Origin of the sequence: Ureibacillus sp. GCM10028918 (genome assembly GCF_042666115.1) — a bacterium.
In the GTDB taxonomy this organism is placed as follows: Bacteria; Bacillota; Bacilli; order Bacillales_A; family Planococcaceae; genus Ureibacillus.
On sequence record NZ_JBHTFK010000041.1, the window covers coordinates 1 to 57671 of the forward strand.

At 37.4% G+C, this 57671-nt stretch carries 53 protein-coding genes and 2 pseudogenes (1 of these 55 running past the window's edge); 11 read left to right on the plus strand and 44 right to left on the minus strand.

Features of this window, described 5'->3' with window-relative positions; all coding sequences use genetic code 11:
- Nucleotides 1-143: 143 nt before the first annotated feature.
- Both ACFQU5_RS19260 and ACFQU5_RS19265 read right to left on the minus strand, forming a co-directional pair.
- The gene (locus ACFQU5_RS19260; protein WP_390291695.1) at nucleotides 144-1490 is read right to left on the minus strand and encodes a GntP family permease; all 1347 of its coding nucleotides are present in this window, start codon (nucleotides 1488-1490) and stop codon (nucleotides 144-146) included.
- A 12-nt stretch (nucleotides 1491-1502) separates the two neighbouring features.
- Entirely contained in the window at nucleotides 1503-2630 is a 1128-nt protein-coding gene (locus tag ACFQU5_RS19265; protein ID WP_390291697.1) for a glycerate kinase, read from the minus strand.
- Between the two features lie 142 nt (nucleotides 2631-2772).
- Between ACFQU5_RS19265 and ACFQU5_RS19270 the strand changes: the two genes are divergently transcribed.
- Nucleotides 2773-3849 carry a CdaR family transcriptional regulator gene (locus ACFQU5_RS19270; RefSeq protein WP_390291699.1) on the plus strand — a complete coding sequence of 359 codons (1077 nt, stop codon included), beginning with the start codon at nucleotides 2773-2775 and terminating at the stop codon, nucleotides 3847-3849.
- A 124-nt stretch (nucleotides 3850-3973) separates the two neighbouring features.
- Here ACFQU5_RS19270 and ACFQU5_RS19275 read toward each other — a convergent pair whose 3' ends face one another.
- Entirely contained in the window at nucleotides 3974-4345 is a 372-nt protein-coding gene (locus ACFQU5_RS19275) for a VOC family protein (RefSeq protein WP_390291701.1), read from the minus strand.
- A 187-nt stretch (nucleotides 4346-4532) separates the two neighbouring features.
- Between ACFQU5_RS19275 and ACFQU5_RS19280 the strand changes: the two genes are divergently transcribed.
- The 3 genes from ACFQU5_RS19280 (at nucleotide 4533) to ACFQU5_RS19290 (ending at nucleotide 8302) form a co-directional block, all read left to right on the plus strand.
- The gene (locus tag ACFQU5_RS19280; RefSeq protein ID WP_390291703.1) at nucleotides 4533-6524 is read left to right on the plus strand and encodes a catalase; all 1992 of its coding nucleotides are present in this window, start codon (nucleotides 4533-4535) and stop codon (nucleotides 6522-6524) included.
- 48 nt (nucleotides 6525-6572) lie between these two features.
- On the plus strand, nucleotides 6573-7496 hold the full coding sequence (locus ACFQU5_RS19285; RefSeq protein WP_390291705.1) for an SDR family oxidoreductase: 924 nt from the start codon (nucleotides 6573-6575) through the stop codon (nucleotides 7494-7496).
- Nucleotides 7497-7951: 455 nt separating this feature from the next.
- On the plus strand, nucleotides 7952-8302 hold the full coding sequence (locus ACFQU5_RS19290; protein ID WP_390291707.1) for a hypothetical protein: 351 nt from the start codon (nucleotides 7952-7954) through the stop codon (nucleotides 8300-8302).
- A gap of 239 nt (nucleotides 8303-8541) precedes the next feature.
- Here ACFQU5_RS19290 and ACFQU5_RS19295 read toward each other — a convergent pair whose 3' ends face one another.
- The 10 genes from ACFQU5_RS19295 to ACFQU5_RS19340 form a co-directional block, all read right to left on the minus strand.
- Nucleotides 8542-8898, minus strand: coding sequence for a hypothetical protein (locus ACFQU5_RS19295; protein WP_390291709.1), 357 nt, complete (start codon nucleotides 8896-8898; stop codon nucleotides 8542-8544).
- A gap of 480 nt (nucleotides 8899-9378) precedes the next feature.
- Nucleotides 9379-9705: a hypothetical protein gene (locus tag ACFQU5_RS19300; protein WP_390291711.1), complete on the minus strand. Its 327-nt coding sequence runs from the start codon at nucleotides 9703-9705 to the stop codon at nucleotides 9379-9381.
- Between the two features lie 154 nt (nucleotides 9706-9859).
- Complete coding sequence (locus tag ACFQU5_RS19305) at nucleotides 9860-11152, minus strand: CitMHS family transporter (protein WP_390291713.1); 1293 nt, start codon at nucleotides 11150-11152, stop codon at nucleotides 9860-9862.
- A gap of 264 nt (nucleotides 11153-11416) precedes the next feature.
- Entirely contained in the window at nucleotides 11417-12097 is a 681-nt protein-coding gene (locus ACFQU5_RS19310) for a response regulator (protein ID WP_390291715.1), read from the minus strand.
- A complete protein-coding gene (locus tag ACFQU5_RS19315) occupies nucleotides 12087-13688 on the minus strand; it encodes an ATP-binding protein (protein WP_390291717.1) in 1602 nt (533 codons plus the stop codon). Before ACFQU5_RS19315 ends, ACFQU5_RS19310 begins: the two co-directional genes overlap by 11 nt.
- A gap of 240 nt (nucleotides 13689-13928) precedes the next feature.
- On the minus strand, nucleotides 13929-14168 hold the full coding sequence (locus tag ACFQU5_RS19320; protein ID WP_390291719.1) for a hypothetical protein: 240 nt from the start codon (nucleotides 14166-14168) through the stop codon (nucleotides 13929-13931).
- Nucleotides 14169-14478: 310 nt separating this feature from the next.
- Nucleotides 14479-15009, minus strand: a complete 531-nt coding sequence (locus ACFQU5_RS19325; protein ID WP_390291721.1) for a hypothetical protein — start codon at nucleotides 15007-15009, stop codon at nucleotides 14479-14481.
- 661 nt (nucleotides 15010-15670) lie between these two features.
- Nucleotides 15671-15889, minus strand: a complete 219-nt coding sequence (locus ACFQU5_RS19330; RefSeq protein ID WP_390291723.1) for a hypothetical protein — start codon at nucleotides 15887-15889, stop codon at nucleotides 15671-15673.
- A 150-nt stretch (nucleotides 15890-16039) separates the two neighbouring features.
- Complete coding sequence (locus tag ACFQU5_RS19335; protein ID WP_390291725.1) at nucleotides 16040-17062, minus strand: DUF3231 family protein; 1023 nt, start codon at nucleotides 17060-17062, stop codon at nucleotides 16040-16042.
- Nucleotides 17063-17717: 655 nt separating this feature from the next.
- Nucleotides 17718-18467 carry an SDR family NAD(P)-dependent oxidoreductase gene (locus ACFQU5_RS19340; protein ID WP_390291727.1) on the minus strand — a complete coding sequence of 250 codons (750 nt, stop codon included), beginning with the start codon at nucleotides 18465-18467 and terminating at the stop codon, nucleotides 17718-17720.
- Nucleotides 18468-18662: 195 nt separating this feature from the next.
- Here ACFQU5_RS19340 and ACFQU5_RS19345 point away from each other — a divergent pair, with 195 nt between their 5' ends.
- Entirely contained in the window at nucleotides 18663-19028 is a 366-nt protein-coding gene (locus tag ACFQU5_RS19345; protein ID WP_390291729.1) for a cupin domain-containing protein, read from the plus strand.
- Between the two features lie 245 nt (nucleotides 19029-19273).
- Here ACFQU5_RS19345 and ACFQU5_RS19350 read toward each other — a convergent pair whose 3' ends face one another.
- Nucleotides 19274-19813 carry a YtxH domain-containing protein gene (locus tag ACFQU5_RS19350; protein WP_390291731.1) on the minus strand — a complete coding sequence of 180 codons (540 nt, stop codon included), beginning with the start codon at nucleotides 19811-19813 and terminating at the stop codon, nucleotides 19274-19276.
- 435 nt (nucleotides 19814-20248) lie between these two features.
- Nucleotides 20249-20467: a hypothetical protein gene (locus ACFQU5_RS19355; protein WP_390291733.1), complete on the minus strand. Its 219-nt coding sequence runs from the start codon at nucleotides 20465-20467 to the stop codon at nucleotides 20249-20251.
- 639 nt (nucleotides 20468-21106) lie between these two features.
- Here ACFQU5_RS19355 and ACFQU5_RS19360 point away from each other — a divergent pair.
- Together ACFQU5_RS19360 and ACFQU5_RS20325 are read left to right on the plus strand one after the other, a co-directional pair.
- A complete protein-coding gene (locus tag ACFQU5_RS19360; RefSeq protein ID WP_390291735.1) occupies nucleotides 21107-22570 on the plus strand; it encodes a phospholipase D family protein in 1464 nt (487 codons plus the stop codon).
- Nucleotides 22571-22773: 203 nt separating this feature from the next.
- A pseudogene (locus tag ACFQU5_RS20325) lies at nucleotides 22774-23540 on the plus strand (IS30 family transposase); the annotation flags it as partial.
- Nucleotides 23541-23594: 54 nt separating this feature from the next.
- Here the strand turns inward: ACFQU5_RS20325 and ACFQU5_RS19375 are convergent.
- The 4 genes and pseudogenes from ACFQU5_RS19375 to ACFQU5_RS19390 form a co-directional block, all read right to left on the minus strand.
- Entirely contained in the window at nucleotides 23595-23795 is a 201-nt protein-coding gene (locus tag ACFQU5_RS19375; RefSeq protein WP_390291741.1) for a cold-shock protein, read from the minus strand.
- A 314-nt stretch (nucleotides 23796-24109) separates the two neighbouring features.
- A pseudogene (locus tag ACFQU5_RS19380) lies at nucleotides 24110-24292 on the minus strand (helix-turn-helix domain-containing protein); the annotation flags it as partial.
- 174 nt (nucleotides 24293-24466) lie between these two features.
- A complete protein-coding gene (locus ACFQU5_RS19385; protein ID WP_390291743.1) occupies nucleotides 24467-25060 on the minus strand; it encodes a DUF2441 domain-containing protein in 594 nt (197 codons plus the stop codon).
- A gap of 406 nt (nucleotides 25061-25466) precedes the next feature.
- Entirely contained in the window at nucleotides 25467-25751 is a 285-nt protein-coding gene (locus ACFQU5_RS19390) for a hypothetical protein (protein WP_390291745.1), read from the minus strand.
- Nucleotides 25752-26288: 537 nt separating this feature from the next.
- On the opposite strand from ACFQU5_RS19390, the gene ACFQU5_RS19395 reads away from it, so the two are divergent.
- Nucleotides 26289-27044: a GntR family transcriptional regulator gene (locus tag ACFQU5_RS19395; protein ID WP_390291747.1), complete on the plus strand. Its 756-nt coding sequence runs from the start codon at nucleotides 26289-26291 to the stop codon at nucleotides 27042-27044.
- A 98-nt stretch (nucleotides 27045-27142) separates the two neighbouring features.
- Here the strand turns inward: ACFQU5_RS19395 and ACFQU5_RS19400 are convergent, their stop codons facing one another.
- Genes ACFQU5_RS19400 through ttdA form a run of 3 tightly spaced genes read right to left on the minus strand, consistent with a single transcriptional unit; the run spans nucleotide 27143 to nucleotide 29478 of the window.
- The gene (locus ACFQU5_RS19400) at nucleotides 27143-27940 is read right to left on the minus strand and encodes a fumarylacetoacetate hydrolase family protein (protein WP_390291749.1); all 798 of its coding nucleotides are present in this window, start codon (nucleotides 27938-27940) and stop codon (nucleotides 27143-27145) included.
- 18 nt (nucleotides 27941-27958) lie between these two features.
- Complete coding sequence (ttdB, locus tag ACFQU5_RS19405) at nucleotides 27959-28570, minus strand: L(+)-tartrate dehydratase subunit beta (protein ID WP_390291751.1); 612 nt, start codon at nucleotides 28568-28570, stop codon at nucleotides 27959-27961.
- On the minus strand, nucleotides 28567-29478 hold the full coding sequence (ttdA, locus tag ACFQU5_RS19410) for a L(+)-tartrate dehydratase subunit alpha (protein ID WP_390291753.1): 912 nt from the start codon (nucleotides 29476-29478) through the stop codon (nucleotides 28567-28569). Before ttdA ends, ttdB begins: the two co-directional genes overlap by 4 nt.
- 657 nt (nucleotides 29479-30135) lie before the next feature.
- Between ttdA and ACFQU5_RS19415 the strand changes: the two genes are divergently transcribed.
- Nucleotides 30136-31500: a citrate:proton symporter gene (locus ACFQU5_RS19415; protein WP_390291755.1), complete on the plus strand. Its 1365-nt coding sequence runs from the start codon at nucleotides 30136-30138 to the stop codon at nucleotides 31498-31500.
- Nucleotides 31501-31778: 278 nt separating this feature from the next.
- Here ACFQU5_RS19415 and ACFQU5_RS19420 read toward each other — a convergent pair whose 3' ends face one another.
- The 6 genes from ACFQU5_RS19420 to ACFQU5_RS19445 form a co-directional block, all read right to left on the minus strand.
- Complete coding sequence (locus tag ACFQU5_RS19420; protein WP_390291757.1) at nucleotides 31779-32141, minus strand: hypothetical protein; 363 nt, start codon at nucleotides 32139-32141, stop codon at nucleotides 31779-31781.
- Between the two features lie 230 nt (nucleotides 32142-32371).
- Nucleotides 32372-32551, minus strand: a complete 180-nt coding sequence (locus ACFQU5_RS19425; RefSeq protein ID WP_390291759.1) for a glycosyl transferase — start codon at nucleotides 32549-32551, stop codon at nucleotides 32372-32374.
- Nucleotides 32552-32803: 252 nt separating this feature from the next.
- Nucleotides 32804-33034, minus strand: coding sequence for a hypothetical protein (locus tag ACFQU5_RS19430; RefSeq protein WP_390291761.1), 231 nt, complete (start codon nucleotides 33032-33034; stop codon nucleotides 32804-32806).
- 532 nt (nucleotides 33035-33566) lie between these two features.
- Nucleotides 33567-34391 (minus strand): aldo/keto reductase, encoded by an 825-nt coding sequence (locus tag ACFQU5_RS19435; RefSeq protein ID WP_390291763.1) that lies wholly within the window; start codon nucleotides 34389-34391, stop codon nucleotides 33567-33569.
- Nucleotides 34392-34587: 196 nt separating this feature from the next.
- Complete coding sequence (locus ACFQU5_RS19440; protein WP_390291765.1) at nucleotides 34588-35544, minus strand: alpha/beta hydrolase; 957 nt, start codon at nucleotides 35542-35544, stop codon at nucleotides 34588-34590.
- Between the two features lie 63 nt (nucleotides 35545-35607).
- Complete coding sequence (locus ACFQU5_RS19445; RefSeq protein ID WP_390291767.1) at nucleotides 35608-37233, minus strand: flavin-containing monooxygenase; 1626 nt, start codon at nucleotides 37231-37233, stop codon at nucleotides 35608-35610.
- Between the two features lie 268 nt (nucleotides 37234-37501).
- Here ACFQU5_RS19445 and ACFQU5_RS19450 point away from each other — a divergent pair, with 268 nt between their 5' ends.
- On the plus strand, nucleotides 37502-38191 hold the full coding sequence (locus ACFQU5_RS19450; RefSeq protein WP_390291769.1) for a response regulator transcription factor: 690 nt from the start codon (nucleotides 37502-37504) through the stop codon (nucleotides 38189-38191).
- Between the two features lie 338 nt (nucleotides 38192-38529).
- Here the strand turns inward: ACFQU5_RS19450 and ACFQU5_RS19455 are convergent, their stop codons facing one another.
- From ACFQU5_RS19455 to kduI, 14 genes are all read right to left on the minus strand, one after another.
- On the minus strand, nucleotides 38530-39246 hold the full coding sequence (locus ACFQU5_RS19455; RefSeq protein WP_390291771.1) for an amino acid ABC transporter ATP-binding protein: 717 nt from the start codon (nucleotides 39244-39246) through the stop codon (nucleotides 38530-38532).
- Complete coding sequence (locus tag ACFQU5_RS19460) at nucleotides 39239-39895, minus strand: amino acid ABC transporter permease (RefSeq protein WP_390291773.1); 657 nt, start codon at nucleotides 39893-39895, stop codon at nucleotides 39239-39241. Before ACFQU5_RS19460 ends, ACFQU5_RS19455 begins: the two co-directional genes overlap by 8 nt.
- A gap of 84 nt (nucleotides 39896-39979) precedes the next feature.
- Entirely contained in the window at nucleotides 39980-40795 is an 816-nt protein-coding gene (locus ACFQU5_RS19465) for a transporter substrate-binding domain-containing protein (protein ID WP_390291775.1), read from the minus strand.
- 26 nt (nucleotides 40796-40821) lie between these two features.
- Nucleotides 40822-42126, minus strand: coding sequence for an aspartate aminotransferase family protein (locus ACFQU5_RS19470; protein WP_390291777.1), 1305 nt, complete (start codon nucleotides 42124-42126; stop codon nucleotides 40822-40824).
- Between the two features lie 347 nt (nucleotides 42127-42473).
- Nucleotides 42474-43097 carry a bifunctional 4-hydroxy-2-oxoglutarate aldolase/2-dehydro-3-deoxy-phosphogluconate aldolase gene (locus tag ACFQU5_RS19475; protein WP_390291779.1) on the minus strand — a complete coding sequence of 208 codons (624 nt, stop codon included), beginning with the start codon at nucleotides 43095-43097 and terminating at the stop codon, nucleotides 42474-42476.
- Between the two features lie 12 nt (nucleotides 43098-43109).
- Nucleotides 43110-44057, minus strand: a complete 948-nt coding sequence (locus ACFQU5_RS19480) for a sugar kinase (protein ID WP_390291781.1) — start codon at nucleotides 44055-44057, stop codon at nucleotides 43110-43112.
- Nucleotides 44058-44082: 25 nt separating this feature from the next.
- Nucleotides 44083-44847, minus strand: a complete 765-nt coding sequence (kduD, locus tag ACFQU5_RS19485) for a 2-dehydro-3-deoxy-D-gluconate 5-dehydrogenase KduD (RefSeq protein WP_390291783.1) — start codon at nucleotides 44845-44847, stop codon at nucleotides 44083-44085.
- Between the two features lie 65 nt (nucleotides 44848-44912).
- The gene (locus ACFQU5_RS19490; RefSeq protein ID WP_390291785.1) at nucleotides 44913-45668 is read right to left on the minus strand and encodes a glucose 1-dehydrogenase; all 756 of its coding nucleotides are present in this window, start codon (nucleotides 45666-45668) and stop codon (nucleotides 44913-44915) included.
- A 10-nt stretch (nucleotides 45669-45678) separates the two neighbouring features.
- On the minus strand, nucleotides 45679-46680 hold the full coding sequence (locus tag ACFQU5_RS19495; protein ID WP_390291787.1) for a zinc-dependent alcohol dehydrogenase: 1002 nt from the start codon (nucleotides 46678-46680) through the stop codon (nucleotides 45679-45681).
- Between the two features lie 92 nt (nucleotides 46681-46772).
- Complete coding sequence (locus tag ACFQU5_RS19500; RefSeq protein ID WP_390291789.1) at nucleotides 46773-48080, minus strand: TRAP transporter large permease; 1308 nt, start codon at nucleotides 48078-48080, stop codon at nucleotides 46773-46775.
- 23 nt (nucleotides 48081-48103) lie between these two features.
- Nucleotides 48104-48589, minus strand: coding sequence for a TRAP transporter small permease (locus ACFQU5_RS19505; protein ID WP_390291790.1), 486 nt, complete (start codon nucleotides 48587-48589; stop codon nucleotides 48104-48106).
- 15 nt (nucleotides 48590-48604) lie between these two features.
- Nucleotides 48605-49639, minus strand: coding sequence for a TRAP transporter substrate-binding protein (locus ACFQU5_RS19510; protein ID WP_390291793.1), 1035 nt, complete (start codon nucleotides 49637-49639; stop codon nucleotides 48605-48607).
- A gap of 28 nt (nucleotides 49640-49667) precedes the next feature.
- Nucleotides 49668-50624: a C-terminal binding protein gene (locus ACFQU5_RS19515; protein WP_390291795.1), complete on the minus strand. Its 957-nt coding sequence runs from the start codon at nucleotides 50622-50624 to the stop codon at nucleotides 49668-49670.
- Between the two features lie 21 nt (nucleotides 50625-50645).
- Entirely contained in the window at nucleotides 50646-51476 is an 831-nt protein-coding gene (gene kduI, locus ACFQU5_RS19520) for a 5-dehydro-4-deoxy-D-glucuronate isomerase (protein WP_390291798.1), read from the minus strand.
- Nucleotides 51477-51716: 240 nt separating this feature from the next.
- On the opposite strand from kduI, the gene ACFQU5_RS19525 reads away from it, so the two are divergent.
- Nucleotides 51717-52478, plus strand: a complete 762-nt coding sequence (locus ACFQU5_RS19525; RefSeq protein WP_390291800.1) for an IclR family transcriptional regulator — start codon at nucleotides 51717-51719, stop codon at nucleotides 52476-52478.
- A 100-nt stretch (nucleotides 52479-52578) separates the two neighbouring features.
- On the opposite strand, the gene ACFQU5_RS19530 is transcribed toward ACFQU5_RS19525, so the two are convergent.
- Both ACFQU5_RS19530 and ACFQU5_RS19535 read right to left on the minus strand, forming a co-directional pair.
- Nucleotides 52579-54291, minus strand: a complete 1713-nt coding sequence (locus tag ACFQU5_RS19530; RefSeq protein WP_390291802.1) for a methyl-accepting chemotaxis protein — start codon at nucleotides 54289-54291, stop codon at nucleotides 52579-52581.
- Nucleotides 54292-54944: 653 nt separating this feature from the next.
- Nucleotides 54945-57671: the 3' portion of a hybrid sensor histidine kinase/response regulator gene (locus tag ACFQU5_RS19535; RefSeq protein ID WP_390291804.1), read on the minus strand. The gene runs 333 nt beyond the window's last position; 2727 of the gene's 3060 nt are visible here — the last part of the coding sequence; its start codon lies off the right edge, out of view — the gene reads right to left on this strand; it ends in the stop codon at nucleotides 54945-54947.

Sequence of the window (57671 nt, forward strand, 5' to 3'; positions counted from 1 at the left end):
CCGCGTCACCACGGACACCCTTGCTCTTGGCTAACCTCTACTTCTGTCTTCGGGGTTCGGGACTCGCACCCTATAGTTCATGTGCATGCCGGGCGCACGAAAAAAGCATACTTGCACCCATAAATGCAAGTATGCTTTGATTATTATACAAATATCATCCATAAAATGACTGTGAATACAATCGTAGTTATACCCTGTAAAAGCGTCGCCATTGTTTGAGCTTTATAAGCTTGTGTTACTTCCATTCCACTATATTGCGTAACCACCCAGAAGAAACTGTCATTTACGTGAGAAACCGTCATTGCCCCAGCACCAATTGCCATTACTACCAATGCTAATGGAAGAGCACCTTCAATTCCAGCTGTTACTAACATCGGTGCTACTAATGTAGACGTTATAACAAGAGCTGTTGTTGATGAACCTTGTGCTGTTTTCAGTGCTGCTGCAATGATAAATGGAACTAGTAAGAACAGAGAACCCGTAGCTAAAGAACCAAGATCCATTTGCTGCAGCATGTCACCGACACCAGTTTCTTTAATAATTGTCCCGAATGATCCACCAGCTGCAGTAATTAATAAAATCGGAGCGGCATCCTTTAAACTATCACCAATCCAGCCAGTCAATGTTTCTTCATTCAGTTTTGGCAACAATGGGAATGCTGCAAATACACCTAGAAGCAATGCTACAATTGGGCTTCCTAAAAAGCGTAGGATCATATTAAAAGTAGCATCTGGATTTCCAACTAATGCTGCAATAGAACCGATCCCGATTAAGACAATCGGCAAAATGATCGGCAAAAATGCGCTAAATGTGGAAGGCATTTTCCCAAAAGATTTAATGACTTCTTCATAATCAAGCGCCTCTTCTTGATCTAACGGTACTTGAATTTTGGAGGCAACTTTTACAGCCCATAAATACCCGACAAATGTAGCAGGAATCGCTACTATTAAACCAACAAGAATTACTGTTCCTAAATAATCTGCTGCACCAATATTCCCAGCTGCGGCAATCGGTCCTGGCGTAGGAGGAACAAGTACATGTGTTGCATAAAGTCCTGTTGCAAGTGCAACACCCATTGAAGCAATTGTTACTTTTGCTCTTTTTGCTAATGATTTTTGTAAGCTTGATAATATAATAAATCCAGAGTCACAGAAAACCGGAATCGATACAATATAACCGATAATGGACATGGCTAATTGAGGGCGTTTCGGCCCCACAATGCGAAGTACTACTTCCGCCATACGATAAGCGGCACCTGAACGTTCTAATATTACCCCGATCATTGTCCCGGCAACGATGACGATCCCAATGCTCGTCATTAAACTGCCAAAACCAGTATTAATATTTGTTACAACGTCCAATAAAGGCATTCCCGAGGCAATTCCTACAAAGAAAGAACTTAGAATTAATGCTAAAAATGGGTGTAGCTTTAATTTTGCTGTTGCAAGTACAACAAATAATACCCCAATTAATATAATGACAAATAACATACTATATCCCCCTTAAACTAATAATTTACTAAACACTTCATATGCCCTTTGCGATAAACAGATTGATGCTTCTTGCATCGCTTTTTCGGTTGAAATGGACTCGCCCGCCACCGAATAGATGTAATTGAAATGTTCTGCTAACAGTTGCTTATCTTTTTCTTCTATACAGCCTGAAAGTAAAACTGTAGCTATTTGAGATTGTTTTGCACATTTTAGAACCCCAATTGGTGCTTTACCGTGCAAGGTCTGACTATCGGATTTTCCTTCCCCAGTAAAAACGAAATCAGCCCCTTCAATTTTCTCGCTGTACTTCATCACGTCCAAAACGAGATGTATCCCTTGATGGAACTCTCCTTGAAGGAAGGCGATTAATGCTCCACCCATTCCACCTGCTGCTCCTGCACCTTTGAATTCATGCAATCGAATTCCCTTTTCCTTCTCAACGACATTCGCAAAGTGCGTCAAAGCTTGATCGAAGTACTGAACCTCATCGGCTTTTACTCCTTTTTGAGGACCAAATACTGCTGTAGCACCGAATTCACCAACTAATGGATTATTGACATCACAGGCAATACCAAACTTTGACTCTTTGATTCTTGGATCCCAATTTGTAAAATCCAATCTCTCCACTTCATACAAGCCGTCAATGGAATTTTGTACATTACGTCCATGTTGATCGAGTAATTGAAGGCCAAGTGCTCGTAGCATACCAACACCCGCATCGTTTGTAGCACTCCCTCCAATACATATGATGAAATCCCTAAATCCTTGATCTAATGCATATTTGATCAATTGACCTGTACCAAAACTTGAGGCAATCTTTGGATTCCGCTCATTGTTATGCAACAGAGTAATACCGGATGCCGAAGCCATTTCAATCACACAAGTGGTCTGATTTCCCAGTACGCCAAAGGAGGCTTCTATTTCTCGGCCAAGAGGATCAAGTACAGTAGTTTTCGTATAGTGCCCATTTGTCGCCAAAACGAGTGTTGCCATTGTTCCTTCTCCACCGTCGGCAACAGGCAACAAAATCGTTTCAATGTCCTCATTTACTCTTTTAATCCCTTTTTCGATTGCATGTGCTGCTTCGAGTGCCGTTAATGTTCCTTTAAATGAGTCTGGACTTATTACAACTTTCATCCTCTTGCTCCTTTCATATCAAAACCGGTTGTTAATTAAGCGCTTACAATAATTATAATGAGAAACTATGGAAATTAGCATTATATTAGGTGTACAATATAACTGTATTAGTACAGTATCTTTTTTATACGGGGTGTATAAAATGTTATCCATTAAGTTAGCAGAGGAAATTGTCGATCAAACCATGCTGCGACTTCATCATAATATTAATGTGATTAGTCCAAATGGGGTTATTTTAGCTTCTGGAGACAAAGAAAGGATCGATTTGATTCATGAAGGGGCAATAGAAGTTGTGCGAACAGGCATGCCTCTATTAATAGATGATAGACTGTCTACGCAATTTCAAAACTGCAAGCCCGGCATTAACATGCCGATTAAGTTTCATGACAGAATCATCGGGGTGATTGGAATAACCGGGAATCCAAATGAATTAAATGAAATAGCCAATCTAGTGCAATTGACAACAGAAATGATGGTTCATCAAGTGCTGACGGAAAGCGAAAGTGAATGGCAACGTAAAAATAGTGATTTTATTTTTAAGGCATTAATTGAAAACGAGCCGATACACAGTGTCATCACGGAACGAATACATAAACTCCCCTTTGCCTTGAAGGAACCCTTCCAGATCATTTTACTTAAGCAGGAAGGTAATGATACGTCGAATACGCTATCTATAAACCTAGAAAACATTTTATATAAACAACCAATCCTTTTTGGACAAATGGAGCTAAATGAATACTACATTTGCTTAACAGGAGATTCTGTAAATAAAATTAAGGATATTATTACCCAACTGAGAAAACTACGAAAAAAATTAGAGTTACATATAGGGATTGGTCCTACTGTCAACTCTTTAGCAGAGCTGTCCTATGCATTTAACGGGGCGAAAACTGCCCTTGCCTTCTCGCTTGATGTTAAAAGAGATACTTTTTTTGAAGAAATAGAGGTTTATACATTACTAAAGAACAAAAATGACCATGACGTGAAAAAGTTTCTATCCAAAATACTGCTTGGGATGAGCGAAAAAATGCTGAACACATTAGAAACCTTTTTTGAAAGTGATCTTCAAATCAATCTTTGTGCCGATCGCCTGCAAATACATCGCCATACCCTCACCTATCGCTTAAACAAAATACATGAACTAACCGGCTACCATCCACAGAACTTTAAAGATGCCTTTGTATTGAAATTAGCCCTTATGCTTAGTAAGCAAAGATGAAACACCCCCCGTGCTACATTTTGAACGGGGGGTAAAAGTTCCATTCAGGGAAACCCTCATTATAAAGGCAAAGTAAAAGAACCTATTTTGCATTAAATAGATTCTTAGTATTTTATCTTTTATTTCATCTGTGTTGATCAAAAAGAATCAGATTTCCATCAGGATCTTCAATTGTAAAACTTGCAGGGCCTTCACTTGCTTCATCTGCCTCAGTCAACAAGTCAATTTCTTTTGTTTTAAGCTGTTTCTGAATTTCTCTAATATCTGTAAACGATTCAAGATTTGTTGCACTTTGATCCCATCCTGGATTGAACGTTAGTATATTCTTCTCAAACATTCCTTGGAATAAGCCAATGACGGTACTTTCATTCTTCATGATAAGCCAATTTTGGGTAATATCCCCTCCCAGGACTTGAAAGCCAAGATTCTCATAAAATGATTTTGATTTGTTAATATCTCTAACACTTAAACTTACAGAGAATGCGCCGAGTTTCATAATTTCCTCCAAACGAATTATTCATTATTTAAAAATTCCATGAATTCAGTATACATCAATATTTTTCCAAATGCATTCTTGCCCATCTAATCCTACTTGTCCTTTTTATTACTTAAGCATTGGTTTATCTCCTTCAATACGAAGGTATAGAGTTAAAGTAAAAATTTATTAGACTGGAGGAAATTACATGAACAAAAAACAAACGCAATTAGAGAATTTTAAATCTGTTGACAGCAATCAGCCCCTTACAACCAATCAAGGTCTGAAGGTTTCGGAAGATGAACATTCATTAAAAATTGGCTCTCGTGGTCCAACGATTATGGAGGATTTTCATTTCAGGGAGAAGATGACGCATTTCGACCATGAGCGTATTCCTGAGCGTGTGGTTCATGCACGAGGAACAGCGGCACACGGCGTTTTCGAGAGCTATGAAGATGCCAGTGATATCACAAAAGCTAAATTTCTCTCAGAAAAAGGGAAACAAACCCCTGTTTTTGTTCGCTTCTCTACGGTTGCTGGTTCCCGCGGTTCAGCAGACACAGTACGAGATGTTCGTGGTTTTTCCACTAAATTTTATACTGAAGAAGGAAATTATGATTTAGTCGGCAATAATATTCCTGTCTTCTTTATACAAGATGCCATTAAGTTCCCCGATTTTGTGCATGCTGTAAAACCAGAACCACATAACGAAATCCCACAAGCTCAAAGCGCCCATGATACATTCTGGGATTTTATCGCAAACAATCAAGAAAGTGCACATATGGTTATGTGGCATTTGTCCGATCGTGCCATTCCTAGAAGCTATCGTATGATGGAAGGTTTTGGCGTCAACACGTATCGTTTCGTTAATGAGGCTGGACAAGCCCACTTTGTTAAGTTCCATTGGAAGCCAAAATTAGGTGTACAGTCATTGGTTTGGGATGAAGCACAAAAAATTGCCGGAAAAGATCCAGACTTCCATCGCCGTGATCTATATGACAACATCGAGCAAGGTAATTTCCCGGAATACGAACTAGGTGTACAGCTGATTGCTCAGGAAGATGAATTCAACTTCGACTTCGATATTCTGGATCCTACGAAAATTTGGCCAGAGGAAGAAGTGCCAGTTCGTATTTTAGGAAAAATGACGTTAAATCAAAACGTTGATAATTTCTTTGCCGAAACTGAACAAGTAGCCTTCCATGTTGGACATGTTGTCCCTGGTATCGATTTTTCAAATGATCCTTTATTACAAGGTCGCTTATTCTCTTATACAGATACACAATTGATTCGCTTGGGCGGACCAAACTTCCATGAGCTGCCGATCAATCGTCCAGTATGTCCTTTCCATAATAATCAGCGTGATGGGTATGGACGTCAAACCATTAATGTCGGCCCGGTCAGCTATCATAAAAATTCGATTCAGCAAAATACACCTGCACCTGTTTCTCCAAGCGAGGGTGGCTATGAACACTATCAAGAAAAAGTAGAAGGTGTAAAGGTCCGTGCAAGAAGTCAATCCTTTAAGGATCATTTCACTCAAGCTCGAATGTTTTGGCTGAGTATGACCGATATTGAAAAAGAACATATTGTGAAAGCCGCTAGTTTTGAGGTCGGAAAAGTGGCCCGTCGTGAAATTCGACAACAAGTAGTGGAGATGTTTGCGAACATCGATGTAGCATTGGCTAACCAATTAGCTATGAACGTTGGGGTTCAACCACCAAAAATTACACAAGCTGTGGATACTAACAAAACTTCCCCTGCTGTAAGCCAGTTTGTAAATCCTATACTCTCAACTGAATCCAAAAAGGTTGCCATTATTGTGAATGAAACAACGGAGAATCTAGCCAAAATACTCCAACCATTAAATAGTCAAAAAATCTCTGTTGAACTCGTTAGCGACAAACAGCAAACAGTGCAAAACATCGTGGTTAACCATACCATGGATACAGCATCACCTGTACTTTATGACGGTATCATCGTTGCGGGTAAATTTGATGAACCAAAGGCTAAAAATAAGTTAAACCATTTTATCGAAGAGACTTATAACCATTACAAACCACTTGCCTTTTTACTTGCACCGGATACGCAAAATCCAAAGGTGAATACAGGGGATGAAGGAGTCGTCCAAACGGTAGAGTCATTCATCGAAGCATTACGTATCGGTCGCCATTGGAATCGTCCAAACGCTATTGGCTAAACAATTATGGATCAAACCAATCGTCAATCTTAGGAGGTTGAAGTCAACATGACACAAGAATCAACTAACGAACAATCCTACCCAAAGAATCCAAATTACAAGAAAGTCACACAAACCCAAGAGGTAACACTCACCGTTCCGGAACAGACCCAACAAAGTCAACCCGGAATTGAAGGCTTAATGGAACCAAGACCCATTATTGAAAATCCGGCATATCAAGGTAGCGGCAAACTGAAAGGAAAAGTTGCCCTAATAACAGGTGGCGATAGTGGTATTGGAGCAGCTACAGCAATCGCCTTTGCAAAAGAAGGTGCACATGTTGCAATTTCCTATTTTGGTGCACAAGAAGAAGAAGACGCGGAAAGAACAAAATCAAGAATCGAAGAACTCGGCCAACAATGCTTGTTGCTGCCTGGTGATTTAAGAGAGAAGCAACAGTGTTTGGATATTGTTACTAACACGGTAGAGACATTCGGCCAGCTCGACATTCTGGTTAACCATGTGGGTGTTCAATTTGAGCAGAAAGACTTCCTTAATATTTCAGATGAACAATTCGACGAAACTTTTAAAGTGAATGTATACTCTCACTTCTACACAACACGTGAAGCATTGAAGTATTTAAAATCAGGCAGTGCGATTGTCAATACGGCATCTGTTGTCGCATTTGATGGCAACGATAAATTAATGGATTATACGATGACAAAAGCTGCAAATGTTGGTATGACACGTGCACTCGCAAAGAATCTAGTCAGTAAAGGCATTCGCGTCAATGCGGTTGCCCCTGGTCGAGTGTGGACGCCGCTTATTCCAGCAAGCTTTACTGCAGAGGAAGTAACACAAGCCGGTAATCCCATGAATCGTCAAGGACAACCCTTTGAATTGGCACCTGCATATGTCTACTTGGCTTCGGATGATTCCCGTTACGTAACTGGACAAATCATTCACGTCAACGGCGGGCAAATATTTGCCTAATAAGATTAAAGAAGGATCAACTCTATGTTTTGGAGTTGGTCCTTCTTTGATTATGGCAAAAGAAAAAAGCAGGAGGCGCTTACTAACGGGTTCGGACCAAGTGGAGAAAATCGCAAATAACAATGGTTTTGGAAGTGCAATTAGCAAACTGATTAGCACTTCCTTTTTTGCTGTTGTATCAATGTTTATATCCTTTAAGGAGGTGTCTTCAATACCTCTATTCGCAACATAATTAGCAACTCCGCATTAATTTATGTGGTCTTGTTAAAATCGATGTCAAAACTGGTGTTAAATGATCGCATAATATCAAACGAAACTCTTTCTTTTAAAAGGGAAATGGAAATTTTATGCTAAAATGAATTTATAGATTGTGAAATAATGTACTTAAACAAACGAGGCAGGTTAGTTGAACAATTGGGTGGGAAATAGTGTTAAAATTAATGGGGGATATACTATTGGAATCAACTTTAGATAAAGAAATTATCCGATTAAAAAGAACATCGCAATTTGCCAATCGAGCAAGGAAATTTAAGGTCTACCTGGATAATCAATATATAAACGATATAGCAGATGGAGAGGAAATTTCCATACCTGTTAGAGCAGGAAGTCATCAATTACATCTAACGATAGATTGGGTTAAGAGTGAAAAATATGAAATAGAGTTAGCTAAAGGAGACAATATAAATTTGTTATGTGGCTCCCCTTTAAAGGGTATAATATTTTGGATTCCTTTGTTAGCCTTCGTATCGACATTCGTTCCAAAGTGGTATCTTTTTATCAAAAAAATCGATTCGGAACCTTTCTAACGAATTTCTCTTGAATAAAATTATACTTCTTCCACTAACGGGGTGTTTAAGTTTAATTAGGTTAGTTAAATATTTCATCAAAAAACGCTCAAAATTCTGAGCGTTTTTACTTGCGGTTTATAGTGCCAATTCGCAGGTGAAGTATATGCTAATTAGAATGTTTTTAGCATTTTTCTCCCCGTCAACCGAACCCATTAGGCGCTATCTCCTGCTTTTTTCATTAATTTAAATTAATTTTGTTATTCATGGGTTGTGTCATCATCAATATCATTATTGTTTGCTGGACTATCTACTGCCGGGTTGTCGCTAGTTTCACCCTCTTGGTCAGTACTGTTGTCCTCAGTATTTGTTTCTGTATTGGACTCAGTATCTGTTTCAGTATTTGTTTCCGTATTTGTTTCCGTATTTGTTTCTGTATTTGTTTCAGTGCTTCCGCCATCTTCTCCTTCGATGATGTTTACGTCGGCTTCACCATCTGTTGTGGCTGGTTCTTCTTCGTTAACATCTACCTCAACATCTTCTCCGTCTTCTGCACACCCTGCCAACATTAAGACTAGGGCTGATACAGGAATAACTGATTTCATAAACTTTTTCATATTATTCCTCCTACGATTTATTAGATTTCTCTTTTCTAGTTAATGTATACCCGCATTAAGTCAGCCTCTAAACATCTTTTCTCGAATAGGAAGACAAAAGAAAGAGGATTTGAGAGATGAAAATAGTGTTTTTAGATGCAGCTAAATTTTTCCGTTGTGGGGACTCGCATCCTCAGGCACGGCTCGACTCGAGGGTCTCTCCCATGTGCTGTTCCCCCAGGAAGTTTTACATCTGTCGTTTTCCTATTGGTCCAGAAAAACATTACTCTGTAGCGAATGGCATAGTCCGCTACACTCACCCCGGAACGATAATCAATTCTTAAATATTAATTTCTTAATATGGATTCTTCCACAGTTCCTCTTTTATAATTTAGAAATAATAAAAAAAGCAGGAATCACTAATTCCTGCTTTTTTATATTAAATGGGAAGTCAGATAGAATTATCTATCGATTGTCTCGTTTCCTTAAATCGATTGATTGTTATTCTACTGTTTCGTCCTCTCCATTTTCCATGTTGCTATCTGGACTTTCTTCTGTATTACTTTCTGTATCGGGTTCTGAATAACCATCATCTTCCTCGAGAACGTTCGCATCGGTTTCATCATTAGTTGGTATTTCTTCGCTAGCATCAGTTTCATCATTAGTTGGTGCTTCTTGGTTAGCATCGGTTTCATCATCAGTTTCTTGTATATCTTCTATATCGGGTTCAACATTAGTTGCTGGTACTTCTTCTGTGTCTTCTGCACACCCTGCCAACATTAAAAGAAGCGCTGATGCCGGAACAACTGATTTCCACAATTTTTTCATATTTATTCCTCCTGCAATACCATATTATTATCTTTCATAGTTATTACATACCCTTATTCACTTGGCTTCCAAACATTCTCTCAAAATAGAAAAACAAAGAAAAGAGCAACAGTCGTTCGTTGCTCTTCCCTTTGTTTAAGCCATTATTGAAATGTTAAAAAGGAATAATTCCCAATAGTACACTTACAACAATCATGACAATGGTTGAACCGAATGCCCATTTCAAGAAGATGCGTTGGAATTTCCCGAAATCTTCTCCCACCATTCCTACTAAAAGATACGTAGATGGAACCAATGGACTTAGTAGGTGCACCGGTAATCCTAAAAGTGACGCTCTTCCAATTAGAGCTGGGTCAATCCCGTACACTGCTCCTGCCTTGGCAAGCAGCGGCAGTACGCCATAGTAAAAGGCATCATTGGACATAAAGAAAGTAAATGGTGCACTAAGAAGCGCTGTAATAACAGCAAAGTGAGAACCCATTGCATCCGGGATATAATGAATAACAGAATCCGCCATCGCATCTACCATTGCAGTCCCTGAAAGAATTCCTGTAAAAATCCCTGCAGCAAAAACCATTGAAACAACAGATAAAGCGTTATCGGCATAATTTGCCACACGTTCTTTTTGATCTTTAATTTTTGGATAGTTTACCGTAATAGCGATTGCAAACCCAAGCATAAATAATGCAACTGGTGGCAATAGCTCTGAAATTAGCGCTACTAAAAGTGCAATTGTTAATGCATAGTTAAAGATAATCAGTTTTGGACGTTTCAGAGTGTCATCTTCTGTAGTAGCAGCCAGCTGAGCCATCGCTTGGAAATCCACTTCGATTATGCCAATACGCTTTCTTTCTTGTCTACCCAGCATAAATGCCATAAGTATTACAAAAAGTGCCCCACCAATCATTGCAGGAATCACCGGAGTGAAAACTTCGGACATTTCAAGATTTAAAGCTGACATTACCCTTGCTGTAGGACCGCCCCACGGCAGAAGATTCATTACACCTGAAGCTGACACTGCAATACCTGCCAAAACAATCGGCTTCATGCCAATTCTTTTATAGAGTGGCAGCATGGCTGAAATGGTAATCATATAAGTTGTTGTACCATCACCATCTAAAGAAATCATAAGTGCTAAAATTGCTGTCCCGATCGCAATTTTAACCGGATCCCCTTTAACAATTTTAAGAATGGTCTTAATGACAGGATCGAATACGCCTGCATCGATCAAAGTACCAAAGTATAGAATAGCAAACAAAATCATAATACCTGTTGGAGCCACGCTTTTTATGCCATCAAGCATCATTGGTCCAATTTCAGTTCCAAATCCACCAATGACTGCAAAGATGATCGGTATCATTATTAAAGCAATCATAGCCGATAACCGACCTGACATAATCAATATCATAAATGTTAGTATCATTAAAAATCCTAATAAAGCAAGCATCTGTCTCTCATCCCCCAAATCAATTATGTATGAAATCTTTATTGTTTTCCCCGTACATCCATATTAAAATAGAAATCGATATTTGTAAGCGATTGCAAAATATTGTTTTTTAAAAACATTTTGAAAGTTTTGTTCATTGTGTTCACGAAAATTTCTCCATGTAATTAGGCTTGCAAAAAAAGCGGACACTCTATTTTTAGAGTGCCCGCTAAAAAGCTGCATTATTTTCTCTACTGGGGGAATGGAGCTTGCTATAAAGTACCCTTATAGTTTGTAGTATCTTCTTTCCGGCCTACCTACCACACCATAGACTACTTCCGCCTTACATTCTTTAACCGTAATCAAATATTCAAGATAGCGTCTCGCCGTTGTTCTTGAAGCACCAATTTGTTCACTTACTTGTTCTGCAGACATCCCCGAACTATTTGTCTCTAGAACATTTTTTACTTTGTCCAGAGTAATTTCGTCAATCCCTTTTGGCAAAACAGATTCTTTCGTGTCACGGGATATAGTCGGTTTTTTAAATAGTTGATTGACAAACTCCTGGTCCACTTCCTGTTTGGATTCAATAAGTTCGGACTTTTGAATATACTCCTCGATGGTTTGATGAAACAGTTCCATCTTTACTGGTTTTATCAAAAAATGCTCCACACCATATTGAAGTGCTGTTAGAAGTATCTCTTTATCCGCAGCAGCAGTTATCATAATAATATCGATTTGAGGAAATTGCTTCCGTATGATCGGCAGCAATTCTGTACCTAGTTGGTCCGGCATATATACATCAAGTAAAAGTAGATCGGGATTTTTTTGCTTCAGTAAATCGATCGTTTCTTTCCCGTTTAATGCTTTCCCTACTACTTCAATTCCTTTGAAATTTCCCAAGAATTTTTCATGAATCGCAGCGACACGAAAATCATCTTCTGCTATGACTGTTTTAATGTTCACCGTTCTTCCCTCCTAACGGTTTCTTAGGAAGATACACTGTGAAAACAGTGTTTTCTTTCCCATTTTGAACTTCAATAATGCCCCCAAGTTCACTTACTGCTTTGTTCGCGTTTGAAAGTCCGTAACCTCTTGGATTTTCGCCTATTTTGGAAGTAAAGCCTCGTTCAAAAAGTTCCGGCATATCTTTATCCGAAATCCCGTACCCATTGTCGCTTACTTCAAAAATAATATCTTCGCCTAAATCCGTGGCAAAAAATTTGATGCTTGGGCTTTTCTTGCTGGCAACAGCCTCAAATGCATTATCAATTATATTACCTAAAATAAGCGTTAGTTGCGAAAGATTGATATGCTCCGGCAGCTTATCGATATAGCTTTCTGAATCGATTTCAAATACAATCTTCTTTTCGGATGCCTTCCCTAATTTTCCTAATAGAATGACTTGAACTTTCGTATCCTTAATTTGCTTGAAGACAATCTGATTTTGAAATTCCAATTCGGAAGTTTCACCTTGAATCATTTTGATTGCTTCGTCATACTCTCCTAATTGCAATAACCCAGATAGTGCATATAATTTATTGGTAAATTCATGAGTTTGAGCACGCAATTCTTCTGAGTATGTCTTCATTTCCGATAATGTATTGATCATTTGCTCGATTTCTGTTTTTTCACGGAATGAAGCAACGACCCCTCTGACATTTTTTTCATCTAAAATAGGGGTACAGCTGACAATAATCGTTTTCTCTTTCCAGGTCATTTCTTTATCGAACTGTGGGTGGCCTGTCTTCAATACTTCATATAACTGACTCGAAGGAAATAAACCATCGACCTTTGAATGACGAACGGAACCGCTGATCCCAAGCAATGCTTTTGCCCGCTGATTCATTGAAGTAATCATGCCTTTATTATTAATGGACAATATTCCTTCTTGCACAGAATGTAATACAGCATTTTTTTCTTTATAAAGATTGGCAATTTCGTATGGCTCTAATCCTAATGTATCTTTTCGAATACTTCTTGAGAGTAGATAGCTTCCTATGATGGATGCAATCAAAGCGAGTAGAGAAATCAGCATTTCTTTAGAGACAATTTTAAAGATTTGTTTTTCAATATCCTCTACCAAAAACCCGACCGACACCACACCAATGATATCGCCATCTTCACTGAAAATTGGTGATTTCCCTCTCATGGACAGGCCCAATGAACCGCGAGCTTCGGATACATAATATTCGCCTTCTTCAATGGCTCTTATATTGTCGCCACCGATCATTTTCCTGCCGATTTCGGATTCCTTTGGATGAGAATAGCGAATCCCTTGCGTATTTCCGATTACGATAAATTCCGCCCCTGTTTTCTGACGGATTTTCTCCACAATTGGTTGAATGCGCTCCGAGGGGTCTTCCAACTCAAATGCCTCGATAATAGACGGCATGAGAGAAATGGATTTTGATATTTCTAGAGCTAAGCGACCTCGTTCTTCTTCAATTTGCTTCCCATTCATATGAGTATAATAGGACGTTAAGAGAAGAATCAGTAAAAAGCTAAGTGATAAAGTTAGCCCTAAAATCTTTTTATGTAGTGATACTTTTACCATAAACAGCAACCTTTTTATGTTCATTTCTCTTTATTCTATCGATATATAAATTTTCTATCAAATTTTTTTCATATATTTTTAACGAGCGACCCTTATTTAATGGTAATTTTACAACCGCCCTTACTGTCTGCACCTATCAACTTAACCGAATACTTGTTGCTTAATGCTTCAAAGCTGAATTCACCTTCATCACTGGAACTAAAGCTTTTTGAAAAGCATTCTCCCTTCATGCTTCTCAACTCAATCGTTAACGTTCCTCTTTCTACCATAACCGAATATTTCATAGAAGCGATGCCCTTTGCTCAAATCAAAATAATAATATTCAAACCCATCAAATTTCTTATAAGATACTTCAACATGGTCTTCGGACCGCTTCATGATATATTTGCCGTAAGTAGTAGTAATAAGACGAATAATTCCCTTTTTATAAAGTACAGCAACTATAATAATTAACACAGCAAGCATGATGAGATCTTCCATATACACGTCCATCCTTTTCGTTATCTCTTGTAATTATACGATACCTCAAGATGCCCCTCTTTAGGAATACGTATAAAAGAGAAAACTATATAGCAAACTGCAATAGCTTTCAAACACGGAAGTGACTAGGAGAAAAGCCAGGCAAACGAATAAATAGCTTTTATTAGGTCAACTGGTGTTGGCAATTATTGAACATAACAAAAAGACTGGATTACGATTGAATCCAGCCCGATTTAGTATTGAATTTGAGATAATCCAGAAATTATTATTCAATCAAGGTTAAATTGAGCGATACGATAATCCCTTTAAATTAATGATGATGCTGATGAATCTCTTCTGTTTCTGGATCGACTTCATCTGACACAAAAATAGCATCTGCAACCAGAGAAGCACCTAATAAAAATAACGCCAAAGCAGCAGTTGTAAGAACTTTTAGTGGAATAGCTCTAATGAAGTTTGGATATTCCTCTTTATTCCATAATCCGATAGCCATGACACAACTGAGGATATAAATCACCGTAAAAAAAGTGATGCCTAATAATTCATAGTTTGTTGTCATTAAGCTAAACATGGCGCCCATCATTGCTCCCATGAATAATGCACCCAACGATTCAATAAACACTCTTGATGATAATTTATATACCATTATCACTACGAATGCAAAACTCAAAATCATAGATATAATGGTGGATAAAACCATATCTGGTATCCATATAGCAACAACAATTCCTACTAGCAAGCTTTTTGTCATTGCAACAAACATAGCTAGGCAACTTGAGATATGACTTTCAGCTAATTGTTTTCTGAATATAGAACCTGTTAAAAAGGACAATGCCACCACAATCATCAAACTCACAATCGTTAAAATAGGATCACTCCATTCATTAACTTTTGATTTTCGAACAAATTGTTAATTAAACCTATTTTCCTCAGTGTGTTTACTCATTTTCAGCATTATACGTCACATGTTTTTAACAATTAATAGGATTACGCCCCTCTCACCTTGTTGTATTTTGGGGAATTTTGCTACTTTAATCTATATTCAACTAGTTCTTTTTCTATGAATACCTGCATAAGGTACCCTCATTTGAATATCATTTATTTTCTTTATTAAAATGATGCCTATTTGAGTTAATATGATTCCATAAGAAAAAGGTGTACCCTAATGCACGCAACACCTTTTTGCCTATCTATTTAGCAACAATCCGCCTTATAGTTGACGGCATCATCAGGAACTCTACCCAGCATATTAAAAGTCCAAACTCCGTCGGTGATAAACCTTTTCTGCAATCCATGTTACGCTTGTAATTTTATCAGTATCAATTATTCAAAACAGAGGTACACCTCTTTAATAACAATCCTTTATAATCACTTTCTGACTTTTTACAGATTATCATCTTTTGGATTAAATCAATTTAATAAATAAACCCCGAATAAACTTTAAAAGTTTTTCGGGGTAAGTACAATTTACTATAAGATTTTTCTTTATTCAGTAAAGATTACTATCGGTTTTCGCGATTGTTCGCATCTTGGTTGCGATTACGATCGAAGTTTGCTTCGTTAGCAAATTCCTCGCGATTGTTTGCATCCTGATTGTTGTTGCGATTGAAATTTGCTTCGTTAGCAAACTCTTCACGGTTATTGCGGTTGTTTAGATCATTGTCTTGACGATTGTTTCTTTGGTTTTGGTTGTTGTTGTTGTTATTATTGTTTTGTGACATTTCTACTCACCTCCACCAGATTATTATTAGCATTTATTAAACTCTTATACATAGTGCGGTAGTTATAAATTTCGAAGTAAATTAGATGTAATTTCCTTTAAAATAATCCAAGGCACTTCCACCATTTGTCCTTTCTTCGACATTCTGGAATCAATCCATAGTATCTTTTTTCTTCGTTAATTGGTCCTTATCTTTTGTTCCTGGCGGTTGCTCTAGCCATGCATGATCAATCAAGATATCAAACCCATCTTTTGCATATTGAGCGACTTCAGCAGATAAACGTTCATAGTTAAGAATGAGATCACTTCTTTGGCTTGCAGCTGCTGCCATTGCGTAATTTCCTATTCCCGATGAGTTTAATAAAGATATTAGAAACATAGTTAACTTGTCCGAAAAAGGCGGTTCGGTGGAATCTGTTATACATATGTCTGATGAAGCAGGGGACTGTATATCGTTCTCAAGTAAAACTTTTGCAAGTACTTGAATGTGTTTCTGTGCAATATCCTTTCCTCTTAACATCCATTTTCGAATCTTCTCTATTGATGAACCTTGGGCAAAGCTTTGGGCAATTTTAGTCCCTATAAGATTCGTTTGAATGTTAATGAATAAATGAGCTATTTCGACCATGTTTAAAGGGCGTTTATTGCTAAAAGGATTTAATCCACTTAAATATTTTTTGGAGTCTACATAGTCTGTTTCGGTTGGATAGGCTACATAAGGAGCTCTTGTAAATAATCCTTTTGAAAGAAGAATACTTGAACTTCTTTCATATAATTTTGATGATTCATTCAGACCTTCAATGAAATAATTTCTTATATCATCCCTAGCACTCATAGAAGTAAATCCGCTGAAAGCAAGCATACCAATTTTAGCCATATGATGTATATAATTTAGCATAAACTGATCTGTATACATACGTGGAGCGTTCATATTAACATCCTCGTCAGTAAAGCCGGCCGGTGTTGGGATTTCTTCCTTTTGAAATATGCTCATTAATTTTTGGATATGCGTAGTTGAAAGATCGTAAGCAAACTGTACGACTGATTTGATTTCATTATCTTCTACATGTTTCAAGAAATAACCCAAGACACACTTAGACATACTATCATTCATATAGTTAGTCCATATTGACCCAATTTCACTGGATGTAAGCTTTGTTAGATGTTCAGTCATAAATCGCTGTCCTCCAAGCAGTATTTTTATTGTATACATCTATTCTTTGCAAAGAATCACAATTTATTACTGATTGTCATGTACGTATTTTATTACTCTCCTAATTAAATTATATTTCCCTTAAATTCAAGGACATTTCTTCACAAAATCTGCTATAAGATTTAAAATAAGCATTCAATAACTACAAAAGATCGAGTAGATTGTTGTTTAATAACAATATTGATATAATAAATTGCAATGGGAAATAATGGAGGGATTGGGCTTGCGAAACATTATTAAATCTATAATGAACAAGGTGAGTTCATTAAAATCAGTATTTATGTTATGGTGGGCATTTCAATAGTTTTAGCTGGATATGGCGTTGGTCGTATAGTCGGAACGGTATTATTTCAACATTCAAGCCCTCCTTTTATTTCAACAATCCAATATGCGATTCTGATACACTGCCATTGGCATCTGTTTGACAAGTTCATCAATTGCTATTATTTTGCAATAGCAAGAAAAAGTTCCTCCCCTTCAAATCGTAATTTTTAAAGTAAGCAATACAACTTTTAAAATGATGATTAAAAAAGACACAATTCTTTGTACAAGAATTGCGCCCCATTGTTAAATTGAACTTAGCTTGTTTAGTGTAGTTCTTTTATCAGCTAAGAAATTATTTTGTGCTAGTGAATCCACCATCAATACGAATAACTTCACCATTGATATATTCAGCTTTAGATGTTAACAGGAAAGTAACAAGTTCAGCTACTTCTTCCGGTGTACCTAAGCGTTTTTGCGGGATACCGCCCGTAGCATTTGCTTTCATCTCTGGGTTAGCTTCGTAGAAAGCTCTTACCATCGGTGTTTCAGTCGGACCCGGTGCAATGGCATTGACACGCAAGCCATCTTTTGCGTATTCAGCAACCATACTTCTTGTTAAACCAACAATACCATGTTTTGTAGCAGAATATGTTACAACGGAATCCTGACCAATCACACCAGCACTGGAAGCTGTATTGACGATTGAACCTCCACCGTTCTTCAACATTACCTCAGCTACATAACGCACACCGTATAATGCACCAAGAAGGTTGATACCTACAATTTGGTTAATTTCCTCGATTGTTGTATCTAAATAAAATTTACCGCTGCCTGAAATTCCAGCATTATTAAAGAAGAAATCAATAGAACCAAAACGTTCCACTGTTTGATCAACATAACTTTTCACTTCTTCCGGTTTTGACACATCCGCTTTAATGAAGATTGCATCAACCCCTTCAGCTTTTACTTTTTCGACAGTTTCATTTCCGCCTTTTTCACTTACATCTACAACCGCAATATTGATGCCTTCTTGAGCCATACGGATGGCAGTTGCTTGACCAAGTCCGCTGCCCCCGCCTGTAATAATCGCTACTTTACTCAAATAAATCCCTCCACAATCAGATAAAAAAATTAGATAAAGTCAACATGTAAATTCTTTTAATAAAATAAAAATTCACACGAACAATATATATATCAATTTCCCTATTCTTTCAAAAAATAAAACCTTAAAACAATAATATTTATTATTTTTGCTTGTTTTGCATTAAATTTATTCTTATCGAATTGTTTTTTACCGGTGGGCGAAAAATATGATGCTTATGCTCAATATTTTCTTGGACAAAGTTATCTTAAAACATTAATAATTGACCCTAAAGTTAACGTTGGTGTTGGGAATGTAACCTTTGAACCAGGTTGCAGACATAACTGGCCTATTCATCATGATGGATTCCAACTTTTATTAGTAACAGGTGGCGAAGGTTGGTACCAAGAACAAGGAAAACCTGCTCAATTTTTAAAAGCTGGAGATGTTATTGTTACTCATGATGGTGTAAAACACTGGCATGGAGCTACAAAAGACAGCTGGTTTCAACACATTGCAATTACTGCAGGTACGCCGGAGTGGCTAGAACCTGTTGATGATGAAACTTATAATAAACTATAAAACAAATGCATCGAATCGATTGATTCGATGCATTTGTTCTATTTAGTAGGTTGACTCTTCCAAGCTTCACCTAACTTGCGCCCGATTGCCGAAGATCATTGTATCCAGTTCAGGATCCTCGCTACAATCTACTTCTGTAACGGATATAAGGTTTATTATCAAGTGCAGCGTTACCGCTCTCCATAACTGAAGCAGTTTATTTTTATAGCGATAATTGCAAGAAAGTATTGGTATAAACCTATTTTTTAATAACCCAATTCACCCGGAATTTTACTGGTAGCAGCGTCATTGGTCTTCGGGATGGAAGCATCTTCATTATAAGAACCGTTGCTTTGTCCATTATTGGCATTTATCACTTCTTCTCCAGCTTCTTTCACTTTTCCACCGATATCCTTTATATCAGAAGTGACTTCTTTGGCAATGGAAAGAATATCACCTGACTCTTCCTTTACCTGAGTAACTGGCCCAACAATGTTCTCGTTTACTTTTTCATAAAGGTTTTGAGCGTCGCTGATTGCATCTTTCAGAACGGAAGAAGCAGATTTTAGTCGCTCTTGTAAATCGTTTTTCACTTCTGTGGGATTGTTTTTGACTTGGCTGTACATCTCCATTGTAGAATCCTTCATGTTTTTTGTTGTGGAAGTTACTTTGTTTCTTGTGTTTGAATCAAGCATTGCTATGGCACCACCAATAACAGCCCCGATTACAACACCCTTTAAAAACTTTCCATTTTTTTCATTTTCAGTAGTTGTCAATTCATTGTTATAAGTAGCAGTTTGTGTCATAAATAATTCCTCCTATTTGTTTTTGAATTTATTACCTTACTCCTTAGGTGCCCGATATTTTTTTCATTTAAACTTTTTGAGCAAATTCTTTTTTACCAGCTATTCAAAAGTCTCCCCGAATGAAGAAAAAAACATGGCGACTGCTTTCCCGCCATGCTACCTTTTTATATAAAGTATAGTTAGCAGAACAAGTAAAGCGCTGCTCAAAATTTGCCAGTACATTCCTTTCGTTTCAGTACTTTTTCCTATTTTTATATTCAATCTTATTTTATCTCCGCCACAATTTATAATTTATATATCATTACAATCATTTACCTTACCGATGACATATAGCGGTTATATAGATTAGAGCATTCCTTCATACAATCCAAATATATATTTCTTATTTCCTAATTCGGACTTTGTATGAGGTCTCTTTTTAAGAAAGACTTCTACTCAATCACCACCGGGAGGCGAGGCATCGTAAGATTTTTTACTACTTGCATTATAATTACGGCGTCTTTGCTGTCTGATTTTTTCATATTTACGTTCCGTTGGGTTCATTCGCTGCCATCTAATCCAGTGATACACTTTCGAAATAATTTTCACCAGCAACATATAAGCAAAAATAATAACCATTACTCCAAAGAAACTACTAAATAGAGATTCCATCAATTTAACCTCCTCTAATAAAACTTTTCATCAACCAGGCAAGAGTTTTCATAAAGCTTTTATAAAAAAACTAGTTTATTTGTTTGTTTAATTCTTTTGTAACTATAATAAAACGTTTATTTGAATTTCTCTTTAAATTGCGATTAGAAAGATCAAGTAGTTTGTTATGCTTTCAAAAAGACCGCCAAAATATAACAATAAAGTTTTTGAAAAGCCAAGTTTTACTCAATAATAGCGCCCGATAGTCGAAGTTCGTTATTAAACTAAAGAATTCCGTTTAGATCTTGCAGATTAGTTGCTAAGCTACAATTAAAACAAAATCAACCGCCTCAGTTTTCGACATTTGAATCTTCTTCTACTTGTCCGAAACCGTGTAACAAAGCGCCTTGTTAACCTATTAATAATAGTATATTCCAAGATTAGCTTTATTACAGTAGTAGATACTAAATGAAAAAAATAAAAAAATCCGAAAGGCTGCACATTTTCAACCTCTTTCCATTTTTCTAATACCTATTGAAATTTCCCAAAGACCCTAGTGCCACTACCATTTTCTTAAAAATTTCCAGCCGCCATGCAAGTTATCGCTGTTTAACTTTGCTTGTTTACGGGAACTCAAAGTACAAGAGTATTGGAGGAATTTCAATGAAAAAAGTTCAGAAGAAATGGAACAGCTGGAGTCGCAGAAATAAAGTTATAAGCGCTCTTATACTTCTTTTGATTTTGCTATATATAGGAGAAATGTTATGGCATACATATAAACCGCTGCCGGAAGGAATTTCCTATGAAGGAGACTTGCATAGAACAGACAATATTGAAATGCTAACGGATTTAACTTATGCGCAAGACCAGGAAGGGACCAATCGGAAACATGAGAATCATATATTTGATGAAGTTTATACGTTGATTGATGAAGCCGAACAGTTTGTGGTGGTGGATTTCTTTTTGATGGATGGGTATTTCGATGAAAAAGAAGATTTCCCGCCAATCGCGAATATCCTCTCTGACAAGCTTGCCGAGAAAAAGAAAAACAATCCCGATATGCCGGTTGTTTTCATCACCGATCCGCTCAATAAGGGCTATGGCTCCTATGAAACCCCGTGGTTCAAGAAGATGCGTGAAGCCGGGGTAGAAATTGTTTACACCGATTTAGAGCAGCTGCGGGATTCTACGCCGATTTATTCAGGCTTATACCGATTAATTTTTCAATGGTTCGACCACGATGACAAGGGATGGATTGCCAACGCCATGTCAAGCAAAGCGCCAAAAATGACCGTATCTTCCTATTTGGAACTGCTCAACGTGAAAGCCAACCACCGCAAAGCGGCCGTTTCGGAAAAGGAAGCGATTATCACATCATCAAACCCGCATGATGCAAGTGGCTTCCACGGAAATCTTGGTTTGAAAGTAACGGGGCCCGTCATAAACGATATTCTGGAGGCGGAAGAAGCGGTGTCGCTCATGTCGGATGGTCCGAAATTGCCGAGGGCTGATATGCCCCAGCAAGGTGACGGCCAGTATGCTGTACAATATTTGACCGAGAAGAAAATTTTGGACGCCTTGCTTGATGATCTAGCGAATACAAAAGCAGGAGATAAAATTTGGATTGGCATGTACTTTATTGCTCAGCGCGCCATTGTCAACACCTTAACAGATGCAGCAAATCGGGGCGTGCAGGTGAATATGATTCTAGACCCAAATGAAAACTCATTCGGCCAGGAAAAGTCAGGTCTGCCGAATCGACCGGTTGTGAACGAGCTGCTTGAGGATACAAATGAACAAATCAACATTCGCTGGTACAACACCGTCGTCGGCCAATACCATACAAAAGCCATCTGGATTCAAACAGCGGAACAAACAATCATTTCAAGCGGTTCTGCCAACTATACGGAACGAACATTGGAGAATTACAACCTGGAAAATAACGTACGCATCCTCGCTCCAAATGATAGCGCGCTCGCCTTGGATATGGAACGACATTTTGAACGGCTTTGGAAGAATGAAGATGCCCTCTACACCCTTGATGCGGAAGAATATCAGGATAACCTCTCCTGGTGGCAACGCTGGATTTACACGGCTCAAAAAGCAGCCAAGGTAACCACTTATTAACGGAAAAAAGGAGATGCCTCCTATATGAATGTGGCATCTCCTTTTTATTTAGGCCTTCTTTTCATTAAAACACGCTTAATTGATACTGCTCAGATAAACTTTGAAAAAATGCATAGCTGCTGCACTGTTGCCCACCTCGTCAATCATTGGGCTAAATACGCCGCTTCCAATTGTTCCTTCTAGATGCTCGATTTCCCCTTTTTTATCAAGCCAACAAAACCAATCGTGGAGCGAAGTCAAAATGTACACTTGTGTTAAAAGAAGCTGTTCAAGAAAATTTGGGTGAAACTTGGTCGCCGGAGCAGATTGTCGGCTGTTTATTTTGCGGGAAACTAAGTTTCAAAGCCATCTATCGCTGGATTTATGAAGGCTTATTAGAGGTACCATGAACAGTACTACGCCAAAAAGGAAAACGACAAAAACCACAAGAAACAAGGGGCCGTTTCAATATTGGCATCCCCATTTCAAAGCGTCCTAAAGAAGTCCGTAAAGTGAAACATTTGGTCACTGGGAGTTAGATACGGTTGTGTCTAGCCGTGGTCAGTCAAAAGGCTGTGTGGCTACTTGTATTGAACGCAAAACACGCTGGTATAAAGGAATTCTCATTTCAGATTGTTCAGCTAAATCAATGGAAGCAGCGGTGAAACTTTTGCACGTAGAGTTGCCAAAAGGAGCCATCCAAACCGCTACAACAGATCGCGGAAAAGAATTCAGCTGTTACAAGGAGCTTGAAAAGGATTTAAATATCCAAGTGTATTTCGCAGATGCATATTCATCTTGGCAACGTGGTAGTAACGAAAATGGAAATGGCTTACAACGGGAATTCTCTCCTAAGAAAACTAATTTTGATCATGTAACAATTGAAGAATTGGGACAAGCACTGAACTTAATCAACCATCGCCCAAGGAAATACCTTGGATGGAAAACTGCACACGAGACGTTTCAAGAAGAACTGTTGCACTTAATTTGACAAATTAACACAAACAAAAAAGACCCTACAGATGTAGAGTCTTTCTAGTTATTTTTAAGCTTTTTGAACGTTTGTAGCTTGTGGGCCACGTTGTCCTTGTTCAATTTCAAACGTTACACTTTGACCTTCGTCTAAAGATTTGAAACCTTCGCTTTGGATTGCTGAGAAATGTACGAATACGTCCTCGCCAGCTTCTTGCTCGATAAATCCGAAACCTTTTTCTGCATTAAACCATTTAACTTTACCTTGTACCATAATTGTTGCCTCCTCGTGCGAATCTCCGCACATTGTGTTACTATCCCTGCTCAAATACCTTAGACGAAAAACAAAATTCTATTCTCAATCTGAGAAAGAACAAAAATAATTCTTTATTATCATAACAGATATATGATGTAATAGCAATACGCGACTAACAATTCTAATAAAAGTATCAAAACTGTTTCAATTTACTTTTGAAATCCCTTCTCTGTTCAACGATTTGGCCCTTAATGGAAAACAAACGAGCGCTGAATCTTATTACAGAAGGTATGACCCCTTAAAGTTAGAGTTTTTATTATGCAGCTAATTGGCTAGCCTGTTTTCGGTAATTTACCGGACTCATGCCGGCCAGTTTTGTTTAATACGAACATTATTATAATAATTGTCTTAACGGATAATCCGTTACGCCCAAACTCTTTATAAGCACGTACCCATCTCCTTAACGGAGAATCACCTATACCATATTTCTTCGTTATCGCTCGATATCCTAGAGAGCCACTTAGGTATTATTGAACCACCATCAATTTAAATTCTTCACTATATTTAGTCATAAAAAATCACCCCAAAAGTTAGTTTTTTACTCTAACTGTTTGGGGTGCAGTACCTTCCTATTCAAGAATTGCGCCCGATTGTGGAGTAACGATATGTACACTTTAGATAACAACTATTTATGAAGAAAAATCATCAATAATTTCTGCGACTTCAATCTTTCCATTTATCAATATTTCAGGAATCTCGTTACTTTTATTGTCACTCCAATATTCTCTTGCCTGGTCAATTTTTTTAGAGAAAGAAATTCCATCTTCTTTTGGCAATAGAACTTCATCCCCTTCAAAATAGTTTCCAACCACTTTTAGTTTCACAATCTGTAATACCTTACGATTGAAAGAATCAAATATTTTTTTCCATTTCAGTACATCTTCATAGGTTTTAGCAGCGTATAAGCAGGATAATCTTGAAGGGTAATGAGGAAATTCTTTTAGTCGAACCATTTCTACAATTACTTCTCTTATAGCTCTGGTGGTTTGGCCTAAATATTTAATAACTACATCTGCATTGGCTTTATCTAAATTTAAACCTTCATTTGTGTAATGATTCTGTAAAATTTGAGTAAAATCTTCACCCTTAGAATTTACTTGTTCATTTTCAAAAAAGAATCGATATAAAGTGTTATATTGATTCTCGTCAAAATGGATTATCTGCCCAAGCCTCATTTTATTCCTAGTAACAATGTGATAAACAAAAAATTGGTCTTCTCCCATAGTTAATCTCCCAAATAAAATAAATATATTTTCACTGCTTTATTCAGCTAATTTAATCTTTAATTTAAGATTATTGATTTAAAATATATTTACATATTAACATAAATATCCAGTTTATCTAATGGTCCTATAACGGAAAAACGCGATCTTCTTATTGAAGAATCGCGCCCGATTATTGAAAAACATTATTAAATAAGTCCTCGTAGTGTAAGTGTAAACCTACACAATGTCTTACCTGTTCAAAAATAGCCCTAAGTTATAGATAATAAATACACTAACTATTAGAAAGATAAGTGAGGTCATATATTGTTTTGAATTCTTCAGGTACTTCCACCTCTGTACTGACTGAAAACAAAAGATAAACTAAATAATCCAAATAATGTTTAGTTTTGAATTTTGTAAGACTTTATTCTTCTCCAATACTCATTGCTAACAGTAATAGATAAGTACACACCAAAACAAATACATTTGCAATCAAACCGATTATACCGATACTCTTATATTTGGACATCACCCAAGAAAATAACGCAAGAAGAATACCAAAGATTGACAAAATACTAAATATTGTAATTTTAGGATAGACATCAGCATTAGGACCTCTTGATACATAAAACACAATAACACTTATTACTGCCGCTAATATTGATGTAATACCAAAGATGATACCTATCTTTCCTTTATTCAAAGCCAAAATGAATCCCTCCAATTTATAGGGTGTATCTATTCGCATCGATAAATAATTTTTTATAACTGGGCTCCTCTTGTAACATAAAGTACATTACATCAATCTCAATTTAATTTTAACATAATTAACCATATTATTTATTTTCGTTATTCAACAATATGGCCCGATTGCTGAAGAAGGCACAATTCCTTTTCAAGAATTGCGCCCTATTGTGTGTAATAAGCTAATCAAAGAATTGTTTACGCTCCTTTATAAATTTAATTAGGATAAAAGCCAATAATTTCCTTGATAACAACAAAAAAAGTTCACTGGAACAGACTGCAAGCAAAAAATCATCTCCACAAAACACATTAATAGATTCGCGCAAGATTGTTAAGATTGTCATTAAATCATAGCATTGATTTCTTCTTCATTGAGGGAATGACTGCTTTTTTGTTATAATTTTCTTATAATGTCTTGATATAACTTCTTACCATAACCTAATAAACAAAGTTTGGTTAACGATTACATAAAATTTATACTTATCGGGATGAGTGATGGGAAATGTATAGTGAAAAAACACCTGAATCTAATATCAAAAAGCTAGATTATTCTAATCTTGCTTTAGTTATTCGAGCATTTTTGTCTACTTTAGATGTAAATGGAGAGTCACGATTGCCACAACGAGCATATCTAGCTATTCGACACGTGATTCGTCACCTTCAATTGCCACCTGGACAGACCGTGCTAGAGAGGGAAATGACAGAAATTCTAGGTATGAGTAGGACACCTGTACGTGAATCACTTGTCCGTTTGGAAACGGAGGGATGGGTACGGCTCATACCTCGACGAGGTTTTATTGTTGCTCCACTTGTGGCAGATGATCTTCAACAAATATATGAAGTGGTGGAAGCGTTAGATGGAGTTGCCGGTAAACTTGCTACTGGTCGCGCTACTCACAAAGAGTTAAACCAACTTGAGGATTTAATTAAACAGCAAGAAAAAGCATTAGAATTAAACGACCTACTTGCATGGACTGAACTTGATGAACAATTTCATAATTACATTGTTGATTTAGCCCAAAACCCTCGCCTTAGAGGGATTGTTGACAGTCAATCTGATCAACTTTATCGCGCACGCTTGTACACTATTGAGTTTCGACCAAGCCCAACACGTTCAGTTATTGAACATAAGGCAATTTTAGCAGTCATGCGTGCAGGTGATCCCGAAGCTGTACGAACTATGCTGCAGTCCCATCGTTATAGGGCTCGCAACGAAATTCTAGAGACTCTTCATTCTATGCACCCTCTGCAAGAATAAACGATAAATAAGTAGATTTTCCAGGTTATAAGAATCTAATATAATGAAAGGCTGTGGAGATTTCAAAGAAATCAACCACAGCCTTTTTGAATAACTTTCTATTTTACATAGTTACAAAGCTTACCAATTTGCTCTACTTCGACAACAATTATATCCCCCTTCTTCATTGGGCAACTTCCAGAAGGGGAACCAGTAGCCAGGACATCACCCGGCTCTAGAGTCATCACCTGCGAAATCCAACTAATGAGGTAAGGAATTGAAAGTGACATCTGGCTTGTATTTCCATCTTGCACAACTTTTCCATTTAACTTTGTAACGATTTGTAAATTAGTCGGATCAATACCCGTTACTATATGAGGACCTATTGGACCAAACGTATCAAAACCTTTTCCTCTAGTAAATTGAGGATCCGTTTTTGTGAGGTCTCTTGCTGTTACATCATTGAAAATTGTATAGCCAAAAACATAATCCAACGCATTATCTTCTTTTATATTTTTCCCGTACTTCCCGATTACTAGAGCCAATTCCCCCTCCATTTCCACTTGTTGAGTTAGATTCCTTGGAGGAAGGATGATGTCTCCCTGATGTGGGATTAAGGAGGTCTTTGGTTTTAGAAACAAAAATGGCTCTTTAAGATAAGCAGTCCCTCCAGTTTCATTTGCATGCTTGGCATATGTCCAACCAAAATTAACAATTTTTGAAGGTACTACGGGTTCTAAAATGTTCACACTACAATATTTAACTCTCTCACCATCATATTTGTATTCATGATTTACAATATCGGCAAAGGAACTGGATAATTGTAGAATTTCATCTTCTTCTACAATTCCATAATACACATTACCGTTATCTTTCTGGTAGCGTACTATCGTTTGTGTTTTTTGTAGTACCTGCATCATAACAGACCCCTTTAATTATTTAATGAATCTTACTTGTTGACTGATATATTCATATTGTTCTTCTTTTCTCTTATTGAATTCTATCTTATTTTCTTCAAAGACATTATTACCCTCTGTATCTATGGAAACAATAAGAGGTCCAAATTCTTTTACTTCACAAACCCAAAGTGATTCAGGCATTCCAAGATCTTTCCAATGTACTTCTTTGATTTCTTCAACCTTTGTAGCTCCATATACAGCATTTCCAGCCGGGAAAACTAGATGTAATGCCTTATGAGTTTTACAACCTTCCTCGGTATTCTTACCCATACCACCCTTACCTACAATTAGCTTAACGCCAGTTTCTTCAATAAATTCTTTTTCAAACTTTTCCATTCTCATACTAGTTGTTGGCCCAATGGAAACAATCTCATACTCTTCATTTCCGAGGTCTCGAACTATCGGACCAGCGTGAAAAATAGCTTTTCCCTTAAGATCCACAGGTAATGGAATTTTCTCTTCGATAAGTCTTCTGTGGGCAACATCTCTACAGGTTACTAGTGTCCCAGTTAAATAAATAATATCACCAATTCTTATATCTTTTAAATCTTCATCTGTAATCGGAGTTGTTAGTACTTTCTTACTCATAGTGTTTCCCCCTCATGTGTCTCAATTATATAATTTAAATCTTTATCAAAGGTAATTTTGCCGCGTCTATGAGACCAGCAACCCGTATTCACTGCCACCCCAATAGTAGAAGGATGTCTCGCAGTATTCACAACATTAACACCCATAACAGATTTAGAACCTTTTAATCCTTGAGGTCCAAGACCGATTGCATTAATGCCATCTTCAAGAAGTTGTTCCATTTTTGCAGCGTTTTCATTTTCATTTCGACTTCCAACAGATCTCATAAGAGCAAGCTTAGAGTTTAAAGCAGCCGTTTCAACAGAAGTACCTACCCCAACACCAACTAGTAATGGAGGACATGCATTAAGTCCATAACTTGTCATACGATCAAGAACGAACTTCACCACTCCTTCATATCCTTCACCTGGCATTAATACTGTTGCAACACCTGGAAGCGTACATCCTCCACCCGCCATATAAGTGTAAATTTCTACTTTATCACTATCTTCTTCAATTTCCCAAAAGATACTTGGTGACCCGTTTCCAATATTTTTACCAGTATTATATTCATCAAATGTTTCAACAGAATTATGACGTAAAGGCGTTTCTTTTGTTGATTTAAAGGTACTCTCTTTTAGTATATTATCTAACTGCCCAATTAACGGGAAGTTCTGTCCACACTTAACAAAGAACTGAAGAACTCCGGTATCTTGACATGACGGTCTCTTTAATTCAGAAGCTAGTTTTTGGTTTTCAAACATTGTTTTGTAAATAATTTTCGCAAGCTTATTATCTTCTTCTTCACTTAATTCTTTTAATTTTTTTTCAACATCATCGGGAAGTTTGTAACTGACAAGGGAAATAAATTTTGACATCAAATCGATCATTTTCACCTTTTGTTGCATCTTATCTTTAACTACACTCATAATAACTCTCCTTTTTTTATCTAAATTTTCTTTAAGGAAAACAATAAATAACCGAAGCTCTTGTTAATCACCTGGTTAGAATCCCTATATCCTCACATTTAAATGTGAACAACTTATAAATTAATTATTAAATAATGTATACATTAAAGTCAATGCATTTTATGATTAAAATAGAAATAATTTTCAGAATAAACATTTATTATAGATACGACCTAAATAAAACTATAACAATATTTATTTAACAAAAATATAAACTTTAAAGTTGAAATATTCAAAAAAATTAAATTGACATTAACGTATACATTAAAATACAATTCAATCAATGGTATTATAATGATTTTTCTGCACCATTTACTAAAAGATATAGGAGGGATATTTTATGGGTGTATTATAAAAATAGGGTTATACCTATTAAGTTGGACTACTGTGATGAGATACTAAAATAAAAGGCTATCATCAAAAAATTTAGAAGCGGGGTGCACATTTGAGGAACACTACTCTATAGATTATTCTTCCGTATAACTAGAGTAATATTCTTAATCATTGAACATTTTTGTATACGCTTCCATTGCTATTGTTTTAACTTACTACATATCAAGGATATGTACATTTAACTATTGGGGGTTAATTTCATAAACTTAAAGGGGGATGGTTTGTTTGTTAGCATTTCTGGCCTTATTAATGATCATTGTTTTCATTGTACTTCTCTCAAAAAATAAGTTATCCGTATTCGGGGCATTAACAATTGTTCCATTTATTTTTGGAGCAATTGCAACCTTTGTAACGGATGCTTCCTTCATAGATGTCTTTGAGTGGATTAAAGAAGGGATTTTATTTAGTGTAGACGAAGAAACTGGAAAGGTTTCTACTGGGGTAATTTCGCCTGCAATTGTTATCTTATTTGCAGTGTTGTATTTTGGTGTAATGCTTAATGTTGGTTTATTCGACCCTTTATGCGAATTCTTTATTAAAAGAGCAAAAGGTGACCCATTGAAAGTAACACTAGCAACAGTTTTAACTGCAACAGTAGTCACTTTGAATGGCGATACTACTACAACTATTATTATTTGTGTTGCTGCTTTCCTTCAACTTTATAAACAAATGAAGATTAAGCTAATTTATTTAGCTGTTATTATTGTTACCCCTATTGGAATATTTAATCAATTACCGTGGGGAGGACCTACCATCGCTGCTTCTACAGCAATGGATGTAAATATTAGTGAATTGTTTGCTGATTTATTGCCAGGCATGCTAGCTGCTGAAGTATTTGCAATTCTTATGGCTTATTTCATCGGAGTAAAAGAAAGAAAGCGCTTAAATTTTAATCCGAAGACTGCTAATGATATACCTCTAGAGCAAATGGAAGACATGTTAAACGCTATTCGCCTAAAGGATCCAGAATTAAAGAGGCCAAAGTTGTATGCTTTTAACTTGATTTTAACACTTGTTATTTTAATCATGCTTGTGATGGATGTTGCACATGGTGGTGTTTTATTTGGTATAGGCGCAGCAATTGCCCTTACAGTAAACTACAAATCTGCAAATCTTATCAATGAACGACTTGATGACTTAGCTGCAGATGCTTTAGCACCAGCTTTGGCAACTTTAGCTGCTGGAGTTTTCTCTGGCATTTTAACAGGTAGCGGGATGTCAACTGCTCTAGCAACTTCGATTACAGCTATTATCCCAGAATCATTAGGCTCAAATATGGCCCCAATCTACGCATTAATGGCTGCACCCGCAATTACATTTTTACCTCAAGATGCTTTTTATTTTGGGATTGCCGGGGTTATGGCAGATGTAATGGGGCAATATGGAATTACCGCTAGCCAAGCAGCAGTAGCTTCTATGGTTGGACAGGCTTTCCGTCTAATATCACCGGTTATTCCAGCACTATACATGCTAGTAAATTCTACTGAGACAAACTTTGTAGACTTTCAAATAAAATATGTAATTTACGCATGGCCAATAATATTTATATACCTTGCTGTTTATACTATAACTGGTGCATTGCCGATTTAGAAAAAGCTCCCTATAAAAAATAAATTAAAACTAATACCTATAATAGTTCTAATCAATTTATTATAATTTTTCTTTCGCGAAATTATCATTTACCGACTAAACAACAAAAGGTTTGGTTTTATCCTATATAAAACCAAACCTTTTCAATATTTAGAAATTCTTTTCTTACTTATTTAATAATAATTTATTCAAGAAAATGGCCCTATTACTGAAAAAGACACAATTCCTTATGCAAGAATTGCGCCATATTGTTGAATATAGCTATTAAAATGGAATAACTATTCAAAGACTTCATAATCTCCATTATCCTTTTTAGCTAAGACTATTTCTGTAATCCCTTCTGCTGAATAAATTTCCATTCCTTCTCCTAAATAATTTGAAGTGAGTTCAACAGTAGGTCGTATTTCTATAGGGATTTTTTCTTTAATTGTGCCAATAAATTCTCCAACTACCAATTTTGATTCATCAGCTGTTACCCCAACAGATTGTAATTCCATACTATTAACAAATATCAGTGCCTTATATGATCCTTTTGAGCTGGTTTCTACTTTTGTAGCATTAGTACTACTATTAGAAGATGTTGAACAACCAGTTATTAAAAACAAACCAAATAACACCACAGCAACTTTTAGTATTTTCATTACAATCCCCTTACCTTTCTGTCGGTTCTAACTCATAAAACTCTTGATAATTAGTCGATTAAAGCATAAAAAAGTTACAATCAGATTTAAAGCAATCTGCTCCGTTAAAATAAATGTAATCCTCTACAATATGGCCCTATTCATGAAGAAAGACCCTCTCCTTATTCAAGGAAAGCGCCCTATAACGGAATAACTATTTATTATCTTTTAAGAAGTTAACAATTCCAATGCTAAATACCAGTATACCTTACTATCATTAAAGAATGTATAAAGCCCTTTAGGATTGGTACATATTCTCCGGTTAAATTCTTGTTTAGATACACGATATTAACTAAGTTGCGCCCTACTGGTGTACTAATAAGTATTATGAGTATTCCTAAAGAAAAATAGATGACAGCTTGTTTGTTCACAACTTCCCCCCCTTTAGATAATTTTATTTTATCAACTCTTCTACTGCTTTAGTTTAAGTATAATCTTTCACATTTACCATTCCATTATTGATAAATTACTGGTTAACTTTATTCCACAATCTGGCCCTTTAGCTGAAGAAGGCACAATTCTTTTTCAAGAATTGCGCTCGATTGTGGAGTAAAGTATTCTTAAACATTCAACTCAGATAATCAAAGAGTTAATCTTTATATTATCTGTATTTGTAAAAATATTTATGATAATTTTTTATATTGTTTATAAAAGTTTCTTATTATAAAGAATAAAAATATAACAAAAAGTATAAGGACTATTGTTCTGCTTGTTGGGTTAGGTTCACCAAATATAAGCTCTAATATATGTGCAAACGTGAAACGAATGCCTAACCATTCCATCAATGTCGGTAAAATAAAAAATCCAGTAATCAAGCCTAAAATCGTATGGAATATATAACTTTTTTTACTCAACAAACATCCTCCTTTTTACTTCAGTTTTTCAAATCCCAAAATGTTTATAATGGGATCTCTCCCCCTATTACACACCTGATTTACTAAAAATTTAAGGTCATTTTCATTAAAATCTTATATATATTTTAACATTAATATCCAATTTTTTTAAAATAAAGTTACTCAACAATATGGCCCTATTGTTGAATAAGCGTATCTTCCCTACTGTTCATGGAATGTGGTAGTTAAGTTTGAAAGAAGAATTTTCGTGCAGCTAAAAAAATGGCTAGGATTCTAAAGCCCGAACCAAATGCCTCTTGAGTTGACACATATTCTCCACACAACACGGCTTTGCGATTTTGTCGCTTGCTCTGTGTAAGCACCCCCACAAAAATCTTTATTTCTGTAACTAACTTACAATTTTGCTACGGCTTACATGTAGGTTGCTGCCCCTTCGGAGTAGATTTACCTTTCCTTGAATTATTATTAAAGAAACTTTTTTATTGCCAATCAAAAAAGCACCTTCTGCAAGAGAAAGTGCCTGTAAATCGAATTATAGATTATACCCATCATCTGGGTTTAGTGATGTGCGGTGGTCCGTGTTTAGTGCTGTAATTGCTGCGACCTCATCGTTTTTCAGGCTGAAGTCAAAGATATTTAAGTTATCTGCAATTCGTTCAGGTGTTGAAGATTTTGGAATAACGATATTGCCGATTTCTAATTGCCAGCGCAACACGATTTGAGCTGGTGTTTTTTCATATTTGTCCGCCAATCTTTTCACAATTGGGTGTGTAAACACGATTCCCGTACCAAGTGGTGCCCAAGCTGTAATCACGATATTTTCTTTTGCACAGAATTCACGTAAAGCATCCTGTGATAAAGATGGGTGGCATTCAACTTGGTTGACCATTGGTTTTACTGTGCTCTCTTTAAACAGTTGCTCAAAGTGATGCTCATGGAAATTCGAAACCCCCGGAACGCGAATTAGTTTTTCTTCATATAAGCGTTCAATTGCTTTATATGTCTCTACTAATGTTGGTTTTGGCCAATGCACTAAGTATAAGTCTACATAGTCTAAATCTAATTTTTTCAAGGAAGTTTCAAAGGCTTTTAATGTTTGATCGTAGCCTTGGTCTGTATTCCATACTTTTGTTGTAATGAATAACTCCTCACGGGAAATTCCGGAATCTTTAATCGCTCTGCCAACTGCTTCTTCATTTTCGTAAATCGCAGCTGTATCAATGGCACGGTAGCCTGCTTCAAGTGCATCTACTACTCCTTGATAGGCAAGTTCATGGTCTTTCATACGGAATGTACCATAACCCACGCGCGGCATCTCTACGCCATTTGCAAGTGTAATTGTTTTAGATATTGCCATTCTACATTTCCCCTTTATTCTATTATTTCGAGTACAGAAGGAATTACTATTAAACTTTACCGAAAATTCGATAGAAATTCAAAGAATATTCACTGTATTTGCACACAATTTTTTTGTTTTAAAGCTTGCAAACATGGGACATTGTCTAACCAATAGAAAAAAGGGCGCCTTTTATAAGGCCACCCTCCATACTAAATTATTTGGCTTGTACAGTACTTGTACGGTTCAACGCATGTTTTACTGCATTAACATATTCCTGATTTGTGCGTTTACTAATTTCAGCTTCTGGATTTACAATTTCATAGGCATGGTAGCCGCCTGGGTATAAGTGGAACTCCACATCAACTCCTGCTTGAGCAAGCTTTGTGACATAGGTTAATGTTTCATCACGGAACGGATCAAGCTGACCTACACATGTATACGTATACGGTAGGTCCTTAAGCTCGTCTACTGTTGCTCTAGCTGGGGCTGCATAGATTGGCACATCGTCTTTCCCGTTTTCGCCATTTAAATAGAAAGACCAGCCTTTTTCATTAAGGTCATGATTCCAAATATAATTCCCTGTAATTTCGAAACTCGATGGTGTATTATTTCGGTCATCAATCATTGGATATAGTGGCATTTGGAAGCAAATTTCCGGTCCTTTGCGGTCTCTTGCCAGCAGTGATAATCCTGCAGTTAAGCCACCACCTGCACTTAATCCTGATATCCCGATTCTTTTAGAATCCACACCCAAATCTTTCGCATTATCTGCAAACCATTTCAAAGCTGCATAGCAATCTTCTAATGGGGCTGGGTATGGATGCTCCGGCACTAAGCGATAGTCGACGGAAACAACAACACTTCCTGCTTCATTCACAAACTGCTGACATAATGCATCGTTTTCTTCAGGCAACCCTAGTACATAACCGCCGCCATGAATCCATAATAGACCTGCCAATTCTTCTGATTTTGCAACTGGTTCATAGATTCGAAGTCGTAAGTCATTGCCATCCGGACCTTCAATGATTTTGTCTGTAATCGTAATATTAGGATCTTGTGGAGCTAATGGTGCTTGAGCTGCTGCGGCACGTGCTGCTTCATAACTATCTAAATCTAGTGGCGGAAACAAATCTAACATATCAACAATCTCTGGATTTACACGATTTTTCATTACAGAATTCCCCCTTAGAATTTTAAAATTGAATGCGATTTCAAATTGTTAAACCTTTACCTATTATTGAAGCACTACATTGGCATGTGCTTTTTCAAATGAAAAGCCTTCATAATTATTGTCAGCCACCTGATCGCAAATCACTTTGTAATTATTCAAACCACCTACATAAATCACAAACCCACGCTGCGCCCCATCGATATTTGCTCCTGTATACCAAGAATTTGTATGAGGGAATAATGTCGTGTTTGCAAGGTCATCACATTGTCTTCCCCACTTGACCTCGGATACCTTTTGCGCTTCAATTGTTTGCAACTCATTCGTTTCTAAATATTCGATACAGTGGTCGATCCAGTCTACATGTTGTTCAATGGCAGCGGGCATATTCGTTAATACGGAAGGACTTTGTGGCCCAGTGATCATAAAGAAGTTCGGGAAGTTTTCCATTGTCAGCCCAAGATATGTTTTGACATCTCGTCCTTCTCCCCATTTCTCTTGAATCGTTTGGCCATCTCTTCCTTGAATATCAATTTTCAATAGTGATCCTGTCATTGCATCATAGCCCGTTGCAAAAACAATCACATCACACTCGATTGTTCCTTCTTTTAACTTCACGCCATTTTCGACAATACCCTCGATTGGATTGTCTTTTATGGACACTAACTTCACATGCTCCTCATTGAAAATCTCGTAGAAGTTTGTCCCGATAATCAATCGTTTCGTCGTAATATAATAATCAGGATGCAGCAATTCGGCTTTTTCCGGATCCTCGATAATTTCATCAATTTTATCGCGAACATATTGGGAAACAACGAAATTCGTTTCTTTATTTGCACCTGTATCCGTATAAACCGTACCTAACGCAAGTCCACCTGTTTCCCAAATATAATCCAGTGTCTCCTTCTGTTGTTCTGCATCAAATTCAGTAGCCGATTTGCCGGTTGTATATAGATCTATTCCACCAGGTGTATTTGAAAATGAATCCCGAATCGCTTGATAGTTTTCAATTGCCTTATCTTGTTCTTCTTTCGTTAACTTCTTGTTTCGTGCTTCAGCCACATAGTGAGGCGTTCGCATTAGTAAAGTAAGTTCCTTGGCCTCTTTTGCAATCTCTTGCATTGCTTGAACACCACTCGATCCATTTCCAATCATGACAACCCGTTTCCCGGTAAAATCTACTTTTTCATGTGGCCAACGCCCTGTGTGATACTGCTCGCCTTTGAAAGTATCCGTACCCTCAAACGGTGGTATATTCGTTGTCGATAAACATCCAACCCCACTGATGAAGTATTTCGCAACGAAGGTTTCATTTGAATCTGTTTCAATCTCCCATTGCTTTCGTTCATTATTGAAACTTGCTTTATTCACACGAGTTTTAAATTGAATATCCCTTCGCAAATCTAGTTCGTCCGCAACAAAATTTAAGTACTCTAATATTTCAGGCTGTGAGGCATAGCGATCCTTCCAGCGCCATTTTTTATAAAGTTCTTCCGAGAATGTGAAATTGTAAAAAATTGAGTCAGAGTCGCACTTCGCACCTGGATAGCGACTCCAATACCATACGCCCCCCACGCCATCAGCAGCTTCGATGACTTTTACCGATAAACCGCGCTCTCGTAACCTATGCAACATATACAGTCCTGCAAAGCCAGCCCCAATAACAACTGCATCAAATTTCTTCTCTCCCATAGTACTCCCCCTTGTATGTTCGAAAGATTTGTAGGTAACTTTTTCATCTACTGATACTGATCGCCTGCGGTAAAACGCTTACATTTCTTTCACCCTTTCATCAACAGAAACTACAGACTTTCGTATGCAATTTCATCTTATCAACTAGAGCACATCCAAAACATTCCTACTTTTGGCTAATTTACCTACCATAAATGGGGTGTTTTTTTAAGAAGATTACTACTATTTAGTAGATTCAAATCATATAGATAATAAAGGAGTGATAGAATTGCAAAAACTTGCTTTGGCATTAGAAGAGAAACTAGCGGATTGTATTCATTTACAAACTCAAGAAGAAAAAATATGTCATATTCTCCTCGCTTTGGACGAACTATCCCTTTGTGAAAAAATTTCTTTTTTCCGTTACAGCCCTATTGGATATGTGGGTGAAGGAGTCGCAGCTATGCAAGATGGACAGCTTCAATCCATCTCTTATATAAGAGACGACCTCCGTTCATTACCGATTGTCAAAACCGCCGTAGAAAAACGCAAAGCGACTTTACATGAAGGGAAGGATATCATAACCCTCATCTCCAGTCGTTATCATCGCAGTGAGCCATTAAAGGCCTTGCTCGTCATTCCTATCGCAGTAAATAATATGACGATTGCTTATATATGTTGTGAATTTACAAAGAATAATGTTGGATTCAACGAACACGAGTTAGCTCAATTTACTCTTTTCGGACAATTAACAGGTGAGTTATTCATCCAACCTCAAACAATCGCTCATCCCAAACTAAGCCCTCGCGAAAACCAAGTTTTGAGAGCGCTTGCAAACGGACTATCCACGAAAGAGCTTACAAGTTTACTCGCCTTAAGTGAGGCAACGATCAAGCAATACATTAAATCGATTCTCATTAAATTGGGTGCAAAAAACCGCACGCACGCTGTATCGATTTATCTAGGGCATATGATATGAAACAAAGCTATTTGCGCCTTTCCTATTCCGAAAAAACAGGCTGGGAAAAAACAAAATACACCATTTTCCTCGTGAAGGAAAGTGGTGTATTTTTGATGTAGCTATAATTGAATTCCGTTACGGGGACGCGCATCCTCTGGCACGGCTCGACACGAGCGTCTCTCCCTCGTGCTGTTCCCCCAGGAAGCTTCGCTCTGTAGCGAAAGGCATAGCCGTCAGCTACACTCGCCCCTGAACGAAAATCAATTTATAAAGTATCAATTTCTTATTATGGATTCTTCCATCGTTCAAAGAATTTTCTACTTCTGTCCCAGCCCGCCTCTTTTTATGACTAATCTTTATAGCACTTTATCTAAAAATTCCTTGGCACGTACAGATTTAGGAGCAGTGAAGAATTCTTCCGGTGTAGCATCTTCTACTAGCTGACCACCCTCTAGGAAAAGTATGCGATCGGCTACTTCTTTTGCAAAGCCCATTTCATGTGTCACAATAATCATTGTCATACCAGATTCAGCAAGATTTTTCATAACGGCCAGAACCTCTTTTACCATTTCTGGGTCGAGTGCTGAAGTTGGTTCATCAAACAGCATAACGGTTGGGTTCATTGCCAGCGCACGTGCAATTGCTACACGTTGTTTTTGTCCCCCGGATAAGCGACTCGGAAATTCATCGCGCTTTTCAAATAAACCAACTTTCTTTAACAGTTCCTCTGCAGTTTTAATGGCTTCATTTTTTGAAATGCCTTTAACTTTAGTTGGTGCATAGATTAGATTTTCCAGTACGGTCTTATGAGGGAATAAGTGAAAATGTTGAAATACCATTCCTAAATTTTCACGCACTTTCATTACATTTTTCTCAGTTATCAAGATTCCTCCTACCGAGATTTGTCCGCTCGTTGGCTCTTCCAATCTATTAATGCAGCGCAGGAAAGTAGATTTGCCCGATCCTGAAGGTCCTATCACGGCAATGACTTCTTTTTCTTTAATTTCAGTAGAGATTCCTTTAAGTACTTCATTTTTACCATATGTTTTGTGTAAATTCTCGACTTTAATCACTGCGTCTCATCCTCATTTCCATCATTTTTCCAAGGAAGGTTAATACGAGTGTCATTACATAATAAATTACACCGGCAATTAATAACGGTTCAAGATAACGGAATGTATCGCCGCCTACTACATAAGCTCGACGCATAATATCTAAAGCTCCAATTACCGTAACAATTGCTGATTCCTTATTTAAGGTAATAAATTCATTCATTAGCGATGGCAATATATTTTTCATTGCCTGTGGCAGAATGATATCTTTCATCATCTTGCTGTAAGGAACACCAAGTGCTTTGGCCGCCTCTTGTTGACCTTTATCCACCGCATTAATGCCGGCACGGATAATTTCGGAAATATACGCAGCAGAGTTCAGACCAAATGCAATAATTGCAGCCGGCATTGCTTCTATATTAAAACCTATAATTTGTGGCATTGCATAGTAAATAATCATTAATTGCAGTACCAAAGGTGTTCCACGGAAAATCGATGTATAAAATTGGGCGAACCATCTTAAAGGCTTGATTGTCCCAATCTTACAGAGCGCTAATAATATACCAAGCACAAGCCCAATAATTGTAGCAAAAATAACAATTTTTAATGTGACGCCTATTCCTTCCAAGATGTAAGGAATAGAGGGTACGACACTACTAAAATCAAACATCGCAAAGCCCCCTTTCTAAATATTAACAATAATATGGATAAGATAGAAACACGTCATTCAGTTAAACTGAATGACGCTTATGAATTATTCTACAACGAACCATTTTTTCTTAAGCTCGTCTACTTTTCCTTCATCAATCAGCTCTTGAATGACTTTGTCGAATTCAGCCTTTAATGGACTACCTTCTTGTAATACAACTGCTTTGAAATCTGGCTCTTCCACTTCGATTGGGAATGCTGCTAAATCATCATTTTGCTTTAGATAATTTTCAGAAACGATATTTTCAATGACTGCAGCATCAAGACGTCCATTTTTCATTTCTTGAATAAGCTGTGGAATTAAGTCACGGCTTTCAGCTGTAAAACCATGTTCAACTGCAAATTCTTCTGCTAAGTCCAATTGGATAGAAGCTACTTGCGCACCAACCACTTTACCTTTTAAATCTTCCATAGAAGTAATATTACTTTCTTTCAGTGATACCATATATTGCTCTGTTTCATAGTAAGGAATTGAAAAATCAACTACTTGATCGCGCTCTTCAGTTGGTGTCATACCAGAGATAACAAAATCAAATTTATCTGCCTGCAGACCAGGAATCAAACTGTTGAAATCACTGTTTGTAAATTGCAATTCATAGCCTAAACGTTCAGCAATTAAATTAGCTAAATCAATATCAAATCCAATAATATCTTCGCTTACTTTCGTGTCGACAAACTCAAATGGTGCATAATCTGCAGATGTTCCTACACGCAATACTTTCGCTTCTTCTGTTGTTGAATCGGAACTTGAATCCGGCTCTGTACCTGTTGAACCTGTTGATGTTTCGTTTTTTGCTGTACCGCAAGCTGCTAAAATACCAATCACTAATACTAGCATGAATAGAAATACTTTATTCTTCATTGTTATTTTTCTCCTTTATCAATCATTTATTGTTCTTCTATATATCGTTGAATCGCTTTTTCAAGCATGGCCAATCCATCATCTATTTGTTCTTTTGTAATTGTTAGCGGAGGAATCATACGAATTACTTCGCCTAAATTTCCGCATAGATAGAACAAGACACCTTCTTCTAGTGCATAATCGAGAATTTTCATAACAGCTTGTCCATCAAGTTCGCCGGTCTTGGGATTTGAAATTTCGATTCCAATCATTAAACCTGCTGAACGAACATCACTAATTACTGCATATTTCTCTTTTAATTTAAGCAGTTGCTCCCTTGCATAGGCACCAACCACTTTTGAATTTTCTACAAGATTTTCTTCATGGAATATTTCCAATGTTGTAAGTGCAACTGAACAAGCAATAGGATTCCCGCCAAAAGTGGTACCGTGCGTTCCCAATGGCCATTTTTTCATTAATTCCTTTGAAGCAACCGTTGCGCTTAAAGGCAAGCCAGATGCAATTCCTTTCGCAATGGCCATAATATCGGGCGTTACCCCAAAATATTGTGCAGCAAACCATTCTCCAGTTCGTCCAAAACCAGTTTGAACTTCGTCGAAAATTAATAAAATGCCATGTTCATCACAAATCTCACGGACCTTTTTCACCCAGGCTTTTGGTGGAATTATGTAACCACCTTCACCAAGTACCGGCTCCATAATGACACAGGCTACTTCTTCAGGTGTCACTTGATGCTGGAATAAACGTTTAAAGTCTCTTTCAAGTTGTTCTACGCAGAAAACTTCCGGGTCCATTCCTTCTGGGCAGCCTTTAATATCTGCGTATGGGATTTGATAGGATAAATGCGATGGCTGCAAGAATTTTCGATATTTACTTTTTGAAGTGGTAACTCCTAAAGCCCCCATAGAGCGACCGTGGAAACATCCTGTGAATGACACGACATAAGGACGTTTTGTTACAAACTTCGCAAGTTTCAATGCACCTTCGATTGCCTCTGTTCCACTGTTTGCAAAGAAAAAGCAATCCAGATCCCCTGGTAGTACTTTACCCAATTCATCAGATAATCTTAAGATGGATTCGTACATAATAACGCCAGAAGGACCATGTACAAGATGATCTGCAGCATCTTTAATACTTTGAACAATTTTTGGATGACGATGACCAGTGTTTGTTACTGCTATTCCGGATGTGAAATCCAGATACTGCTTTCCATCAGCGCCATAGTAATAGCAGCCTTCTTCCTTAACAACTGGAATATTCGGATGATCTTTCGCCATGCTTGGCGCTAGATAGTTTCCCATCTCATCGTATAAATCAAGCCAGTTACTCAATTTCTGTTCCCCTCTTTCTAAGTTGTCTGTTATCAAAAAATTATTATATTTATATATCTATGTATTTCAAAAGTTTTAACATTTATATATATTACTACCCATTGCATAATTATGCAATGGCAATTTTAGAGAAAATACTTCATATAGGCAAAATAAATCTCACTTTTTTAACAATTGGCGCTTAGTTGTCATTAAAAGTTTATGTAATCTAATGATTGAGCTTTATTAGTTACTACTAATATAGTTTATAGAAATAATTACCTATTCAGAAGAAAATTAAAAAGCCCGCTACTTCCTTTTATAGTAGCGAGCTAAACTCCAGGAATTTTCTTCAAGCGATAATCTTTTTAAATTGATTGCAAGCTTCTATCCCATGCAATCGCTTCGTTCGTGATGGCTTCCCAATTTTTTGACTGAAGCCATTCTTTTTTAATCAGGTCACTGCCTGCTCCTACAATTTGGGCTCCGGCTTCTAAATACGATTTTGCTGTATCTAGGTTTATGCCGCCAGTCGTCATCATTTGGATATGTGCTAATGGCCCTTTTACATCCTTTATAAACTTTGTTCCAAGGGATGAAGCTGGGAAAAGCTTGATCATTTCGGCTCCTGCACTATAGGCAGTTTGCATTTCTGTCGGTGTAAAAACACCCGGGATTACCGGAATTTGATGTTCAATACATTTCTTTACAACATCCACATTTAATGAAGGCGAAACGATAAAGTCGGCACCTGCTGCGATTGCCTTTTCACAGTCTTCCATTGTTAAAACTGTTCCTGCACCTACTAATAAATCCCCATCATTTTCCAGCTTCACTTCACGAATCATCTCGGCAGCATTTTCTGAATCCATTGTAATTTCGATTGCTTTTATGCCCCCGTCCTTTAATGCCTTTGCAAGTTCTTGGCATAGTTCGTAGGGTACTTTTCGTAACACTGGTATTAACCGAATGTCTTGTAATTTACTGTACATCGTACCATCTTCCTATCGTTCGATTTTTTCACGCGTTCCTAAAAACACTTCAACATCTTCTAAATAGGGTAGCCCCTCATTATCGCCCTCTACTTGCACAACCATAGCCCCTACAGCATTCGCTAATCTAATCGATTCTTCTACTGACCAATTTTGTATAATGCCATAAAGAAAAGCCGCATCAAATCCATCACCAGCACCAACTGTATCGACAACCTTATTGACTTTAAAGCCTGGTACTTCGTTTAATCTATTATTCTCTAAATAGAAAGCTCCCTTTGCCCCATCTTTTACGATAATATGCTTTAACTCATAGTTTTGAAGGGCCTGAATAATTTCCACTTCATTTTTAGTTTCAAATAAAATTTCTAACTCCTCACGACCAGTCAGTAAAAAGTCGACATATGGCAGATAGGTTAACAGCGTTTCTCGTGCTTGCTCTTTAGACCAAAGTTTCAACCGTATATTCGGATCTAAAGAAACTTTTACACCATACTGTTTCGCAACTTTTAGCGCTTGTAAAATGATTTGGCGATTTTGTTCAAGAATCGCAGGGAATACTCCTGTGACATGTAAAATTTTCGCCTCTTTAATATAATCAATTGGCAGCTCTTCAACCTTTAACGTTTCCGTTGGGGACTTATGACGGTAATAGAATGTTTTACTATCTCCTGATGCATGGATTTCCTTGAAATTTAGCGATGTTGGATAGTTTTCTATTAGCTTAACTTCCGATACATCAATCCCTTCCCCACGGACCGTATTAAGAATATGCCGCCCAAACTCATCTTTTCCAAGTCGGCTAATCCAACCTGTTTTCAATCCTAAACGTGCACAACCAATGATTACATTTAATTCCGCTCCGCCAATTTTCCTTTTGAACTCATCAACATAGCGTAATGGACCTTTAACAGATGGGTCAAATGTAATCATGCCGTCTCCAATTGTAATAATATCCATATCATTAACCCTCACTCATATCGATTTAACGGCCCATCCAGCCTCCGTCTACTACTAGGACATGGCCTGATACATAATCCGATGCACGGGATGCCAAAAATACAGCTGTCCCTGCTAAATCATCTGCCTGCCCCCAACGCCCTGCCGGAATGCGTTCCAAAATGGATTTATTGCGTTCTTCATCGTTGCGAAGTGCCTCCGTATTATTCGTCGAAATATAGCCAGGGGCAATGGCATTCACTTGTACTCCACGTGATGCCCATTCGTTTGCTAACGCTTTTGTTAATCCTGCAATTGCATGCTTGCTTGCTGTATAACTCGGTACATTAATTCCTCCTTGGAACGACAATAAGGAAGCAATATTAATAATTTTTCCTGCGCCATTGTTAATCATTTGATTACCAATCGTTTGGCAAAGCATAAATGCGGAATTGATATTGACATCCAGTACACGATTCCATTCCTGAACGTTATGCGCTGCTGCTGGCTCACGATAGATGACGCCTGCATTATTGACTAAAATATCAATCTGGTATTTTTCCAATATTGGCGCAAGCTTCGTCCCTAGATTGTCAACATCGCTAAGATCAATTAGAAATGTTTCAGAAGTGCCTTGTACCTTGGCAATTTGCTCCTGCGTATCCTGCATATTATCTTGGTGACCAACCAATAGTAAATGGGCACCTGCTGCTGCTAGCCCGACCGAAATTGCTTGCCCAATCCCTGTACGAGCACCTGTTACAAGTGCTGTTTTCCCTTTTAGTGAAAAATAGTCAAGCTGAAAACTCATGAATCCTCTCTCCATTCCTAATTAGATATCGATCGACCGATCACCGATTGAATATTTCCTAAATGCTATCTACCTAACCAGCCACCATCGACTGCAATCGTAAAACCATGTATATAATCTGAAGCGCTCGATGCTAAAAAGATGACAGCACCTTGCATATCTTCTCCTGTCCCCCAGCGTCCTGCTGGAATACGATCCATGATTTGGCGACTTCTCACCTCATCATTGATGAGTGCTTCATTCATGTCTGTTGCCATATAACCTGGTGCAACACAATTTACATTGACACCTTGGGATGCCCATTCATTTGCCAAGGATTTAGTAAATTGCATAACCGCCCCTTTACTTGCTGCATAGGCTGGTACAGTAAGTCCACCTTGAAAGGATAGCAAGGAGGCTACATTTATAATCTTGCCGCTACCTCGTTCCAGCATTGGCTTTCCGAAGACTTGGCACAAGCTAAAAACGGCGTTCGCATTTACATTCATTACATAATTCCAATCTTCTTGGGGAAATTCCACTGCCGGGTGTCGCTTCTGTACCCCGGCGTTATTCACGAAAATATCAATCTTCCCAAACTTTTCTTCTATTATATATAGAAGCTCTTTGTGCTTTTCTATATCGCCAATGTCAAAAGCAATCGATACGGCTTTTCCACCAAACTTCTCCAGCTCATTTACAACTTCCGGACATTCTGCTCTTGAGATAATTGCTACATTAGCCCCCGCTTCTGCCAAGCCAAGAGCAATTTCTTTCCCTAATCCGCGACTGCCGCCTGTTACGACTGCATTCTTACCAGTCAAATCAAATAATCGGTGCATGAATTTCCTCCTAGAATGCGTACAAAACTTTTATCGCATTTGTTGGTGTTGTAAGTAATTCGAAACCTTCCATTGCCTGTTCCGGGCTTAGTACATGCGTAATAATTTCCGAAAACTGAGGAACTTTATTGATTAAATCAAGAGCCAGCTCAATATCGCGTTTTGTATAGACACGAACAAACTGAATCGATAATTCCTTAAACATGCCCTGAATCAGATTCATTTCAGTTGGTTTCTTATAAGCCGCTACAATCACAATCGTTCCCTGTACTTTTACGATTTCGGTTACTTGCCTTAAAACACTTGGATGACCTGCGCAGTCAAATACATAGTCAATTCCTGCATGATCCGTCATTTTGGCCAGCTCATTTTCTACATCATCTTTCATTGAATGAAGTGTCACAAACCCTAATTCCTTTGCTTTTTGCAGACGAAGTTCATTCGCTTCTATGACAATGACTTCTGATGCTCCATAGGCTCTTAGTGTTAAAGCTACACACAAACCGATTGTTCCGGCACCATATACTACCGCGCGATCCCCTACCAGAAACTTTGCCGTTCGAACTGCATGTACTGCTACCGCTATAGGTTCAGAAAGTGCACCAAGCTCCAACGATACGTTATCCGGTAATGAAATCACTTTATCTGCCTCTACCGCTACATATTCTGCCATTCCACCATCAACATCAATCCCTACTAATTTCAAATCCTCGCACACATGAGATTGCCCTGTGCTGCATGGAATACAAGTCCCGCAACTAATCAAAGGATTAACCGTCACTTTTGTTCCAATTGGGTATTTCGGATGTTCGCTTTCGATTGTTGCCGAAAATTCATGCCCCAGAATAAGGGGAGCTTGTGCACGAGGATGTGTACCCGCAAAGATATTTAAATCTGTACCACAAATCCCTGCATAAGCATTTTTTAATAATACATAACCTTGAGGAACATTCGGTTCGCTTACTTCTCTGCATTGAACTGTATTCGGTGCCGTGTAAAAAATCGCTTTCACGCTTTTATCCCCCTTTATAAAATTGCCCTGTGCGTTAAAAGAAAAGCGACCAAAAGTAGTTCTTACAAAATACCTTTGGACGCCTTTTATTGCTATTTAATAAGTCCAAATACCTTTGGTAACCATAGTGAAAGTTCCGGAACATACGTTACGATCAATAGAACCACAATCGTTACTGCAAAAAATGGTATCAATGGGCGGATTACTTGTTCGATTTTCAATTTCGCTACACGGGCTCCAACAAATAGAACAGGTCCTACCGGCGGAGTAATTGTACCAATACTTAAGTTGAAAACAACCATGATTCCAAAATGTACTGGGTCCATACCAAACTGTGTAACGATTGGTAAGAAAATAGGGGTAAATATTAAAATAGCTGGTGTTGGATCCATGAACGTACCTACTATTAATAGAACGATATTCATGATAATTAAAATCACGATCATGCTATCCGTAAATCCTAATAGCGTGTCAGCAATTAATTGTGGAATGCCTGTGAAAGACATCACCCACGACATAATTGTGGAAACTCCAATCAAGAAGATAACGATGGCCGTTGTACGCGTTGATTCCATCAAGATTCTAGGTAAATCTTTTACTTTAATCGTTTTATATAAAAACGAAAGCAACAATGCATACACTACCGCTATGGCCGAACCTTCCGTGGCTGTAAACGCACCGTAAATGATTCCGCCAATTACAATGAAGATTAAAAGCAGTGATGGAATCGCATCGATGAAGACCTTTAATGCAATATTAAATGGAACTTTTTCATTTCCTTTATAGCCCTTACGTTTTGCTATCACATAAGCAGCAACCATACATGCAAGTCCCCATAAAATCCCCGGAATATACCCTGCCATGAAAAGGGCCGCAATCGATGTTCCACCACTTACTAAAGAAAATACGATCAGTGTATTACTTGGTGGAATCAACATACCTGTTGGTGCAGATGCAATATTGACAGCGGCACTAAAAGCACGGTCGTATCCTTCTTTTTCTTGCATAGGAGCCATTGTCGAGCCTACAGCCGCTGCAGCCGCAACACCTGATCCAGAAATGGAACCGAACATCATATTGGCTAATACATTTGTTTGCGCCAATGACCCAGGCATACGTCCTGATAGTACTTTTGCACAATTTACAAGACGCATCGCAATTCCACCGTTATTCATAATCACTCCAGCCAGAATAAAGAATGGAATGGCTAGCAGTGTAAATGAGTTCATTCCCGTAAACATTCGCTGCGCTGATGTTTGAACCGCATTCGCCGGATCCAGCATGGAAAACATCGCAAGCATTGAAGCAATCCCGACACTAATACTAATAGGTGCACCGATTATAAGAAAAAACGCTACCCCCGCAAATAAAATTAAACCTGCCAAACCTGCTGACACCATCTGTCAGACCTCCCCTCTTGTCATTACATAATTTCCAGTGGTTTTTTATGTTTCAAAATAAAGTAAATATTGTAAATGCAATAGAATATAACGATACCTCCACAAATTGGCATTACTGAATACAAATAGCCAACCGGTATATGTAAAGCAGCGGACATTTGTGCCCAGGCTAATTTTGTTATTGCTAAACCACCGGATAATAATACAAGAGCAGAGAAAGCAATAATGCTTAATTCTATAAATATTTGAACGGCCATTTTAAATTTCTTTGGTAAAGCATCCTGAATAAATTCGATCCGCATATGCCCATTTTCTCCAAAGACAAATGCTGCACCAAACAGTACTAACCAAACAAAACAATACTTTGCCAGCTCTTCTGAAAAAGTACTTGGATTGTTCAAGATAAAACGCGTGAAAACTTGCCACGTCACTAGGACAACTAATGCGCCGAATAACACGACGCATATAGTTGATAATGTCCTATCAAGCAATTTTTTGACTGTTTCCATAGAAATTATCACCTCTTATTTCGCTGCTTCACGAACTTTATCGTATAACGCTTTAGCATTTTCAGACGCTAATTTCTCTTGTACAACTGACTCAGTAGCTTGACGGAACAGTTCAACATCCACTTCGTTGAATTTTGCCCCAGCAGCTTCTGCATCTGCAATGGCTTTTTGTACATCTTCTTCCCACATGACAACTTCACGATCAATCGCAGTCGCTAGTTCTTCTTTAAAGATTTGTTGATGTTCTTCACTCATGCCATCAAATAAGTTCGAGTTGATCAGTAGGTAGTCCGGGAACATTAAGTGCTTTGTATAAGAATAGTAAGGTGCGATTTCAGCATGTTTAAGGTTTGAATAAATAAGTTCGTTATTTTCCCCACCATCAATTACGCCGGATTGAATTGCTGTATATACTTCACCTTGGCCCATTGGTGTACCTGTACCGCCCATTTGTTCCATCATTTTAATATTTGTATCCGACTCAATAATACGAATCTTTAATCCATTTAAATCTTCTGGTGTATTAATTGGTTTTTCGCTGTTATATACGTTACGTACGCCTGAGTGGAATGCACCAGCTATAAATAATCCTTGATCCTTCAGTGAAGAATATAAATCTCCCACTACTTCTTGATCATTTAATACTGACATCTGATGTTCTGCTGACTCAAATACATATGGCAAGTTAAATACGGCAAAATCTTCGTTGAAGTTTTCTAGTAAACTACCAGCAACGATTGACATCTGGATTGTTCCAGTTTGCACTAATTCAATCGTTTCACGTTGTGCACCTAGTAATTCGTTCGGGAAAATATCAATTTCGTATGCCCCATTTGTACGCTCTTTAAATTTTTCGCCAAACTCTTCCATCGCTTTATATTGTGGATGATTTTCCGGCTGGTTAAAGGCAACTTTCAACACTTGTGTTTCTCCGTTTGAAGTTCCCTCTGCATCTGCATCAGTTGTTTCCTCCCCGCCACAAGCTGCCAACATAGCTAACACAAATCCCATAACCCCTAAAAATAGTAATTGCTTGAATGATTTTTTCATCTTGGTCCCCTCCAATATGAGTTTTATATTAAATTTTATTAACAGGATAATGAAGCCCTTCATTCTTCACATATCTAACTGCTTCCTGTGCAACTTTTCTCTTTAACTCCTGCGCTGCTTGCTCCGAATACCAAGCCATATGCGGTGTAACAATAAATTGCTCCAGTGCTAGCAACGGAGAGCTTGAATCAATCGGCTCCTTTACCGCCACATCTAAAGCTGCACCCGCAATTTTGTTTGCTGCGAGAGCTTCATATAAAGCTTCTTCGTCGACAATGCCTCCCCGTGAAACATTGATTAAATAACTTGTCGGCTTCATTTTTTCAAACACATTTCCATCAAACAAATTCATCGCTTGGTCTGATGGGCAGTGAATCGAAATAATATCTGCTTGCTCAATAAGCTGCTCAAAATCTACAAATTCAATGAACGATAAACTAGAATCATAGTTTTTCTTGTCTGCCGAAATATCATAGGCAATTACTTTGCAGCCCAGTGCCTGAACTTTTTTGGCAAATACAGAACCAATCCGCCCAACACCGACAATTCCAACAATCTGTTCACTATGTCGATAGATTGGGATACTAGCTTGATAATCCCATTCACCGTTTTTCACCAAACGGTCCATTTTCGATATTTTTCGTGTAAGCGCTAGCATTAATGCCAATGCATGATCGGCAACTTCATGCGTTCCGTAGTCAGGAACATTACAAATTTGAACGCCGTATTTTGTTGCCGCTTGCAAATCAATATTATTAACCCCTACACCATAACGAACAATCAATTTCAGATTAGGCAGCTTTGCGAAAACCCTTTCATTAAATGGGGCGTACTGATTAATAATGACAGCTGCTTCTTGGCAATTTTGAATTAAATCATCTTCTGTTTGATTTTGTTGTAATTCAAATAGAACATTATTTTCTTTAAAAATACTTTGCTCTATCTCAATATCAGCATGATCACAGTCGGAAATAATTACTTTCATTTTTCATCACCTATCTACTGTCTATTTCAAATCCTTCATTGCTACGTGGTCCATATCATCAAAATCCAGGTTCTCTCCGCACATTCCCCAAATAAACGTATAATTTTTTGTACCAATTCCGGAGTGAATCGACCAGCTAGGCGATAAAACCGCATGTTCATTTGCTATCACGATATGACGAGTTTCGTTTGGTTGCCCCATTAAGTGAAATACGCGTGTGTCTTCTTCCATATCAAAATAGAAATAGACTTCCATACGACGTTCATGTGTATGACATGGCATTGTATTCCAGCCACTGCCTTCTGCTAGCACCGTCATCCCCATACTTAGCTGACAAGTTTCCAATACATCCGGATGAATATACTGATTAATGACACGGTTATTCATGTTACTATCAGTTCCCATAGGTCGTTTAATGGCCTTTTCTTGGTCAATTTTTACGGTTGGATATTTGGCATGTGCCGGGCAGCAATTGATATAAAATTTTGCTGGATTACTAGAGTCAACAGATTCAAAATATAACTCTTCTGTTCCCCTGCCAATATAGAGTGCTTCTTTGTGATCAATGTCGTAAGTATCTCCATCACAGACAATACGTCCAGGACCACCAATATTAATAACGCCCATTTCTCGTCGTTCCAAGAAATACTTTGCTGCTAGTTCTTTTCCAGCATCCAGCGTCACCTTTTGGTCGATCGGATAGATGCCACCATAAATAATTCGATCTACATGGCTATAACTCAATGTCCCAACATTCTCGACAAACAGTTTTTCCATTAAAAATTCTTCACGTAATTTTTCAGTCGTGTAATGTTTCACATCTTCAGGGTGATGTGCATAAATGATCTTCATTATTTTTCCCCCTTTAGTTAAAGAAAGCGCTGTCAGAAATATTTATGTTCCACAATGTAGAACAACGTTCCAATTCATAAATATTATATGTGCTAAAATTTATAATTACAAGAAGAATTTAATTTTTCTGTGAATTGTAATAACATTTATTAACTTTTTGAGATATCATTTACAAATCAATACTTTTTCGAATATGATTGTTAAAGGCTACGAATTTTTTAGAAATGGTGGAGAAACAAAATGGCAACTGTACAATCTATTGAACGTGCTTTTATCATATTAGAACATTTATCTGAGCACCCAAACGGTATGCAAATTACAAAATTAGCATCGGATACGAACTTATCGAAAAGTACGGTTCATCGCTTACTTTCCACACTCATCGAGTTGCAATATGTAAGAAAAGATAGCATTACAGAACGCTATTACCTTAGTTATCGCGCGTTATATCTAACACGTAATATTTTGAGCAATTCGAGTTTGATCACTGTTGCTAGACCTTTATTAGAAAACCTAGTGAAGGAAATAAACGAAACCGTGCATTTATGCGTAGAAGAAAACGAAGAAGTCGTATACGTGGACAAAATTGAAAGTAACCAAACCATACGCATGTATTCACGTATAGGTAGTCGAGCTCCTATGTATTGCACTGGTGTCGGCAAAATGATGTTATCAGGAAAAGATGAACACTCTTTACAGGAAGTTATCTCTAGAATAGAATTTACAAAACGCACCAACTACACCATTTTGACGCCCACCGATTTACTTCAGGAAATTTCGAATATACGTAATTCCGGTTATTCACTCGACAATATAGAAAACGAAGAAGGCATCCGCTGTATTGCCGCGCCGATCTATGATTTTAGCGGAAAAATCATCGCAAGCTTCAGCATATCGGGTCCAAGCACGCGGGTTACAATGGAAAGAATTGAACAAGAATTAGCTGAAAAAATATTAAATACTTCAAGAGCGATTTCTTCTCGACTTGGGTATGTACAATAAGAGCAAAACGGGATGTTTGAACATATAAAAAAAAGGATATTACGTTTGAGTTGGACTCTGAACGTAATATCCTTTTTTACATTATAGTCTTGTTAATCCCTTAGATTTTAAACTGACGAATAAGCGTTTGAAGGTCTTCAGCTAAACTTGCCAGTGCTTGGGAAGAAGAAGTAATCTCTTCCATTGAGGCAAGTTGTTCCTCTGTTGCTGCCGTAACCGATTGTGTACCAGCTGCTGTTTCCGTTGCCACTTCGCTGACTTCTGTAATTGTTTGGTTGACAAAGTTTGTACCTGTTAACAGCTTCTCCACATTGGCTTTAATATTGTCGATTTGTGGAACAGCCTCAGATATAACGGATTCAATCTCGCCAAATGTATTTCCGGCAACCTGAACCACAGACATTCCTTGTTTCACTTCACCAGTTGCATCATCCACCATCTTCATCGTTTGGTCCGTATCCTGTTGGATGGCTGAAACGAGTTGAGAGATTTGTCGTGCTGAACGGGCAGATTCTTCTGCGAGCTTACGAACCTCATCTGCCACAACGGCAAACCCTTTTCCGTGTTCTCCTGCTCTAGCGGCTTCAATCGCTGCGTTCAGTGCCAGAAGATTTGTCTGTGCTGCAATACCCGTAATCACTTCAATAATTTGCCCGATTTCTCTCGAGCGATTAGAAAGTTCACCAAATGAATCAACTAAAGAGCGAACTGTCTGATCAATAAATTGCATCTGACTGTTTACTTCGTTAATCACTTTTCTTCCTTCAGAGGATAATCGTGATGCCTCATTTACCGTGTTTGACACTGCTTCAGTATTTCCCATCACCTGTTGCGTATCATGATTGATCTGTTCAATTAGATTCGTACTTTCTTTAATACTATCTACTTGGTTTTCAGCCCCCACAACAAGTTCTTGGGCTGTTTCGGATATATGCTCACTTGCTCTTGTGCTTTGTTCCGCACTGGCACTTAGCTCCTCAGAAGCAGCCGCAACTTGTTCAGAAGTGTTTCCTACAGTTCGAATAACGGAATTGACACCCTCCACCATTTTATTGAATGAGAGATTTAACATGCCGATCTCATCTTTGGATTGGTAATCTCCTTTTACGGTAAAATCACCATTTTCCACTATACCTAATAATTCTTGAATTTTTCTTAGCGGCTTTGTTATCATTCTTGCGATTACTAAGCTTACCGTAATTGTAATGATTATAGCCAAAATAATTGTAATAATGACAAGTAATCTTGCGTCATCCGCAGTTTTATTCACTTCATTAAAAACTTGCTCGGATCCCTCATTATTCGAAGTTTCGAGTTCTGTAAACAGTTCGTTGATTGCCACCCGTTTTGGCTCTAATTCATTTTGAAACACTTGATAAGCTTCTTCATTTCTATTTTTCATGGCTAAATCTCTTACTTTGTTCCGAATAAGATTTTGCTCAGTATCCATTGAGATGAGTTTATCAAGTTGATTTTCCACTTCACTTGGCAGTGGCATTGAAGCTAATTGGTCAAAATAAGTTGACGTTTGATCGATGTTTAAATCAACCTGTTCATTAAGTTCTCTATTTCGCTCAGGGTCCTTCGTTATCAATAACTCTAACAAATACGCATTTATCGCACGGTTATTGATACTAATCCCGCTAAGTAGTAAACTTGGCTTTAGCTGCTTATTGTACAGAGTATCAACATTATCTGAAGCACCCGAAAGACTTTTTATACTTACAAGTCCTAATATTACCAGTGAAATTGTAAATATAGATATTAATAAAATCAGTTTCTGTAATACCTTTAAATTTCTTAAAAACCTCATACCCACTTCTCCTCATTGTTTCATGATAACGCTCTTTGTACTCGAAGCACCAGTCCGGCAAATAGCAGTTATATGATTATATTTCGGCAGAAATTTTTATTAATTTAGTATTTTATTGATAAAATATTATGGAGAACACTTCAAGTCCCTGGATATATTTAACTATTGTTATTTGAACTATTTCAAGGGGTATGGTGCTGAGGCAATACATAAAATATCTATTTTATAAAGTTATTTGAATAGCAAAAATTTACAACTTTCTTCATAATAAAAAGCTGCTTCCAAATTAGACTAGGAGCATCTTTACATTTCAAAACTATTATATATTTTACCAAAAAATCAAGAAATCATTCTCTTATATTTTCAATCCAGAAGTTCAAATTCATTAATTTACTTTTTTAAATTCAGAATCGGTTTCTCTAATGATAGCTTGCAAATCTTTAGTGGTTTTACTAAACCATTTTGTTCTTATTATAACCTCCATTAGGTATTTTTTCCCATTAAAAGCCTGTACATTTAAAATACTTAATATTAGAGCAGACAAAGCTCATAATTCAGTATAAAAAAGTCGCCCAAAGGATTGGCGACTAAGCATTCAAATTTCACTTCAATTTATGAAAAGCTAATAAACTGAAAGAAAGATTCCCCTCCAATCATTCTTTCTTTCTAGGTAATAAGATTGTAATCTTAGTTCCAATCCCTTCTTCACTCTCTAAAGTGAAGGAGGCTTTTTTTATGAGTTTGAGTTTTTTAAAGGGGTTCGTGAATCCTACACGTGAATTTCTGCCATTAAATAATTCAGTCTGTTTTTCTTTTGAAATTCCGATACCGTCATCTTCAATTACTATTTGTACGTATTCTTGAATTTGAGTAATAGAGAATCTAATCGTTCCCACAGCTCCCTTTTTACCGATGCCGTGTTGGACCGCATTTTCAACTAATGGCTGTATTGTCATTAACGGGATGGTCACATCTGCAGATTCATCTATATCATAAATAATTTTTAATCGATCGCCAAAGCGCATTTTTTCGATTGCCAAATATGCTTGAACTAGTTCTAATTCATCCTCTAGCGGAACTAGTGAACGATAACTATTAAAATCAAGTTTTGCACGAAAATAGGTAGCTAAATATGTAAGTGCCTCTCTCGTCTGACTTGAATCTACATAGGTTAGTCCAATAATTGTTTGCAGCGTATTATATAGAAAATGTGGCTTGATCTGTGAATAATACATGGTCAGTTCGTTTACGAGAGATTCTTTTGAAGAACTTTTCATCGATAGAAGAAACTCGACACGCACCTTTAATTCATCCAGAATCAGTGGCTTTTGCAAGAATTCATTTGCACCAATTTGCATGGAATAAAGCAAATCAGATAACTGTTCAGCTGCAGTTAAGATGATTACAGGAAGTTCAAATAAATCAAAGTTCTCCCTCAATAACTTGCACACTTCGAATCCCGACATATTGGGCATCATTAAATCGAGAATAACCAAATCAACTTCTCGATCCTTAAGAATTTCTAAGGCACACTCCCCGTTATCCACTGCTATGACAGTATAGCCTAATGAAACGATCATATCCTTTAGTATAAGTAAATTGGGATGTTCATCATCCACTACTAGAATCGTATAATCCCTATTACCTTCGACTATTACAGGAAAATCGTATTCTTTCGGTAAATTATTAACCCCTTCTAGTTGGAGAGAACTTATACCAAGATTAGAAGTTACTTTTTCTTCATGTTCATCCTCCGCCAATGGAAGGGTAAAGGTAAAGCATGTCCCTTTTCCAAAAGTTGATGTAACCGAAATATCGCCACCTGAAAGTTCTACCAATTCTTTAGCAATACTCAACCCTAGGCCAAGACCTTTGCTTTTATTTCCGTAATTTGATTCCACTTGATAGAAAGAAGCAAAAATCCGGTTTAGATTTTCTTCCTTAATGCCAATTCCGGTATCCGTTACAGAAATATACATTTTATTCTCTTTTACTTTTGCTGCAACGGTGATTTCTCCAACCTCAGTATATTTAATACTGTTGTGGATGAGATTCAATAGTATTTGCTTAAGCCTATTTTCATCAACATATATCTTTGGCAAAGAGGCATCCGTCTTATTGATTAATCTGACAGATTGCGGATCTGGAAGTACATACGACATTTTCTCCAGAATATCCCCAACAACTTGAAGTGAAGTAGGTGCAGGGGAATGTGTAACTTCCCCTTTCTTGATATTGCCGGCATCGAGTAGGGTTTCGACTAGACTAGCCAACCTTCTGCTAACATTGTGAATAAGTAGTATACTTTCTTGCTGCTCTTTCTTTAATGGTCCTGAACGCCCTTCCAATACTGATTTGGATAGATTCAAAACCACATGTAAAGGTGTCCTAAGTTCATGTGAAGTCTTGACCAGGAATTCATCCTTAAGAGAGTCGAAATGCATCAGCTCCTTGGTCAGTTCATCCACCTTGTTATACGCCTGCTGGGATCGGTAACTGATTAAAGAAGATAAGCTGATTGCAATAACTAAGAATAGAAAGACCGGAGCCCACCCAAACTCAACGTCAAATAAAAAATTGACTCCCAATAATATCCCATAGCAAGCAAAAGAAACAACAACATTGATGATGTATTGCATGCCTTCCATCTTATTGATGAATGCTTTAATAAGGATGACTAAAACATAAATATAGGCAAGTGCTAAAGCTGCTACGATAAAAATAGATATATTAAAAATCGGAAATATACTTGATAAATCAATGGGCTGAAAAGGACCTAATAGAATAGACTGCATTACAAGAATTATGGAAAGAATCACTACTATCTTCTTATTGGCATAATGTTTAAAAAAGCAATACATAAATAATAAAAAGAATAGTACGGATAGATGAATTGACATCAACTGGAGCTGCAGCAGTAGGTTTTGCCCAATCGTAGGCAGTACCAAGAGCAATACTCTTTCATTAATAGCCGATATGTAAAACCCTTGCAGCAAACAGAAAATACTAAAATAGAGCTCATACATATTTTTTCGCTGCTGCAAATAAGATACGATATAAAGTATCGAAAGTAATAGATATCCAGAAATTACAATGGAATCTAACATCTTATATAAATCCCGATCAACCAGGACATTCTCGGTTGGGCCAAATTTAATAGGTCGCGTTATTCCTCCCGTTGCAACTTTAAAGCTGGATACATGTATAACCAACTCAATCTGCTTAGAACTACTACTAAAAAAGGCATTATATCCAGAATTATCGAATTCACTCTTTCTATCAGCAACATTTCCACTGCTCCCTACTACACTTCCATTTACATACATCTTGCTTGCATAAGCAATCATCCCCGCCTTTACGCCAAAGTTGCCCTCGGAGGG

Coding starts and splice junctions, on each gene's coding strand:
- ACFQU5_RS19505 (WP_390291790.1), bottom strand. CDS start 48,589: ATGGAAACAGTCAAAAAATTGCTTGATAGGACATTATCAACTATATGC.
- ACFQU5_RS19270 (WP_390291699.1), top strand. CDS start 2,773: ATGTTATCCATTAAGTTAGCAGAGGAAATTGTCGATCAAACCATGCTG.
- ACFQU5_RS19350 (WP_390291731.1), bottom strand. CDS start 19,813: ATGACACAAACTGCTACTTATAACAATGAATTGACAACTACTGAAAAT.
- ACFQU5_RS19480 (WP_390291781.1), bottom strand. CDS start 44,057: ATGGATATTATTACAATTGGAGACGGCATGATTACATTTGACCCATCT.
- ACFQU5_RS19475 (WP_390291779.1), bottom strand. CDS start 43,097: ATGTACAGTAAATTACAAGACATTCGGTTAATACCAGTGTTACGAAAA.
- ACFQU5_RS19500 (WP_390291789.1), bottom strand. CDS start 48,080: ATGGTGTCAGCAGGTTTGGCAGGTTTAATTTTATTTGCGGGGGTAGCG.
- kduD (WP_390291783.1), bottom strand. CDS start 44,847: ATGAGTTTTCAGCTTGACTATTTTTCACTAAAAGGGAAAACAGCACTT.
- ACFQU5_RS19260 (WP_390291695.1), bottom strand. CDS start 1,490: ATGTTATTTGTCATTATATTAATTGGGGTATTATTTGTTGTACTTGCA.
- ACFQU5_RS19330 (WP_390291723.1), bottom strand. CDS start 15,889: ATGTCACAAAACAATAATAACAACAACAACAACCAAAACCAAAGAAAC.
- ACFQU5_RS19375 (WP_390291741.1), bottom strand. CDS start 23,795: ATGGTACAAGGTAAAGTTAAATGGTTTAATGCAGAAAAAGGTTTCGGA.
- ACFQU5_RS19385 (WP_390291743.1), bottom strand. CDS start 25,060: ATGGGAGAAGACCAATTTTTTGTTTATCACATTGTTACTAGGAATAAA.
- ACFQU5_RS19440 (WP_390291765.1), bottom strand. CDS start 35,544: ATGAAAAATCGTGTAAATCCAGAGATTGTTGATATGTTAGATTTGTTT.
- ACFQU5_RS19395 (WP_390291747.1), top strand. CDS start 26,289: ATGTATAGTGAAAAAACACCTGAATCTAATATCAAAAAGCTAGATTAT.
- ACFQU5_RS19515 (WP_390291795.1), bottom strand. CDS start 50,624: ATGAAAGTAATTATTTCCGACTGTGATCATGCTGATATTGAGATAGAG.
- ACFQU5_RS19420 (WP_390291757.1), bottom strand. CDS start 32,141: ATGAAAATACTAAAAGTTGCTGTGGTGTTATTTGGTTTGTTTTTAATA.
- ACFQU5_RS19525 (WP_390291800.1), top strand. CDS start 51,717: ATGGCAACTGTACAATCTATTGAACGTGCTTTTATCATATTAGAACAT.
- ACFQU5_RS19460 (WP_390291773.1), bottom strand. CDS start 39,895: ATGTTTGATTTTAGTAGTGTCGTACCCTCTATTCCTTACATCTTGGAA.
- ACFQU5_RS19320 (WP_390291719.1), bottom strand. CDS start 14,168: ATGGAAGATCTCATCATGCTTGCTGTGTTAATTATTATAGTTGCTGTA.
- ACFQU5_RS19275 (WP_390291701.1), bottom strand. CDS start 4,345: ATGAAACTCGGCGCATTCTCTGTAAGTTTAAGTGTTAGAGATATTAAC.
- ACFQU5_RS19510 (WP_390291793.1), bottom strand. CDS start 49,639: ATGAAAAAATCATTCAAGCAATTACTATTTTTAGGGGTTATGGGATTT.
- ACFQU5_RS19315 (WP_390291717.1), bottom strand. CDS start 13,688: ATGGTAAAAGTATCACTACATAAAAAGATTTTAGGGCTAACTTTATCA.
- ACFQU5_RS19445 (WP_390291767.1), bottom strand. CDS start 37,233: ATGGGAGAGAAGAAATTTGATGCAGTTGTTATTGGGGCTGGCTTTGCA.
- ACFQU5_RS19335 (WP_390291725.1), bottom strand. CDS start 17,062: ATGACTGAACATCTAACAAAGCTTACATCCAGTGAAATTGGGTCAATA.
- ttdA (WP_390291753.1), bottom strand. CDS start 29,478: ATGAGTGTAGTTAAAGATAAGATGCAACAAAAGGTGAAAATGATCGAT.
- ACFQU5_RS19295 (WP_390291709.1), bottom strand. CDS start 8,898: ATGAAAAAGTTTATGAAATCAGTTATTCCTGTATCAGCCCTAGTCTTA.
- ttdB (WP_390291751.1), bottom strand. CDS start 28,570: ATGAGTAAGAAAGTACTAACAACTCCGATTACAGATGAAGATTTAAAA.
- ACFQU5_RS19360 (WP_390291735.1), top strand. CDS start 21,107: ATGAAAAAAGTTCAGAAGAAATGGAACAGCTGGAGTCGCAGAAATAAA.
- ACFQU5_RS19280 (WP_390291703.1), top strand. CDS start 4,533: ATGAACAAAAAACAAACGCAATTAGAGAATTTTAAATCTGTTGACAGC.
- ACFQU5_RS19305 (WP_390291713.1), bottom strand. CDS start 11,152: ATGCTTGCTTTATTAGGATTTTTAATGATACTAACATTTATGATATTG.
- kduI (WP_390291798.1), bottom strand. CDS start 51,476: ATGAAGATCATTTATGCACATCACCCTGAAGATGTGAAACATTACACG.
- ACFQU5_RS19465 (WP_390291775.1), bottom strand. CDS start 40,795: ATGAAGAATAAAGTATTTCTATTCATGCTAGTATTAGTGATTGGTATT.
- ACFQU5_RS19400 (WP_390291749.1), bottom strand. CDS start 27,940: ATGCAGGTACTACAAAAAACACAAACGATAGTACGCTACCAGAAAGAT.
- ACFQU5_RS19490 (WP_390291785.1), bottom strand. CDS start 45,668: ATGCACCGATTATTTGATTTGACTGGTAAGAATGCAGTCGTAACAGGC.
- ACFQU5_RS19265 (WP_390291697.1), bottom strand. CDS start 2,630: ATGAAAGTTGTAATAAGTCCAGACTCATTTAAAGGAACATTAACGGCA.
- ACFQU5_RS19285 (WP_390291705.1), top strand. CDS start 6,573: ATGACACAAGAATCAACTAACGAACAATCCTACCCAAAGAATCCAAAT.
- ACFQU5_RS19435 (WP_390291763.1), bottom strand. CDS start 34,391: ATGGCAATATCTAAAACAATTACACTTGCAAATGGCGTAGAGATGCCG.
- ACFQU5_RS19530 (WP_390291802.1), bottom strand. CDS start 54,291: ATGAGGTTTTTAAGAAATTTAAAGGTATTACAGAAACTGATTTTATTA.
- ACFQU5_RS19300 (WP_390291711.1), bottom strand. CDS start 9,705: ATGAAAAAATTGTGGAAATCAGTTGTTCCGGCATCAGCGCTTCTTTTA.